53 protein-coding genes (1 of these 53 running past the window's edge) are annotated in these 55697 nt (G+C 64.7%); 28 read left to right on the top strand and 25 right to left on the bottom strand.

Annotated elements, in window-relative coordinates; translation table 11 throughout:
• Positions 1-412: the 3' portion of a DUF4097 family beta strand repeat-containing protein gene (locus tag BOO71_RS22840; RefSeq protein WP_083653754.1), read on the top strand. The gene continues 200 nt to the left of window position 1, outside the view; only the last 412 of its 612 coding nucleotides appear in the window; its start codon lies off the left edge, out of view; it ends in the stop codon at positions 410-412.
• 72 nt (positions 413-484) lie between these two features.
• Here BOO71_RS22840 and BOO71_RS22835 read toward each other — a convergent pair whose 3' ends face one another.
• Together BOO71_RS22835 and BOO71_RS22830 are read right to left on the bottom strand one after the other, a co-directional pair.
• Entirely contained in the window at positions 485-961 is a 477-nt protein-coding gene (locus tag BOO71_RS22835) for a hypothetical protein (RefSeq protein WP_075836418.1), read from the bottom strand.
• A gap of 106 nt (positions 962-1067) precedes the next feature.
• On the bottom strand, positions 1068-2204 hold the full coding sequence (locus BOO71_RS22830) for a pyridoxal phosphate-dependent aminotransferase (RefSeq protein WP_075836416.1): 1137 nt from the start codon (positions 2202-2204) through the stop codon (positions 1068-1070).
• A gap of 268 nt (positions 2205-2472) precedes the next feature.
• Here BOO71_RS22830 and BOO71_RS22825 point away from each other — a divergent pair, with 268 nt between their 5' ends.
• Positions 2473-3837, top strand: coding sequence for an MFS transporter (locus BOO71_RS22825; RefSeq protein WP_254843271.1), 1365 nt, complete (start codon positions 2473-2475; stop codon positions 3835-3837).
• Between the two features lie 62 nt (positions 3838-3899).
• Here the strand turns inward: BOO71_RS22825 and BOO71_RS22820 are convergent, their stop codons facing one another.
• The 5 genes from BOO71_RS22820 to BOO71_RS22800 all read right to left on the bottom strand — a co-directional run bounded on the left by BOO71_RS22820 (position 3900) and on the right by BOO71_RS22800 (position 8662).
• Complete coding sequence (locus tag BOO71_RS22820; protein ID WP_075836413.1) at positions 3900-4607, bottom strand: ABC transporter ATP-binding protein; 708 nt, start codon at positions 4605-4607, stop codon at positions 3900-3902.
• Entirely contained in the window at positions 4600-5409 is an 810-nt protein-coding gene (locus tag BOO71_RS22815) for an ABC transporter ATP-binding protein (protein WP_075836411.1), read from the bottom strand. The genes BOO71_RS22820 and BOO71_RS22815 overlap by 8 nt, the downstream gene beginning before the upstream one ends.
• Positions 5396-6400, bottom strand: coding sequence for a branched-chain amino acid ABC transporter permease (locus BOO71_RS22810; RefSeq protein WP_075836410.1), 1005 nt, complete (start codon positions 6398-6400; stop codon positions 5396-5398). Before BOO71_RS22810 ends, BOO71_RS22815 begins: the two co-directional genes overlap by 14 nt.
• Positions 6397-7257, bottom strand: a complete 861-nt coding sequence (locus BOO71_RS22805) for a branched-chain amino acid ABC transporter permease (RefSeq protein ID WP_075836408.1) — start codon at positions 7255-7257, stop codon at positions 6397-6399. Before BOO71_RS22805 ends, BOO71_RS22810 begins: the two co-directional genes overlap by 4 nt.
• Before the next feature lie 265 nt (positions 7258-7522).
• Positions 7523-8662 (bottom strand): ABC transporter substrate-binding protein, encoded by a 1140-nt coding sequence (locus BOO71_RS22800; RefSeq protein WP_075836406.1) that lies wholly within the window; start codon positions 8660-8662, stop codon positions 7523-7525.
• Positions 8663-8880: 218 nt separating this feature from the next.
• Between BOO71_RS22800 and BOO71_RS22795 the strand changes: the two genes are divergently transcribed.
• The 12 genes from BOO71_RS22795 (at position 8881) to BOO71_RS22740 (ending at position 17707) form a co-directional block, all read left to right on the top strand.
• Positions 8881-9366: an acyl-CoA thioesterase gene (locus BOO71_RS22795; protein ID WP_083653753.1), complete on the top strand. Its 486-nt coding sequence runs from the start codon at positions 8881-8883 to the stop codon at positions 9364-9366.
• 210 nt (positions 9367-9576) lie between these two features.
• On the top strand, positions 9577-10386 hold the full coding sequence (locus BOO71_RS22790; RefSeq protein ID WP_075836402.1) for a response regulator: 810 nt from the start codon (positions 9577-9579) through the stop codon (positions 10384-10386).
• A 336-nt stretch (positions 10387-10722) separates the two neighbouring features.
• Entirely contained in the window at positions 10723-11976 is a 1254-nt protein-coding gene (locus tag BOO71_RS22785; RefSeq protein ID WP_075836400.1) for an argininosuccinate synthase, read from the top strand.
• Positions 11977-11978: 2 nt separating this feature from the next.
• Positions 11979-12419, top strand: coding sequence for a DinB family protein (locus BOO71_RS22780; protein WP_075836398.1), 441 nt, complete (start codon positions 11979-11981; stop codon positions 12417-12419).
• A complete protein-coding gene (locus tag BOO71_RS22775) occupies positions 12416-12892 on the top strand; it encodes a GNAT family N-acetyltransferase (protein WP_254843270.1) in 477 nt (158 codons plus the stop codon). The genes BOO71_RS22780 and BOO71_RS22775 overlap by 4 nt, the downstream gene beginning before the upstream one ends.
• Positions 12889-13347 carry a GNAT family N-acetyltransferase gene (locus BOO71_RS22770; protein ID WP_175607512.1) on the top strand — a complete coding sequence of 153 codons (459 nt, stop codon included), beginning with the start codon at positions 12889-12891 and terminating at the stop codon, positions 13345-13347. Before BOO71_RS22775 ends, BOO71_RS22770 begins: the two co-directional genes overlap by 4 nt.
• The gene (locus tag BOO71_RS27320; protein WP_075836396.1) at positions 13344-14003 is read left to right on the top strand and encodes an SMI1/KNR4 family protein; all 660 of its coding nucleotides are present in this window, start codon (positions 13344-13346) and stop codon (positions 14001-14003) included. Before BOO71_RS22770 ends, BOO71_RS27320 begins: the two co-directional genes overlap by 4 nt.
• Entirely contained in the window at positions 13990-15399 is a 1410-nt protein-coding gene (gene argH / locus BOO71_RS22760; protein ID WP_075836394.1) for an argininosuccinate lyase, read from the top strand. Before BOO71_RS27320 ends, argH begins: the two co-directional genes overlap by 14 nt.
• 12 nt (positions 15400-15411) lie before the next feature.
• Positions 15412-15903 (top strand): HIT family protein, encoded by a 492-nt coding sequence (locus BOO71_RS22755; RefSeq protein WP_083653756.1) that lies wholly within the window; start codon positions 15412-15414, stop codon positions 15901-15903.
• An 84-nt stretch (positions 15904-15987) separates the two neighbouring features.
• Positions 15988-16497, top strand: coding sequence for a GNAT family N-acetyltransferase (locus BOO71_RS22750; RefSeq protein ID WP_075836392.1), 510 nt, complete (start codon positions 15988-15990; stop codon positions 16495-16497).
• A gap of 123 nt (positions 16498-16620) precedes the next feature.
• On the top strand, positions 16621-17091 hold the full coding sequence (locus BOO71_RS22745; protein ID WP_075836390.1) for a GNAT family N-acetyltransferase: 471 nt from the start codon (positions 16621-16623) through the stop codon (positions 17089-17091).
• 88 nt (positions 17092-17179) lie between these two features.
• Complete coding sequence (locus tag BOO71_RS22740) at positions 17180-17707, top strand: N-acetyltransferase (RefSeq protein WP_075836388.1); 528 nt, start codon at positions 17180-17182, stop codon at positions 17705-17707.
• Here BOO71_RS22740 and xseA read toward each other — a convergent pair.
• Both xseA and crcB read right to left on the bottom strand, forming a co-directional pair.
• Positions 17691-18917, bottom strand: coding sequence for an exodeoxyribonuclease VII large subunit (gene xseA / locus BOO71_RS22735; RefSeq protein ID WP_075836386.1), 1227 nt, complete (start codon positions 18915-18917; stop codon positions 17691-17693). The genes BOO71_RS22740 and xseA overlap by 17 nt on opposite strands.
• On the bottom strand, positions 18914-19294 hold the full coding sequence (gene crcB, locus BOO71_RS27315; protein ID WP_075836385.1) for a fluoride efflux transporter CrcB: 381 nt from the start codon (positions 19292-19294) through the stop codon (positions 18914-18916). The genes xseA and crcB overlap by 4 nt, the downstream gene beginning before the upstream one ends.
• Before the next feature lie 64 nt (positions 19295-19358).
• Between crcB and BOO71_RS22725 the strand changes: the two genes are divergently transcribed.
• On the top strand, positions 19359-20276 hold the full coding sequence (locus BOO71_RS22725; protein ID WP_075836452.1) for a magnesium transporter CorA family protein: 918 nt from the start codon (positions 19359-19361) through the stop codon (positions 20274-20276).
• 57 nt (positions 20277-20333) lie between these two features.
• On the opposite strand, the gene BOO71_RS22720 is transcribed toward BOO71_RS22725, so the two are convergent.
• From BOO71_RS22720 to BOO71_RS22710, 3 genes are all read right to left on the bottom strand, one after another.
• Complete coding sequence (locus BOO71_RS22720) at positions 20334-20969, bottom strand: cyclic nucleotide-binding domain-containing protein (protein ID WP_075836383.1); 636 nt, start codon at positions 20967-20969, stop codon at positions 20334-20336.
• A gap of 190 nt (positions 20970-21159) precedes the next feature.
• Positions 21160-22080, bottom strand: coding sequence for a histone deacetylase family protein (locus BOO71_RS22715; RefSeq protein WP_075836381.1), 921 nt, complete (start codon positions 22078-22080; stop codon positions 21160-21162).
• A gap of 113 nt (positions 22081-22193) precedes the next feature.
• On the bottom strand, positions 22194-23117 hold the full coding sequence (locus BOO71_RS22710; protein WP_075836379.1) for a CBS domain-containing protein: 924 nt from the start codon (positions 23115-23117) through the stop codon (positions 22194-22196).
• Positions 23118-23364: 247 nt separating this feature from the next.
• On the opposite strand from BOO71_RS22710, the gene BOO71_RS22705 reads away from it, so the two are divergent.
• On the top strand, positions 23365-23964 hold the full coding sequence (locus BOO71_RS22705; RefSeq protein WP_075836378.1) for a chloramphenicol phosphotransferase CPT family protein: 600 nt from the start codon (positions 23365-23367) through the stop codon (positions 23962-23964).
• A 4-nt stretch (positions 23965-23968) separates the two neighbouring features.
• A complete protein-coding gene (locus BOO71_RS22700) occupies positions 23969-25345 on the top strand; it encodes a S8 family peptidase (RefSeq protein ID WP_083653750.1) in 1377 nt (458 codons plus the stop codon).
• 239 nt (positions 25346-25584) lie between these two features.
• Here the strand turns inward: BOO71_RS22700 and BOO71_RS22695 are convergent, their stop codons facing one another.
• From BOO71_RS22695 to BOO71_RS22685, 3 genes are all read right to left on the bottom strand, one after another.
• Positions 25585-27150, bottom strand: a complete 1566-nt coding sequence (locus BOO71_RS22695) for an O-antigen ligase family protein (protein ID WP_083653749.1) — start codon at positions 27148-27150, stop codon at positions 25585-25587.
• A 92-nt stretch (positions 27151-27242) separates the two neighbouring features.
• Positions 27243-28910, bottom strand: coding sequence for a tyrosine-protein kinase domain-containing protein (locus BOO71_RS22690; protein ID WP_075836372.1), 1668 nt, complete (start codon positions 28908-28910; stop codon positions 27243-27245).
• A 106-nt stretch (positions 28911-29016) separates the two neighbouring features.
• Entirely contained in the window at positions 29017-29238 is a 222-nt protein-coding gene (locus BOO71_RS22685; RefSeq protein WP_075836371.1) for a hypothetical protein, read from the bottom strand.
• 83 nt (positions 29239-29321) lie between these two features.
• Between BOO71_RS22685 and nth the strand changes: the two genes are divergently transcribed.
• On the top strand, positions 29322-30011 hold the full coding sequence (nth, locus tag BOO71_RS22680) for an endonuclease III (protein ID WP_075836369.1): 690 nt from the start codon (positions 29322-29324) through the stop codon (positions 30009-30011).
• Positions 30012-30212: 201 nt separating this feature from the next.
• The gene (locus tag BOO71_RS22675) at positions 30213-31430 is read left to right on the top strand and encodes an MFS transporter (RefSeq protein WP_075836367.1); all 1218 of its coding nucleotides are present in this window, start codon (positions 30213-30215) and stop codon (positions 31428-31430) included.
• 287 nt (positions 31431-31717) lie between these two features.
• Here the strand turns inward: BOO71_RS22675 and BOO71_RS22670 are convergent, their stop codons facing one another.
• The 3 genes from BOO71_RS22670 to BOO71_RS22660 all read right to left on the bottom strand — a co-directional run bounded on the left by BOO71_RS22670 (position 31718) and on the right by BOO71_RS22660 (position 34002).
• Positions 31718-31984, bottom strand: a complete 267-nt coding sequence (locus BOO71_RS22670) for a hypothetical protein (RefSeq protein ID WP_075836365.1) — start codon at positions 31982-31984, stop codon at positions 31718-31720.
• Positions 31985-32095: 111 nt separating this feature from the next.
• Positions 32096-33202: an enolase C-terminal domain-like protein gene (locus tag BOO71_RS22665; RefSeq protein ID WP_075836363.1), complete on the bottom strand. Its 1107-nt coding sequence runs from the start codon at positions 33200-33202 to the stop codon at positions 32096-32098.
• Entirely contained in the window at positions 33199-34002 is an 804-nt protein-coding gene (locus BOO71_RS22660; protein WP_075836361.1) for an ATP-binding protein, read from the bottom strand. The genes BOO71_RS22665 and BOO71_RS22660 overlap by 4 nt, the downstream gene beginning before the upstream one ends.
• A gap of 259 nt (positions 34003-34261) precedes the next feature.
• Between BOO71_RS22660 and BOO71_RS28080 the strand changes: the two genes are divergently transcribed.
• The 4 genes from BOO71_RS28080 (at position 34262) to BOO71_RS22645 (ending at position 38438) form a co-directional block, all read left to right on the top strand.
• Positions 34262-34399 carry a hypothetical protein gene (locus tag BOO71_RS28080; RefSeq protein ID WP_175607513.1) on the top strand — a complete coding sequence of 46 codons (138 nt, stop codon included), beginning with the start codon at positions 34262-34264 and terminating at the stop codon, positions 34397-34399.
• Between the two features lie 72 nt (positions 34400-34471).
• A complete protein-coding gene (locus BOO71_RS22655; protein WP_075836359.1) occupies positions 34472-36541 on the top strand; it encodes a PRC-barrel domain-containing protein in 2070 nt (689 codons plus the stop codon).
• Between the two features lie 167 nt (positions 36542-36708).
• Entirely contained in the window at positions 36709-37677 is a 969-nt protein-coding gene (gene cysK / locus BOO71_RS22650; RefSeq protein ID WP_075836450.1) for a cysteine synthase A, read from the top strand.
• Positions 37678-37763: 86 nt separating this feature from the next.
• Positions 37764-38438 carry an MIP/aquaporin family protein gene (locus BOO71_RS22645; protein ID WP_075836356.1) on the top strand — a complete coding sequence of 225 codons (675 nt, stop codon included), beginning with the start codon at positions 37764-37766 and terminating at the stop codon, positions 38436-38438.
• 398 nt (positions 38439-38836) lie between these two features.
• Here the strand turns inward: BOO71_RS22645 and BOO71_RS27310 are convergent, their stop codons facing one another.
• Positions 38837-39763, bottom strand: coding sequence for a hypothetical protein (locus BOO71_RS27310; protein WP_217694936.1), 927 nt, complete (start codon positions 39761-39763; stop codon positions 38837-38839).
• 175 nt (positions 39764-39938) lie between these two features.
• Between BOO71_RS27310 and BOO71_RS22640 the strand changes: the two genes are divergently transcribed.
• From BOO71_RS22640 to pta, 4 genes are all read left to right on the top strand, one after another.
• The gene (locus BOO71_RS22640) at positions 39939-40886 is read left to right on the top strand and encodes an epimerase (protein WP_075836354.1); all 948 of its coding nucleotides are present in this window, start codon (positions 39939-39941) and stop codon (positions 40884-40886) included.
• Complete coding sequence (locus tag BOO71_RS22635) at positions 40873-41925, top strand: aminopeptidase (protein ID WP_075836352.1); 1053 nt, start codon at positions 40873-40875, stop codon at positions 41923-41925. Before BOO71_RS22640 ends, BOO71_RS22635 begins: the two co-directional genes overlap by 14 nt.
• Before the next feature lie 98 nt (positions 41926-42023).
• Entirely contained in the window at positions 42024-43214 is a 1191-nt protein-coding gene (locus BOO71_RS22630; RefSeq protein WP_075836350.1) for an acetate kinase, read from the top strand.
• 58 nt (positions 43215-43272) lie between these two features.
• The gene (gene pta / locus BOO71_RS22625) at positions 43273-45387 is read left to right on the top strand and encodes a phosphate acetyltransferase (protein ID WP_075836348.1); all 2115 of its coding nucleotides are present in this window, start codon (positions 43273-43275) and stop codon (positions 45385-45387) included.
• A gap of 26 nt (positions 45388-45413) precedes the next feature.
• Here pta and BOO71_RS22620 read toward each other — a convergent pair whose 3' ends face one another.
• From BOO71_RS22620 to aceE, 5 genes are all read right to left on the bottom strand, one after another.
• Positions 45414-46802 (bottom strand): SAM-dependent methyltransferase, encoded by a 1389-nt coding sequence (locus BOO71_RS22620; RefSeq protein WP_083653748.1) that lies wholly within the window; start codon positions 46800-46802, stop codon positions 45414-45416.
• Between the two features lie 446 nt (positions 46803-47248).
• Complete coding sequence (locus BOO71_RS22615; protein ID WP_075836346.1) at positions 47249-48658, bottom strand: SAM-dependent methyltransferase; 1410 nt, start codon at positions 48656-48658, stop codon at positions 47249-47251.
• Between the two features lie 223 nt (positions 48659-48881).
• The gene (locus BOO71_RS22610; RefSeq protein ID WP_075836344.1) at positions 48882-49439 is read right to left on the bottom strand and encodes an RNA ligase 1 family protein; all 558 of its coding nucleotides are present in this window, start codon (positions 49437-49439) and stop codon (positions 48882-48884) included.
• 113 nt (positions 49440-49552) lie between these two features.
• The gene (locus BOO71_RS22605) at positions 49553-51334 is read right to left on the bottom strand and encodes a 2-oxo acid dehydrogenase subunit E2 (RefSeq protein WP_075836342.1); all 1782 of its coding nucleotides are present in this window, start codon (positions 51332-51334) and stop codon (positions 49553-49555) included.
• 92 nt (positions 51335-51426) lie between these two features.
• Positions 51427-54156, bottom strand: coding sequence for a pyruvate dehydrogenase (acetyl-transferring), homodimeric type (aceE, locus tag BOO71_RS22600; RefSeq protein ID WP_075836340.1), 2730 nt, complete (start codon positions 54154-54156; stop codon positions 51427-51429).
• Positions 54157-54531: 375 nt separating this feature from the next.
• Here aceE and BOO71_RS22595 point away from each other — a divergent pair, with 375 nt between their 5' ends.
• Complete coding sequence (locus BOO71_RS22595) at positions 54532-55092, top strand: hypothetical protein (protein ID WP_075836338.1); 561 nt, start codon at positions 54532-54534, stop codon at positions 55090-55092.
• Positions 55093-55397: 305 nt separating this feature from the next.
• Here BOO71_RS22595 and BOO71_RS22590 read toward each other — a convergent pair.
• Positions 55398-55697: transposase family protein (locus BOO71_RS22590; RefSeq protein WP_139322688.1), on the bottom strand; the 300-nt coding region annotated here is incomplete at its 5' end.

Here is a 55697-nt window from a genome sequence, read left to right as displayed (position 1 = left end):
GTCTGCCTCGCATTCGCTGGGCGACTGGGCCATTGGGCTGAGTCCAAAGTTGCCGATCAGTCTGACGGTTCAGGCCAGTCAGGGCGAGAGCAGTCTGGATCTACGGGCGCTGAAGCTCCTGGGCCTGCAAGTGACCCAGGAACTCGGCAACCTGCAATTAAAGTTGCCCGCCGCCAATCTGAAGGCGACGTTGCAGCAAGCGCAGGGCGACACCACCATCACCCTGCCGCCGAACACCGGAATCAGTCTGGAGGTCAGGAAGTTTACCCAGGGAACGCTGGTCATGAATGGCAAAAAGGTGGCCGACGGTCAGGACTTCAACGGCACGTACCAGAGCGCCAACTTCGCGACGGCCAAGTACCGGGTCAATCTGACCGTGACGGTGGGACAGGGAAACCTCACCGTCAAGTGAATTTCTGATACGTCCGCTCAATTGAAAACCCCCACCCGCAAGTTGGGTGGGGGTAAAAAGTTCCGGGGGCGCTCAGGGCAGACGGTAGTTCAGGCCGATGCGGGCTGTGCTGCCCAGACCGACATTGGTGGTGTTGGCCCCGCTGCCCACACGCACGTAGGCTCCGGCATTGCCCTCGACGAACACGCTGAGCGGCGCGGAGATGTTGTAACGCAGGCCCAGGGTGGCGTGCGGATAGACGCTCAGGCCCACGTTGCTGCCCAGACCCGCGCCCGCCCCCAGACCGACGCCGTAGTACGGGGTAAAGCCGCCCAGCGAGCTGGCTGCGGCGAAGTCGGCCAGGTAGTCCACGCTGGCGTTGACGGACAGGGCATTGAAGTTGAAGTTGATGGCGTCCAGGTTCAGGCCGTAGCGGATGGCCGAGTTGCTAGTCAGATCGTTCTGGTAATGAACGCTCAGGCCGGAGCCGACGGAACCGCCGACATACGTGGCGGCGGAGGCGGAGGAAACGGCGGCGAGCGCCAGGAGGGTCAGGGCAGCTTTCTTCATAAGCTCACCATAACGAGGTTGCCCTGGTTGTAAAAGGTGAGGACCTTTACAGAAACGAACAGTGGCCTTTAGGGCTTACTTATTCTTTGGGGCCTGTCTTGCTTTTCTAAGACGCGGCTGTAACCGCCGAGAGCCGCTCCAGCGCCCGCGCGATCTCGTCCCGTGATTTGCAGAAGGCGACGCGCAGCAGGCCCTGCGGCGCGGGGTGCTGCCAGTAGAACGCCTCGCCGGGAATGACCGCGACGCCGCGTTCCACCAGCGTCTCGGCGCTCCAGTCGGGGTGCAGCGCCGTGAGGAAATAGGTGCCGCGCGGCATGAATACGGTGGCCCCCAGACCGCGCAGACCGTCTGCTAGCAAGGTCTGCCGGGCGCTGTATTCGGCACGCAGGCCCTCGTAAAAGCCCTCGGCGCGGGCTATCGGCAGGGCCGAGGCCACCGCCGCCTGCAAGGGTGTGGGCGAACAGAACGATCCCTGCTGGCGCACCCCGGCGATATTGGCCGCAACACCCGCCCCAGCTTCCCCAGGCGGGCAGGCAATCCAGCCCACGCGCCAGCCGGTGGCCTCCAGCCGCTTGCCCGCGCTGCCCACGGTAAAGGTGCGTTCGGGGGCCAGTTCCCGCAGGGAGACGGGCCGTTCCCCGAAATACAGTTCGTCGTAGACCTCGTCGCTGATGATCCACAGGTCATGCTTGCGGGCCAGGGTCACGATCCCGGCCAGTTCCTCGCGGGAGAAGATCGTGCCAGTCGGGTTGTACGGGCTGTTCAGCAGCAGCGCCCGTGTGCGTGGCGTCACGGCGGCTTTCAATGCCTCCAGATCCAGGGACCAGCCTCCTGCACTGGAAAGCTGCATGGGCACCGTGACGGGCACGGCCCCGGCCAGCAGCGTCTGGGGCACGTACACGTCGAAAACCGGCTCCAGCATCAGCACCTCGTCGCCCGGCCCGTACAGCGACAGGGCCAGCACGTTCAGGGCCTCGGTTGCGCCGCTGGTGACGATCACGTCCGCGCCGTCCACCCCCAGGTCCACGCCGATGGCGTCGCGCAGGGCGGGCAATCCGGCGGGGGGGCTGTACTGGTCCAGCGTGCCCACCGCGCGCCGCGCCGCCTCCAGCAGAAAGGCCGGGGGAGAATCGGCGGGAAAGCCCTGGCCCAGATTGACGGCCCCGTAATGCGCGGCCAGACGGCTCATGCGGGCAAACACACTCTCCCGCGAGGCGCGGGCGCGGGGCAACAGTTCGGGCATGGTTCAGTGTGCGCCTGCGGGACAGGGGGCAGGAGAGGGCGGGTCAGACAGGGCCGGGGCAGGGACTGCCGGACACGTGCCTGAAAAACGGGTCTGAAAATACTGGGCCTCTGGCCTGGGCCTGGGGTGCGCGGACTGGCTGGACGGCAGAGGCCGCATTTCCCTGCTACCGCCGCAATGGCCACAGCCCGCCGCCCCCGGCTGTGCGAGGATGCGCCCCGTGAGCAGCGCCGCGCCCCCCCACCTCCGTCCAGATCCCCTTCCGGCTGTGCCGCGCACCCTGAGTCTGGGGCTGGTGCTGGTGGTCCTGATCGTGGCCTTCGAGTCGATGGCCGTCAGCACGGTGCTGCCCAGGGTGGCCGAGCAACTGAACGGTCTGGCCCTCTACGGCTGGGCCTCCAGCGCGTTTTTGCTGTCCAGCCTGTTTGGCGCGGTGCTGGGCGGCGTGCTGGCGGACCGTCGCGGACTGGCCTACGGGGCAATTCTGGCGCTGGTTCTGTTCGCTTTCGGTCTGCTGGTGGGGGCGGCGTCTCCCACCATGCTGATCTTCGTGCTGGCCCGTCTGATCCAGGGTCTGGGGGCAGGCGGGCTGGCCGCTCTGCCGTGGGCCGTCATCAGTACCCGCTACCCCCCGCAGGCCCGCGCGAAGATGCTCGCCGCCATTTCCAGCGCGTGGCTGTTGCCCGCCCTGATCGGCCCGCTGATTGCCAGCGTGATGGCCGATACATGGTCCTGGCGGGTGGTCTTCTGGGGTCTGGTGCCGCTGCTGGCGGTCAGCGCCCCGATGTGCGTGCTGCCCCTGCGGGTGCGGGTCCGGCAGCCGCAAAAGGGTGAGGCCGCGCTGGGCAGCCGCCGCGTCCTGTGGGCCGCATTGGCACTGGCCGTCTCGGCAGGGGCGCTGGTGGAAGGCTTGCGGCGCGCCGACATTCTGGGGCTGCTGCTGGGCGCAGTCGGGCTGATTGGCGTGGGCCTCAGCACCCGCGTGTTGTTCCCGGCGGGCCTGTGGCGCTTTAAAAGTGGCCTGCCCAGCGCCCTGATGGTCCGGGGGCTGGCGGCCTTCGCCATCATGGGCACCAGTTCCTTTCTGCCGCTGGCCCTGAACGAGCTGCGCGGCCTGACGCTGACCGGGGCGGGTATCGTGCTGTCGCTGGGCGGCGTGACCTGGACCCTGGGTTCGTGGATTCAGGCGCGGATAGAGGACGCGCGCGGCGAATCGTCGCGGCCCGCCCGCATCCGAGCTGGCCTGAGCGGCGTAACTGTCGGAGTGGGCCTGACCGCCCTGAGCGTGCTGGGCGTGGTGCCGCTGTGGGTGATCTACCCCAGTTGGGTGCTGGCCTGCCTGGGCATGGGCATCGGCTACACCAGCGTTTCCCTGTTTGCCATGTCCAACGTAAAGGCGCAGGGTGCGGGGCAACTGTCCGGGCAACTGGCGAACATCGAGTCGCTGATGGTGGCCCTGGCCGCAGGCATCGGCGGCGCACTGATCGCCCGCGTGCGCCCGCTGGATGGGGCCTTTACGCTGGCCTTCGCGGTCACGCTGCTGGGGGCAGTGGTGGCTTTGGCGGTGGCCGGGCGGCTGTGGGCTGGGCAAAAGGGCAATGTAGAGGAAGAAAAAGAGGCGAACCTCGTTTGAGGCCCGCCTGCTTCTTGCTGTTCTGGGAGGGAGAGGCAAATCTGTCTCTCCCCATGTTCTGACTACACCCCCAGATATGCGCTCCGCACCCGGTCATCGGTCATCAGTTCCTGCTGGGTGCCCTGCAAGGTCAGCACGCCGCTTTCCATCACGTAGCCCCGGTGCGCGACCCCCAGAGCAGCGTAGGCGTTCTGCTCGGCCAGCAGCACGCTGACCCCGGCTTCGTTGACGCGCTGCACGGCGGCAAAGACCTGTTCCACCACCATCGGCGCGAGACCCAGGCTGGGTTCATCCAGCAGCAGCAGTTGCGGGCGGGCCATGAGTGACCGGGCAATCGCCACCATCTGCTGCTGCCCCCCGGACAGGCTTCCGGCGGGGGCGTTGCGCTTCTGCACCAGATCGGGAAACAGCGTGTAGACGCGCTCCAGCTCCTTGTTGGTGCCTGCCGGGTCCTTGCGGTGAACGAATGCCCCCAGCCGCAGGTTCTTCTCCACGCTCAGGTCGGGGAACAGCAGGCGGCCCTCGGGACACTGCGCGACGCCGTGTTCGACGTTGTATTCCGGCTTGCCCCCGGTGAGCGGCGTGCCGTTCCAGGCAGCGCTGCCGCCACTGGGCCGTTGCAGCCCGGACAGCGTGCGGAACAGCGTGCTTTTGCCCGCGCCGTTGGCCCCCAGCATCACCACGATCTCGCCGGGGTTGACCGTCAGGCTGATGGCGTGCAGGGCCGTGAAGTGGCCGTAATTGACGCTCAGATCGCGGACTTCAAGCATGTGGCGCTTCCCCCTCAGTGGTCCCGGCCTGCCCCATCTGGCCGCCGTGTGCGTGGCTGCCCAGATACGCCTCGATCACGGCGGGATCACGGCTGACCTGCGCGGGCGTGCCCTCTGCGATTTTCTGGCCGTGATGCATCACCAGAATCTCGTCGGCCAGGCCCATCACCAGACTCATCTTGTGTTCCACCAGCGCCACACTCAGGCCACCGGCCACCAGTTCGCGGATCAGGGCCATCAGATTCACCGTTTCCTCGGGGTTCATTCCGGCGGCGGGTTCGTCCAGCAGTAGCAACTTGGGATCGCTGGACAGGGCCATTGCAATGCCCACGCGCTTCTGGCCTTCCTGCGTCAGCGCCCCGGCGGGAAGGCCAGCCTGCGCGGCCAGTCCCACCCGTTCCAGCGCCGCCATGCCCCCGGCGCGGCTTTCGTTCTCATCGTGCTTCTCGCGCCCGGTTCGCAGCAGAGCGTCCCACAGCCCGGCGCGGGTGCGGACGCGGTGGCCGATCATGGCGTTGTCCAGCACGCTCAATTCCTTGTAGATGGTGGTGGTCTGGAAGGTGCGGGCAATGCCGCGCGCCACCACGTCGTGCGTGGGCAGGCGGGTAATGTCCTTGCCCATGAACTGGATGCTGCCCGAAGTCGGCTGGTAAAACCCGGAAATCAGGTTGAAGAAGGTACTCTTGCCCGCCCCGTTCGGCCCGATGATGGCGGTAATCTTTCCGGCCTCGATGCTGGCGGTCACGTCCTGAACGGCGTGGTTGCCCCCGAAGCGGATGCCCAGCCCCTTAACTTCCAACACGGGTGACCTCCTTTGTGGGTGGCGCGGTGGGCGGTGAGGCGGGTGGCGGTGTGCGCCGCGCGGTCAGGCGCATCCACAGCCCGGCCAGCCCCTGCGGCGCGAACATGATCAGCAGAATCAGCAGTGGCCCGAAGATGATGTACTGGTAGTCCTGCAACCCCTTGAGGCTCTGCGCCAGCGTGTACATCAGCCCAGTGCCCAGCAGCGGCCCGGCTAGTGTGCCCAGCCCGCCCACCAGCAGGTACAGCAGGATGGTGAAGGTCTGGATCGGCCCGGTGGCCGCCGAACCCAGGAATCCCAGGTAGGTGGCGTACAGCCCGCCCGCGAAGCCCGCGATGGCCGTGGACAGCATCATGGCCCGCAGTTTGTGGGAATAGACGTCGATGCCCGCACTGCGCGCCAGATCGTCGCCGCCGCGAATGGCGATCAGCGAGCGCCCGAATACGCTGCCCCGCGCCCGCGCCACGGCGATCACGGTCAGCACCAGACTGATCAGCGCCAGATAATAGAAGCCGCTCGACAGTTTCAGGCCCACGCTGTTGGACAGTGCCTCCAGTCCGCCGGGAGGTTGAATCCCGTTCAGGCCGTCGTTGCCGCCGGTCAGTGCATCCCACTTGTTGATCACCAGCATGATGATCACGCCCACGCCCAGCGTGAAGATGGCAAAGGTATCGCCCTTGGTGCGGAAGGCCACCAGCCCCAGCAGCAGCCCGGCCACGGCGGTAATCGCCACGGCCACCGGCCACGCCAGCCAGAAACTCCAGCCCACCTTGAGGGTCAGAATCCCGGTGGCATACGCGCCGATGCCGAAGAACCCGGCGTGCGCCAGCGGCAACTGTCCGGTATAGCCCAGCAGCACGTTCAGACCGTACGCCAGAATCGCGTAGATCATGATGTTCACGCCGATGTCCAGGATGTAGCCGGAGGGGCCGAAGAGCGGGACGAGGGCAGCCAGCACGAATACGGCCACCCAGCCCATCCAGCCCTTCATGTGCCCCTCTTGAACAGACCCTGGGGCCGGATCGCCAGAACCACCACCAGCATGGCAAAGCCGATCACGTCGGCAAAGTCCAGGCTGATGAACGCGCCGCCGAAGGTCTCGGCAAACGACAGCAGAAACGCGCCCACAATTGCCCCTGGCACGCTGCCCATGCCGCCCAGGATGATGATGGCGAAGACCTTGAGGTTCATGACCTCGCCCATGCTGGGGCTGACCAGCAGCGTGGGGGCAATGAGTGCCGCCGCCGCCGCCGCCAGCAGGCCCGAAATGGCGAAGGTCAGCATGCCCACCCGGTTGGTGTTGATGCCCACCAGCCGCGCGCCCTCACGGTTCTGCGACATGGCCTCAATGGTTGCGCCGGTCAGCGTGCGCTTTAAGAAGTAGTTCAGGGCTAGCACCACCACCACACTGGCCGCGATGATGATCAGGCGTTGCCAGGTGACGATCACGCCGCCGATCTCGACGATGCCATTAATCGGTGCGGGAATCTGCTTGAAATCCGGCCCCCAGATCAGTTGCACGGCGGCCTCCAGGAAGAACAGCACGCCAATCGCGGCGATCATCGGCGACACATGCGGCGCGTTTCGCAGCGGATAGAAGATCACCCGCTCCATTAAAGCGGCCAGCAGCGCCACGCCGATGGCAGCCAGCAGCAGCGACGGCACGTAGCCGATGCCCAGCCCGGTCAGCGAGGCGTAGGTGAGGTACGCGCCCAGCATGTACAGCCCGCCGTGCGCGAAGTTGGGCACGCGCATCACGCCGTACACCAGGGTCAGGCCCAGCGCCACCAGCGCGTAGACCCCGCCCAGCGCCACGGCATTGAAAAGTTGTTGCAGCAAAGTGGTCAAGGGGATGGTCCTCCAGGAAAGTTGGGGGCGAGAGGGGGGCGGTCCCGTTATGGAGAGGGAACTCAAACGATTGAGAAGCGGCAGGTTTTCTGGTCTGCTCTCTCTGCCTCTGTGGGGAAGGGCTGGGGTGAGGGGACGGACCAGCGAACCTGACCCACACGAACGACCACTTCAGGCAATCAAAACGCGCCCCGGCAAAATTGCGTCGGGGCGCGGGCAGCGGGGCGGCGTTCAGCAAAAGCTCCTGAGCGCTGCCCCACCCGCCTTACTTGAAGACCGTATCCAACCGCAGCTTGGTGTACTTGCCGTCCTTGACGCTGGCGATAATGAAATCGGCGTCGGCATGGCCCAGAGCCGACACGCCCTTCATCTTGAAGATGGTCTTGCTCTGGGGCAGCGCCCTGGCGGCGGCGTCCAGGCTGCCCTTGATCTTGGCTGGATCAGTGGTGGTCCCGGCCAGTTCCATCGCCTTGGCAATCACGTTGATGCCCATGTAGTTCAGCGCGGCTTCACTGGTGGGAATCTTCTTGTAGAGGCGCTGGTACTGGGCCACGAACAATTGCGTTCCGGCGAATTCCTTGGTAGGCAGCACGCCCACGGAGCCGTTCAGGTACGAGATGGGTACGATCTGATCCATCTGCTCGAACTTGGCCTGATCCATCACGATGAAGCCGCCCTTGAAGCCCTGCTCGCGGGCGGCCTTGACCACCAGCGCGGTGGGCTGGCTGGGGCCACCGATGAACAGCACGTCGGGCTTCTCGGACAGGGCCTTGGTCACGGCGGCGCTGTAATCCACGGTGGTGCCGTAATCGACGCCGTTGTTGCTGCCCACGGTGCCGCCCTCTTTCTTCCACTCCTCGGTCACGGCGTCGGCCCACTGTTTGCCGTAGGCGCTGGTGGTGCCCACCATGCCCAGCTTCTTGCCGAAGGCCTTGATCTGGGTACTCACGAAGGGTTGCAGGTAGTTGTCGTAGCGCGGCGGCAGCATGAAGGTCAGCGGGTTCTTGGCCTCCAGGATCTTGGGTTCGCTGGAGTAGGCCACCAGCAGGAATGCGGGATCGCGGGTGGTCATCGGCTGCACGGTCAGGATGCCCCCGGCGTGCGGCACGAAGATCACATCGATGCCCTGAGAGGTCAGGCGTTTGACGTTGGTGGCCGTCTCGTTGGGCAGGTAACGGTCATCCAGGCTGACCAGCTTGAAGGTGACCTTCTCGCCGCCGACGGTGACGCCGCCCGCCTTGTTGATGTCGTTGATGCCCATCTCGATGCCGCTCTGGACATCTTTACCGTAAGAGGCCGCGCCGCCCGACAGGGGGCCGGAATAACCGATGTTGACGACCTTATCGGCGTAGGCGGACCCGGCGAGGGCCAGGACGAGGGCAGGGAACAGAAGTCTGGTCTTCATGGGTGAACCTCCGGGATCCAGAACGCAGTGGACGGTGCCAAATACGCTGGACGCAGTACAAGTTGTGCGTGGAACACATGCTGTCATGGGCGGGCGGGGGTGTCAATTGCCCTGCCCCCAATTGATGAAGTTCTCAGTTGAGAGGCCCGAGGTGGGCGGACTGTCTCAAAGTCGCCCACAACCGCCTGATCCACCACGCCGCACTACACTTCGGGGCCATGACCGATCCCTCCCCGACAGATGCCGCCCCACACTCCACAGCCCCGCCTCCCATCACCCCGGCCCCGCGCAGCCGCGCCCGCATGCTGGAACTGGTCTTTCCCAAGGACACCAACTACCTGGGGACCGCTTTCGGGGGCTGGGTGCTGTCCCTGATGGACAAGGCCGCCAGCGTCGCGGCGGTGCGGCACGGCGGCGGCAACGTGGTCACGGCGCGGATGGACGGCGTGGATTTCCGGCTGCCGATCCGGGTGGGGGACGCGGTGGCGCTGGACGCGCAGGTGGTCCGGGTGGGCCGCAGCAGCATGACCGTGCGGGTGGACGTGTACCGCGAGACCATGACCACCGGGGAGCAGGCACTGGCCACCACGGGCACGTTCGTCTTCGTGGCCGTGGACGAGGCGGGCAAGCCCTGCCCGGTGCCACCGCTGCCCGAGGGCCAGGAAACGCCCAGCGCCCAGCCGGATCATCAGGCCCGGCCCTGAACAGCCGCGAGGTGACAGGCAGAGGGGTCTGCCTCCTGTAACTTCGGAGCCGGACGTAGATATCCCAGGCGGGCTGTAGCGCTTCAGCGCCAGAACATCCCCGGTTTCATGAAGAAGTCTGCATCTTAAGAAATCCCTGTGAAGTTCTCACCTTTATCGGTGAAAGGCGTAAGGCGCGCGATACAGCCACCTGCTTACGCTCTGGGAACTATGACCGCCTCCTCCCCCCATCCCTCGGTTCTGATCGTTGACGACAGTCCCGGTGTTCTGCTCACCATGCACCGGCTGCTCTCGCCTCACGTCAGCGTGCAGATGGCGAGCAGCGCCCACGCCGCGCTGGAGGCGCTGACCTCCGACACCGCGCTGGTTCTCAGCGACGTGCAGATGCCGGGTATGGATGGCCTGGAACTGGCGCGCAGGTTGCGCGAGGGCCGCCCGGAACTGGGCGTGGTCCTGATGAGCGGGATCGTGGAGGACAGCCTGCGCCGTCAGGCCCGCGAACTGGGCGTGCTGGACGTGATGCGTAAGCCCCTGCAATCGGCAGTGCTGCTCTCGTCGCTGCAAGGCTGGTTAAACGGTGGCCTGGACGAGACAATGGCCACGCTGAAAGAGGACGGCGACGATGGCCTGCTGCCCAGCACCCCGGTGTTGCAAGCGCCCGAACTGAGCTTTCAGGCCGCGCAGGCGTGTGTGGGCGGAATCAACCTGCTGCCCGGCGTGCTGTCGTCGTGCGTGTTTGGCGAACAGGGCGAGCTGATCGCGGGTTCGGCCCAGTTGCCTGCCCAGCTCGGGGCTTACCTGGGCTTTCTGTGCAGCACCTCGGCGTCCCTGAGCATGCATCTGGGCGGCCAGCAACCCATGCAGGCCGTGCAGATCGAGTTCGGGGACCGGGTGCTGGTGGTCTGCCCCTTCGGCGCGGGCGTCATGACGGCCCTGGTCCAAGACACCCCAGCAGCCAGCGGCGTCAAATCCTGGATGCGGACGCGTGCAGGTGGCCTGGACCCACGTTCGCTGCATTAAAAAACACTCTGCGGAAACGGCAGGGCAAACAGGAGGGGCGCTGAAGCACGGATGGCGTCCCTTCTCGTTTTGCCAGACGATTATGGAATCGATGTCGCAAGCCCCCGTCTGTCCGTGCAGATATTCTGAAACAGCTTGACCCCCCGCACCCCGCTTGCTAGATTATGTATAGCTATGCGTAAATAGCGCATAACAATACAAACCATGCCTGACTCGATTTCCCGACGCTGAATCTCCGCCTGACCCGCAGGTTTTGACCGACACTGTGGGAATGGGCGGCGTCTGCATGCGCCGGGCCTTTTGCGTTGCCTGACCTTTCTAGGAGACAATCACCCCATGACTGACCCCAACAGCACCGCCGCCAGCAGCCGCGAAAAAATCGTCCTCGCCTACAGTGGCGGTCTGGACACCAGCATCATTCTCAAGTGGCTCCAGACCGAGCGCAATTACGACGTGGTGTGCTTTACCGCCGATCTGGGCCAGGGTGACGAGGTGGAAGAAGCCCGCGTCAAGGCGCTGAATACGGGGGCGGTGGCCGCCTACGCCCTGGACCTGCGCGAGGAATTCGTGCGCGATTACGTGTTTCCGATGTTCCGCAGCAGCGCGCTGTACGAGGGCTATTACCTGCTGGGAACCTCAATTGCCCGCCCGCTGATCGCCAAGAAGATGGTGGAAATCGCCGCCAAAGAGGGCGCGGTGGCCGTGTCGCACGGCGCGACGGGCAAGGGCAACGATCAGGTGCGCTTCGAGATGACCGCGTATGCCCTCAACCCCGACATCGTGACTGTGGCCCCCTGGCGCGACTGGGAGTTTCAGGGCCGCGCCGATCTGGAAGCCTTCGCGCATGAACACAACATTCCCGTCCCCACCACCAAGAAAGACCCCTGGAGTACCGACGCCAACATGCTGCACATCAGCTACGAGGGCGGCATTCTGGAAGACCCCTGGACCGAGCCGCCCGCGCACATGTTCAAACTGACCGTCTCTCCCGAGGACGCCCCCAATGAGGCGCAATACGTGGAAGTGGAGTTCGTGAATGGCGATCCAGTCAGCATTGACGGCCAGAAGCTCTCGCCTGCTGACCTGCTTCAGAAAGCCAATGAGATTGGGGGCAAGCACGGCATCGGACGCATCGATCTGGTGGAAAACCGCTTCGTGGGCATGAAATCGCGCGGCGTGTACGAAACCCCCGGCGGCACCCTGCTGTACCACGCCCGCCGCGCCGTGGAGAGCCTGACCCTGGACCGCGAGGTGCTGCATCAGCGCGACGCCCTAGGCGTCAAATACGCCGAACTGGTCTACAACGGCTTCTGGTTCGCCCCCGAGCGCGAGGCGTTGCAGGTCTACATCGATCACGTCGCGCAGTCGGTCACGGGAACGGCCCGCCTGAAGCTGTACAAGGGCAACTGCGACACGGTGGGCCGCAAAGCCCCGCAGAGCCTGTACGACAAGGATCTGGTGTCCTTCGAGGCGGGCGGCGACTACAACCAGCACGACGCTGGAGCATTCATCAAGCTCAACGCCCTGCGGATGCGCGTGCAGGCGCGGGTTCAGGCCAGGGCGGAGCAGAAAGAAGCGGCGAAGGTCTGAGGATGATGGGCCTCGCGGAAGTTGTCGCTGGAGCGTTGCTGCGCCTTCAAGTCATCACTGAAGAGCTGGCATCCCGCAAGCCTGCCTCCGACGTGTGGAGCGGGAAACAGGTTCTGGGCCACCTGATAGACAGTGGCGTCAACAACCACGCCCGCTTTGTTCGCGCTTCCGTTGAGGATGGCCTCGCCCTGCCTGGCTACGATCAGGATGTCTGGGTGGAGGTGGGCGGCTGGCAGGAGCGCCCCTGGTCCGAGATCGTGGAACTGTGGGCCGCGTATCAGCTTCAGTTTGCCCATGTCATCGCGCAGTTGCCGCCCGCCAGTCTGGGCCACACCCTGAGCATCGGCGGCGGCGACAGCGTGACACTGGAGTTCGTGGCGGCGGATTATGTGTGCCACCAGTTGCACCATCTGGCGCAAATCTGGGAGCGGACGGGCGCGTGATTCTGCCTGATGGCCTGACCCTACGCCCTGCCACTCTGGCCGACGCCGAACTTATTCAGGCCCAGCGTGACGCCATGTTCACCGACATGGGCAGCGACGTGGCGCGGGTGCGTGCGAGTTCTGCCCCCAGTCTGGAGTGGCTGCGCGGCGCACTGGCCAACGACACGTACTCCGGCATCCTGATTGAGAGGGGGGAACAGGTTGTGGCGGGTGCAGGCGTTTCCTGGCAGATGCTGCCGCCCAGCCCACGCACCGTGACCCCGCTCCGGGCATACATCCAGAACGTTTATGTGGCCCCGGAACAGCGGGGGCAAGGGCTGGCCCGGTATCTGATGCAGGTGCTGCTGGCCGAATGCCGGGCGCGCGGCGTGGAACAGGTCAGCCTGCACGCCTCCGACGCGGGGAAACCCACGTATATCAAGCTGGGTTTCGTCTCCACCAACGAGATGCGCCTGACGCTGGAGCCATCGTGATTCGCCGTGTGGTTCCCGCCGATCTGCCCGCCTTCCACACGGTCATGTTGGCGGTAGGGATGGACCCCCGTTCAAGCTGGAACCGCACGACGCTGGAGGGGTTGGAGCAATCGCTGTTTGCTCCCGGTTCAGGCGGATTCGTGGCCGTCGATGCGGGAAAGGTCTGCGGCTGCGTCGGCTTCCGCCCGGATGGCGAAGGCACCCTGACGCTGAATAAACTTGCCACCCTACCCCGGCATCGCGGCCAGGGCATCGGCGTAGCGCTGGTGCGGGCGGTGGAACAGACTGCTTTTGAAAGAGGCTTCAGGCGCGTGCTGCTGGCCGTCTCGCAATTCAATTTAGAGGTTGTGCCGTATTACGAGCGGTTGGGATACGTGCAGTCCAATGAGGTTTATGCGTTCGCCAGTCCGGGGAGTCCGGTGCCAGTGGTTTTAGTCAAAGTGATGGCGAGATGATATTTTCAAGTGAGATTGAAAGGAAGTTGGATTCTGTAGAGAGTGCGATTGCAGTACTAATTAAACTTCTGGAGTCTCAAACTTCTGAGGCTTATAAAATTGCAGATTATAAGTTTTGGCCTTGCTTATCTCATGATGAAATAAAATCTATTGAAGATCAGGTTGGATTTAGTCTACCGGAAGAATATGTCGCATTTCTGGAGAGGATTGGTAACGGAAGCGTCAATCCGTACCAAGGTTTATATGCAGTTTCGCATAGCCTGAAAATTTGTAAAACGAGACGGCTGGATATTCCATTCCCACATCAGTCCGCTTGGAATACGGAATATGACGGGTCTTCGGCGGTCATAAGTGCTGAGGACCTAGAAAAGCCGCATTTTGAACCACGGCTGTCTTCTTCCGAGAAAATCTGGATGGCTGACTATTTCAGCGATGACCACCTGAGTGGTTGCTTTCCTGTAGCGAGGATGGATTACGAGTTTCAGCTAATTGTTTCGGGCGAGGAGAGGGGACACATCTGGGAGGATGTCAGACACGTTGACGAGGGCTTATCTCCTTATCTCATTCATGGTGAGAAAGTGACGTTCCTGACTTGGTATGAATCGGAACTTGATGCTCATTTGAATTTACTGAGGTGTACAAATGACCAACACTAAAGACAAGAAACTCTGGGGAGGCCGTTTCGCTGAGGCTACCGACAGCCTCGTGGAACTGTTCAACGCCTCCGTGTCCTTCGATCAACGGTTGTACGAGCAGGACATTCGCGGCTCGCTGGCGCACGTCGCCATGCTGGGGCAGGTGGACATTCTGAGCGCCGAGGAAGTCACCCAGATCAGCGACGGCTTAAATGCTGTGCTGGACGAGATTCGCGCCGGGGAGTTCGAGTGGCGACTGGACCGCGAAGACGTACATATGAACATCGAGGCGGCGCTGCGGGACCGGATCGGCCCGGTGGCGGGCAAGCTGCACACCGCCCGCAGCCGCAACGATCAGGTGGCGGTGGATTTCCGGTTGTTTACCAAGGAAGCCGCGCACGATCTGGCCGCTCAGACCCGCGCCCTGCGTGCCGTGATGGTGGCTGAGGCCGAGCGGGCGCTGGATGCGGGCGTCATCCTGCCCGGCTACACGCACCTTCAGGTGGCGCAACCCATCCTGCTGGCCCACTGGTTCATGGCCTACGCCGCCATGCTGGAGCGCGACGAGGGCCGTTTTCTGGACGCTGCTGCCCGCATGGACGAGTCGCCGCTGGGCAGCTCGGCGCTGGCCGGGACACCGTGGCCGATTGACCGCCATACGGTGTCCACCGCGCTGGGATTCGCCCGCCCCACCGCTAACTCCCTGGACGGCGTGGGCAGCCGGGATTTCGCGCTGGAGTTCCTGAGTGCTTGCGCCATCCTGTCCGCGCACGTCTCCCGCCTGAGCGAAGAATTGATCCTGTACAGCACCTTCGAGTTCGGCTTCCTGACGCTGCCGGACTCGCACACCACGGGCAGCAGCATCATGCCGCAGAAGAAAAACCCCGACGTGTCCGAACTGGCGCGCGGCAAAGCGGGGCGCGTGTTCGGCAACCTGATGGGCCTGCTGACGGTGGTCAAGGGTACGCCGCTGGCCTACAACAAGGACTTGCAGGAGGACAAGGAAGGCGTCTTTGACAGCTACGACACCCTGTCAATCGTGCTGCGTCTGTACGCCGACATGCTGCCCAAATGCGAGTGGCACGCCGATAAAACCCGCGAGGCAGCGGCGCGCGGCTACAGCACGGCCACCGATGTCGCCGATTTCCTGGCCCGCCAGGGCGTCCCTTTCCGCGAGGCGCATGAAGTGGTGGGCGGTCTGGTGGGCGTGGCCTCACGCTCTAATCGGCAACTGTGGGAGCTGACTGACGAGGAATTGAAAGCTGCCCATCCGCTGCTGAATGCTGAAGTCGCGGCCTCGCTCACGGTCGAGGAGAGCGTCAAGAACCGCCTGAGCTACGGCGGCACCGCGCCCAAACGGGTGCGTGAGGCGGTGGACGCCGCCAAGGCGAAGCTGGGCATGGCTGTGGAGGACTGAGGAGTGGACGTGATGGTGAATCTGGACGGCACCCTCCTGGGTAAGCGGCAGGAGGAATGGGCGCACTGGCTGGCGCACCCGGAGAAGAATCCACTCGTGCCAGACGACACTGGGCAGCTCGGCGGAACGGGATTCACGCTTGAAAATGAGCTGTGCATCTATAGCCAGCTCCAGCCTCAATATGCTGAGGGACTTTTCAATTCAGGAATCATCGTCACGCGCCGTCCCTGCGAAACCGTCTTTGACCTGACCCCCGCTGAGGCTTCCTCCATCCATAACTTGTTGGCCGAGGTCCGCGCCCATTTAGAGGCCACCGTTAAACCAGATGGCTACACAGTCGGCTGGAACGTCTTCCCGGCGGGCGGGGCGCATATTCCGCACGTTCACCTGCACGTCATTCCTCGTTGGAACACGGACGCCTCGGCGGGCGCGGGCCTGCGCTATTTCCTGAAAGCGGCGGCACAGGCGGCTGAACGACGACAACAACCACTTGGCTCCCTTTAAAGGGAGCTGGCCGCGTAGCGGACTGAGGGGTTTGCCTTCAGCTCAACTTTCATCAACCGCCCCCCATCCCCCAGAGGTTTCCCCATGACCCCCACCCAGATTCCCAACGCCCACCCTCCTCTTTCCCAGATGCACGTCAAGTTGCGCCAGGCCGCGCCACAGGACTTTCCTACCGTCCTGGCGCTGCTGGAGGGCTGCGGGTTGCATACCCAGAGCGTGACCCCCGAGGGCAGCACCTACTGGATTGCGGACCTCGACGGCGTGCCGGGCGGCTGCATCGGCCTGGAACACGGGGACGGCGTGTCGCTGATCCGCTCGACTGCCGTGTTGCCCACGGCGCGCTCGCAGGGGCTGGGCCGCGCACTGGTGACCTCGGCGCTCACGCATGCCAGCCTGCGCGGGGACCGGGCCGTGTATCTGTTCAGCCAGGAGGCCGGGGATTACTGGCTGCGCTTCGGCTTTGTCCCGGTGGGCGTAGATGAAATCAGTGCCGCGCTGTCGGGCACGCCCCAGGTCAGCAGTGGGCTGCTGAAAGGCTGGATTCACGGTGAGCAGGCGTGGAAGCGCGAGTTGAATGGGGGAGGCCGGAAATGAACGCTGGACGCCTGCCACGGGCGCGGGCCGTGCGCTATTCTGCCCACGTTCTCAATTCAAGTGCGCCGGGACCGCTCGGCGAATCTCAGTTCATTGCCCTTTTCTTTTCCGGAGGAATTTCCCATGACCGATCAGAATATTCAGATCAGGCTGGCCACTGCCAGCGACAAGGACACCGTCGTCCGCGTGTTTCACGACGCCGGGCTGGACACCGACGAGGCGATGGCGACGGGCACCACCTACTGGGTGATGGAGCGCGGCGGCCAGCCCATCGGCGCGATTGGCCTGGAACACGGCGACGGGGCATCACTGCTGCGCGGCGCAGCCGTGATGCCGGACGCGCGGGGTGGGGGTCTGGGACGGCGGCTGATCATGAGCGCCATCGAGTACGCCCAGGGCCGGGGGGACCGCGCGGTCTACATGTTCAGCAGTGGTGGCGACTGGAGTACCTTCGGTTTTACCCAGGTGCCGATGGCCCTGGTCATGGGCGATATTCCCGACGCCCCGCAGGTCAAGGCTTACCGCTCCGGCGGCCAGCGCCCCGGCGACACCACCTGGATGCGCGATCTGACCAGTGGGGCCAGCAAGGCTTAAGGAGGGTTGTAGGGCGTGGGTTGTGGGTCGTGGGTGATCTGTGCCACAACCCACAGTCCACACACCACAACCCGCGCCAGGGGCGCGCATGACCCTTTCCCTGGATTCCATCGCCATTCCCGACATCCACCAGCAGGCTCCCCTGAGTGGGCGCAAGGCGAAGCTGTCGGACATTGAGGCCATTCACGAGCTGATCGGCTACTGGGCGGCGCGTGGGCAGATGCTGGTGCGCTCACGCGCCCTGCTGGCCGAGACCATCCGCGACTTCCAACTAATTTTTGCCGAGGCCCATGAGGATCAGGTCGGTGGTCTGGCGGGCGTCTGCGGCCTGCATCTGCTGGCCCCCGATCTGGCCGAGGTGCGCGGTCTGGCCATTCATCCCAACATGCAGGGGCGCGGCCTGGGCAAACAGTTGGTGGCAGCCTGCGAACAGGAAGCCCGCGAGATTGACCTGCCCGCGCTGTTCGCGTGGACGTATCAGCAGGTCTTTTTTGAGAAGTGCGGCTTCACGCGCATAGACAAGACCCACCTGCACCCGAAGGTCTGGAGCGAGTGCCAGCGCTGCGCGTTCTTTGAGAACTGCAACGAGATCGCCATGCTCAGGGTGCTGGAATAGGGGAGACGTTCTTCACCGTTACGTCTGCCTTGCCGTCCTGCCACTCCAGCGTCAGCCGCTGCCCCGTCATTACCCCCGCCGCCCGCGTGACGGGTTGGCCCTCCGCATCCCGCACCAGGGCGTAACCACGGGCCAGGGTGCGTTCGGGGGTTAGGCCCAGTGCCTGCCGCATCAGGGCATCCACGTCAGCGCGGGCGGTGTCGCTCTGGCGGTTGGCAGCGCCCAGGATGCGGTCCTTTGCCCACAATGCCCCCGCGTCGGCTTCCACCAGTACGGACGCGGCGGCGGCGCGGACGGTGCGGATGTCTTCCTGCGCGGCGGCGGCGGCCCCGGCTACGGTGCGGACGATCAGGGCGGCAGCCTTGCTGGGCGTGTCGGTGCGGATCGCCGCCACCTCGTCGGGCAGGGAGTCGTCGCGGGCGTGGCCCAGGCCGGTGATGACCGGGGCGGGAAACGTCGCCAGGGCGCGGGCGAAGGCCAGATCGTTCAGCCACGCCAGATCGGTGACGGCCCCGCCGCCCCGGATGATCACCAGCGCGTCCAGCGGAGCTTCACCGTGCAACTCCAGCGCCGCCTCTGCCGCCCGCAACAGACTGGCGGACGCCTCGCGGCCCTGGAAAGTGGCTTCCAGATACGTGAAGTCGGTGACCCCAGCCGCCTCCAGCGGGTCCGTCTCGCGGCGGAAGTCGCCCAGACCCGCCGCGCCTGTGGGCGAGATCACGGCCACCCGCGCGAAGTCGGTGGGTGCGGGCAGCAGGCGGTTCAGGCCATAAACCCCTTCTTTCACCAGCGTCTGCCGCAACGCGTCCAGGCGCAGCGCCGCGTCTCCCAGCGTGTATTCAGGCGACAGGTCCAGCACGTTCAGCGAGAAGCCGTACTGGGGGTGAAATTCCGGCTGGCAGAACAGCAGCACTTTTAACCCCGCCGTCAGCGTGCCGCCCGTCGCCTGCCTGAATTTGCCCTCCAGGCTGAAGCGTTCGCGTGCCCAGACGGTGGCGCGGCATTTGGCCACCTCGCCGTCCTCGCCCAGTTGCACCAGATCTATATACAGGTGTCGGCGGTCCGTCACCGAGGCCACCTCCGCCCGCACCCACACGGCCCCCGGCATCCCGCGCGAGATCACCTGCCCGATGTAGGCCAGCACCTCCGAGAGTTCCAGAAACTGCTCGGGCGGGCGCGTCGGCTCGGTCTTTTTGCGTTTGCGGGTCACAGTTTGGCACCCAGGAGCCTGCCAAAGATGGCCGCCGTCAGCCCCAAACCCACGCTGCCCAGCGCGTACAGCAGGGCCGACACGGCCTGTCCCCGCAGCAACAGCCCGTCCATCTCCGTGCTGAAGGTGGAAAAGGTGGTGAACGCGCCCAGCACGCCCGTGCCGAAGGCCACCCGCACCGCTTCCGGCACCACGCCGCGCCCGGCCAGGGCCAGCGTCAGGCCCAGCAGGAACGATCCCAGCACGTTGATGATCAGCACGGCGTAGGGAAAACCCGTGCGGGCCACCAGCGGCATCAGCGCCAGCACCGTCCCCTGGCGGCAGGCCGCACCCACCGCGCCTCCAAGCATCAACGAAATCCACAGCGCGGGCGTCATGGGCAACAGGATAGTGCGTGAACAGGGTGACGCTTTGTCTGTCTGGGCCGCGTACCATTCCCCCATGATCCGTGCCAAGCACCTTGCGAGTGGGGAAGCCTTTGAATGGGAGGGGCAGACCTCCGGCGTCTGGGTGGACGTTCAGGACGTGACGCCCCCCGAGCTGGCCCGCTTGCAGGCGGCCTTTCCCCTCAACGAGCTGGCGCTGGAAGACGTGCTGGAACACGGCCACTGGAGCCGCGCCGAGCAGTACCCCGAACACGCCTTTATCACCGTCCGGTCTTTCTCGCACCCCGACAAGGAGGACGAGGACACCGAACGCATCAGTATTTTCGGCTTCGCGGACGCGGCGCTGACCTTCAGCACGAAGGGCACGATGGCGCTCCACAACGTCTGGGGGATGGTGGGCCGCGAGAATGTCAACCTGCCTGCCGAGGTCACCTACGAACTGCTGGACCACACCGCCGACACCTTTTTCACGCTGGCCGAGGCGCTGGAGAGGCGCACCGACGCGCTGGAGGAGCAGGTGTTCAAAAACAGGCGCGACAACCCGGTCCCCGATATTTTTGAGGTCAAACACCTGCTGTCTCAGGGCCGTCGCCTGGCCAGCGACGCCCGCGAGGCTGCCGCGCTGCTGGGCCGCCACGCCACCGCCACCCCCGCCGATCTGGTCCGTTACCGCGACGCCCAGGACAGTTTCACCCGCGCGGCCAGCCACCTGGACGGCCTGCGCGATTTCCTGACCAGCCTGCTGGACCTGCACCTGAACCTCCAGAACCAGCGCATGAACGAGGTGATGCGGACCCTGACCGCCGTCAGCGTGATCTTCTTGCCCCTGACCTTCCTGGCGGGCGTGTGGGGCATGAACTTCAAGGCCATGCCGGAACTGGAATGGCCCCTGGGGTACGTGATGGCCTGGGGCAGCTTCCTGCTGATCGGCGGCCTGCTGGCCCTTTATTTCAAGCGGCGCGGCTGGTGGTGAAGCCAGAAAAAATCCCTCTCCAAAACTGTGGAGAGGGAAGATCAGAACTGAAGAGATTCAGCCGTGGTAGCCGCTCAGGCCCTTGAGGCGGGTTTCGTCGATCAGGGTCAGGCAGCGGTAGGCGGGCAACAGCAGGCCGTCGTCGCGCATCTCACCGATCAGCTTGCTCACGCTTTCGCGGGTTGCCCCGGTGCCCTCGGCGATCAGTTCGTGCGTGGCGCGGACATAGCGTGCGCCGTCGGCGTGCTGGCCGCCCAGGGTGCTGTCGGCCAGATTCAGCAGGTAGCGGGCGATGCGCTCACGCAGGTCGCCGTCCTGAATATGCACGCCGTCGGTCATCATGCGCTGAAGCTGCGCGCTCAGGCTGCGGGTCAGGTCCCACAGTTCTGTGGCGGACAGGTGTTCGGGGTGGATAGGGGTCAGCGCAGCGTCGGTCAGCGCGACGACCTGATGGGCACGGGTCTGGCCATGCAGCGTTTCCTCGCCGAAGATGTCGCCGGGGTGGATGTGGCGCACGGTCAGGTTGCGGCCCTGCGGGGTCAGACGCACGGCGCGCATCAGGCCGCTTTCCAGGCGGTACAGGCTGGGCGAGCTGTCGCCCGCGTAGTACAGCGTCTGGCCCCGGCGGACCTGACGGGCGGAGAGATCGGCGTGGGTCACGGGAAGAACGGCGGTGGGGGTTACGTAGGTCATGGACGCTCCTGTGGGGACAAGGGGCATTTCAGAAAAAAGTTCGGCTCACTCGAGTCGGACCCGCGTACTGCACCTGACGCAACTTCTCTGAACAGCCTTTCGTACCAGCACTGTACAAGCTTTGAACAACCTCTGAACGTTCAGGCCACACAGTATGAAGACTGACCAAATTTCCGCTTTCATCCCTCGCCTAGCCCAGCACTTCCAGACCGTCCAAAACCACGCTGGCATGGGCTTTAATGGTCAGATCGTGGTCGTTGTTGTAGCCTCCGGCCAGCACCGTCACCACGGGAATGGCCGCCATTTTCGCCCAGTTCAGTACCGCGCGGTTGCGTTCGCGCAGGCCCTCCAGGCTCAGGGCAAAGCGCCCGAAGCGGTCCCCGGCCAGCACGTCCGCCCCCGCCAGAAAGAGGAGCAGATCGGGCCGGAACGCCTCTATGGCGGGCAGCACCTGCCTGTGCAGCACATCCAGATACTCGCTGTCGGTCACGCCGTCGCCCAGGCCCAGGTCCAGCGAGCTGATCTCCTTGCGAAACGGGTAATTGCGCTCGCCGTGAATGCTGAGGGTAAAGGCCCGCGCCTCCGCGCCCAGCATGGCCGCCGTGCCGTTGCCCTGATGCACGTCCAGATCGATCACGGCCACCCGTGAGGCCAGTCCGTCGTCCAGCGCCACCTTTGTGAGCAGCGCGGCATCGTTGAGCAGGCAGAAGCCCTCGGCGCGGTCGCGGAAGGAATGGTGCGTGCCACCCGCCAGATTCGCGCCCCAGCCAGTATTCATGGCGTCGTGCAGGGCTGCCAGTGAGCCGCCAGCCGCGCGGCGCGAACGCTCCACCATCTCCGGGGACCACGGCAATCCCAGGGCGCGTTCCTCGTTTTTCCCTACCTCTCCCCGCCGCCAGCGCCGCAGCCAGTGCGGATCATGCACGCGCGCCGCATCGGCCCAGCGCAGGGCGGGCGCGTCCGGCACGGGCAGATGCGGGCGCAGCAAATCGCGCACCCCGGCGTATTTGTAATACGGGAAGCGGTGGCCTTCCGGCAGTGGAAAGTGGAAATCGGCAGGCGAGTACGCCCGGAAGGGGTGTGAGAACGTCGGTGGGGCAGGGGCGGACATCCCCCTCAGTCTGGGGCAGACGGCGGAATCAGAGGGAGAGGGAGGTTACGGGGTTGGCGACGAGGCGTTGAGGAAGGTATCCTTCAGCGCCTCGTCGCCAACCCATTCCCGCTCTACCCCTCCTGCGCCTGCCCCAGCACGGTTTTCAGCACGTCGCTGATGGTGACCACGCCCAGCAGTCTGCCGCCGTCGTCCACTACGGGCAGACCGTGAACGTCCAGCGCCAGCATCTGGCTCAGGGCGTCGCGCATGGGGGTGCCGTCGCGCATGTGGCCGGTGGGCGGGCGCATCAGGTCACGGGCCGTTTTGCCTTCCAGGAAGAACTGACCGCCCATCACCGTGTCGCCGTGGCCAGCGCTGGCGCGGTCTATGGCCTCGGCCAGATCAACCTCATGCAGCAGGCCCGTCAGCACCCCGTCCTGAAGCACGGGCAGCACGCGCAGACGCGAGATCTTTAATTTGGCTGCCGCTTCGTGTGCCGGGGCGTCGGCGGGGGTGGTCACCACGCCCACGGTCATGTGCTGCTCTACCGCGCCCCAGCGCAGGCGGGGGGTTCTGGCCTCGGCACGCAGAACGTCGGTCAGGGTCAGCATGCCCAGCAGAACGCCGTCCCCGTCCACCACGGGCAGCCCGCCGATATGCCGTTCCAGCATGGTGTGGATCGCTGTCGCCAGCGGCGTCTCAGGGGTGACCGTATGCACAGGCTGGCGCATGGCCTCGCGCACCCGCACCCGCCCGACCCGGCCCGCAAAGTCCCAGGGGGTCAGCCCTTCCTTGAGCGGCGGCAGGTTGCGGCGGACCTCGCCGTCCGTGAGGATGCCGATCACCCTGTTGTTCTGCGTCACCGGCATCCGCTTGACCTTCAGTTCCTGCATGGCGACCACGGCGTCGGCCAGCGTTTCGTGCGCGCCGATGCTCACGGCGCGGGGATGCATGGCGTCCTGCACCGTCAGCGCGGGCGTGGAGCTGGGGGCGGCTGCGTGCTGAGGCGTTGCGGCCTGGGGAGCTGAGTTCTGGGACGTGGTCTGATCGGACATGGGGCGAACCTCCGGGCTGATTGACTGGGCTGAGTGCTAGACGTGCGTGCGTGCAGGCTTCTGGACTGGAAACAGCCTCTTCCCCCGGCATTACGGGCGCATTACCGCGCGTGCTGGGCCGTACCGAAACACGGGCGCTGTATGAGTACGGGCACTGGATTAACACGAGCGCTGGATTAACACGGGCGCTGGATTGGGTGGGTTGAAGCTGGATTGAAGAGAAGGAATTGAATGGGAGACTGGGGCCATGACCCCGCTGCCCGGCCACATCATCCTGATCAACGGGGCGTCCAGCGCCGGAAAGACCACCCTCTGCCGCGCGCTGCGGGACGCCCTGGACATCCCCTTTCTGCATTTCTCGCTGGACTTTTTTATGTTCGGTGCCGACGTGCTGCCGCGCACCCCCCAGGGAAAGGTCCGCGACTGGCCGCGCATCCGCCCGCAGGTCTTCGGCGGCTTCTACCGCTGCCTGCCCGCGTTGCTGGAGGCCGGGAACAATCTGGTGGTGGACCTGATCATTGAGAACAGGGCGCAGCGGGACCACCTGCGCGAACTGCTGGCCCCGCACGACGTGTATCTGGTGGGTCTGCACTGCCCGGTGGGGGAACTGGAACGGCGCGAGGCGGCGCGTGGGGACCGCCAGACGGGTGAGGCCCGCCGCGACGCCCGGACCGTGCATACCTTCAGCGCCTATGACCTGGAAATCGACTGTGGGGACGCCCTGCTGCACAACGTGGCGCGGGTGATCGGGGGTTGGACGGCCCGCACCGCGCCACACATCTGGGGCAGCGGTCCAGCCGGGGAAGCGGCGGCCCCACGCGTCTCAGCTTCGGGGCCTGTACCCTGAAATCATGCCCCGCCGTGTGCTGATGTCCGCCCTGCTGTTGCCGCTGCTTCTGACCGCCTGTCTGGACCAGCCGGTCACGCCGGAGCCGATGCCCAGGCCAGACCCGGTTGAGCCGCCCACCCCGGCAGCCTGCCGCACCCTGGGGGCCGCCGGGGTGGGCGCAGCTTCACTGGAGGCCGCGCCCCTGAGCTGGCCACAGGCCACGTCCGACTGGAGCGCCGCGCATGTGCCGGGACAGGTGCTGATCTTGCAGGGCGGCGCTGCCACGAACCTGAGTGCCCAGGCCCTCAGCGCGCTGTCCGGCGTGCAGACGCAGGCCGTGGTGCCCGGCGTGCAACTGGCGCGGACTCCGGCGGGCGAGGATGACCGGGCCTTCGCGCAGCGCCTGGGGGCGGCGGGTCTGCGGACCCAGCCCAACTACGTGTACCGGGCGCTGGCCCTGCCGAACGATCCCGCCTTTCCGGGCAACGCAGGCCTGAAGGTGGGAGGCGTCAACGTGTTCCAGAACTATCTGGTGCGCGCCCGCGTTCCGGCGGCCTGGGACGCACTGACGGCGGCGGGCAAAACGCCGCTGGGGGCCAGGATCGCCGTGCTGGACTCGGCCCCGGACCGCAGCCATCCCGAATTGCAGGGCCGCCTGGAAGCCGGGGTGTCCTGTCTGGCGGCTGGCCCCGCTACGGGTGAGGTCACGGCCAGCGAACACGGCACCGAGGTCACGGGTCTGATCGGCGCGAGGACCAACAACGGCGTGGGCCTCGCGGGCGTGGTCTGGAGCGGGCCAGTCATGGGGATCGAGGTGCTGGACAGCAGCGGCAATGGCAGCACAGCGGACCTGACTGCCGGACTGAACTACGCCGTTCAGCAGGGAGCCAGAGTCATCAACATCAGTCTGGGTGCGCCGGGAATCGAGGACGCGGTGCTGGATGCGGCCCTCACGGCGGCGGCAAAAACGGCGGTGATCGTCGCGGCGGCGGGCAACTCGGCCAGTGAAGGGGTCTATTACCCGGCCAGCCACCCGGACGTGATCGCCGTCGGGGCGCTAGGTAGTAGCGACAACGCACTGGCCTGCTACAGTGCCCGCCCAAATGCCCAGCATCCCCGCGTGCTGGACATCGTCGCGCCGGGTGGGGTAGGCGGCATCTGTCCGGGCAGCACGCCGGAACTGGACATTCCTGTGCTGGCATCTGGCGGCGGCTATGGGCTGGAGGCGGGCACCAGTTTCTCCGCCCCGCTGGTCAGCGGCGTCGTGGCCCTGATGCGCGGCGCAAACCCCGGTCTGAGCGCGGAACAGACCCGCACCCTTCTGCTGGCGAATGTCAACCGTTCCAGCGGCCTGCCCGTGCTGGACGCCGCCGCCGCCGTGCGCGCCGCATTGCGCTAGGGTCCGTCTGATCAAAACCCAGAAGCCGTAGCAGGTTGCAGGCGACGTGTGGCACGGCAAGGAAATGGCGGCCTCGCCTTTTGTGGCGACGGCCCTGAAGTCTCTGAGCCGATCAAGGCTGAGCTGAGGCGCGGCTCTGTCCATCTGCCAGTTGACTAGGGACGGAGAAGTGCGTTTCGGGTCTCGCCCCCAAGTCGTTGCCGAGAACGTCCGAACCATTGATGGTCAACCCCTGCTGTTCAGGGTGATTTCGCCGTGCGCGTCACTGTCCACGAGGTCTGCGCCAGCGGCTGCGGACGCACCGAGCCTTCGCCCGGATAAACTAGCAATTCCACGCGTTGCGTTGCCGCGTCATACAGGTTGCCGCTCAGCTTGAGCAGGGCCGTGGGTCCGCTGGCGGGGGCGGTGACCGGCAGCGTGATGATGGTGGAGCAACTGCTCTGGCAGGCCCGCAGGGACACGCGGTAGGGGCCGGGCGGCAGGTTCAGTCGCACGAACGCCTGATAGTTCTGGGTGTCCTGAACGTTTCGCGGGGCGATCAGGGCGTCCAGCGAGGCTTTGATCGCGGGCGCGGGCCGCAGCGCCCCCACCAGCAGCGGAAACGAGAGGGCAGCCAGCAATCCCGCCGCTGCCGCGCCCCCGGCCCAGCCCACGGCGGGAGAACGCTGTGGCATGCGCGCCAGCACGGAGCCTATGGTGACCCAGAACAGCTCGCCCACAAAGGGACCGGGGACGATCAGGGTGTTGTCGTTGGCGGTGGCCACCAGCAGGCCCGCGAGGACCGCGATGCCCAGCGGATCGCGCTGTCGCCACGCTGCCGCCACGCCCACGCCCAGCAGCACGAACAGGCCCAGCAGGCCCAGCGGCCCAGTCTCGGCCAGTTGTTGCAGGGTGACGTTGTGGGCGATCAACCACGGCTGGCCCAGGCGGTCTATCCAGGCCGGACAGGGGGCCAGGGTGCCGTCTGGGGCGGGCCACAGCGTGCATTTCTCGCCGGGCGGGGACAGCCGCGCGCCCAGACGGTAGCTGCCCACGCCGCTGATCGGCTCGCTGCGGATCACCGACAGGGCGTTGTTCCAGACCAGATCGCGCCCGGAGGTATCCGAGTTGCTCAGCCGGTTGATGGCGGGCAGATCCAGCCGGGTACCAGCGTAAAAGCCTCCGGCCAGCAGCGCCGCCCCAGCCAGGATACCCAGCGCCACCCGGCGGCTCTGGCGCACCGCGAAGCCCAGCGCCGTGCCCAGCAGCGCCGCCAGCAGCGGTCCCCGGCTGCCCGACAGCAACAGAATGCCCAGCGCCACCGTCCCTAGCGGCACGCGCCACCACAATTTTCCCCCGGCGAACAGCGCCATCCAGATCCCTGCCGCCCCGGCCAGTCCCAGCGTGATGGGGGTCATATAGGGGTGGCCCAGGCGCTGGCTCAGGGGGTTGAGGCCATCGATACCTGTCAGGCCCAGTGCCGTGACGTACACCACCGCCAGCCCCACGCCCAGCGGGGCCAGTTGGCGGGTGCTGTTCAGGGACGTGCCCAGCGCCATAAACCCGAACATCAGCAGCGTGCGTGTCAGCGCCAGCCCGGAGTTGATCAGCGGTTCCGGGGTCAGCAGCGCCGGAAGTTGCTGGGTCACAGCGTAAAACCCCAGCACCCACCACACCAGGCGGGGCAGACGGCGCAGTGCGGGCAGGGCAAATACCGCCACAGGTGCGAAGAAATACAGTGGGGCCAGCAGCGCCAGCCACACGCGAATCCAGAGCCGGGTCGGGGCGACGGGCTGGGGCTGGGTCGTGGTGTCTTCAGTCGTCATGGAAGGCTGGAGCGGGGCGGAAACGTGCAAAAGAGGAAGAGATCATCTCTTCCCCTCAAGTTCCCGGCGATTGATTTGCGCCCCGTGGCCGCTCAGCCCCGGCCTGTGGGCAATACGGGGGCCGCGTCCGCTTTCTGGTCTGCCGTGCCATAGGCGTAAGCGTAATACGAGTCGTTGGTCCGGGCGATCTTGTTCAGCACGATGCCCAGCATGGTCACGTTGGCCACGCGCGCGTTTTGCAGGCTGCGCTCCACATCGTTCAGGCGGGTCTTACCGCCCTCTACCACCAGAATCACACCATCGGTGTAGGGGGCCACGGCCAGTGTATCGGGCAGGCCTAGCATGGGCGGGGTATCGATCAGCACGTAATCGTAGCCCTGCGCCCAGCGGTCCAGATATGTGCGGAAGGCGGGCTGGTTCAGGATGCTGCCCGCGCCGTCTCCACGGTGAGGTGGCCCGGCAGGAAGTAGGTCCACATTGGTTGCGACACGTGTGGCGTGGGCGGCGTTCGGGCGCAGGAACATTTCAGTCACAGTATTGGCGGGCGGCAGGCTGGCGTCGGTGCTGGACAGGGGGTGGGTGCCAATCCGGTCCGGTGCCCAGACCTTGAGCTGGGTGGGACGGCGCAAGTCCGCGTCAATGACCAGCACCTTCTGTCCAGCCGCGCCCAGGCTCTCGGCCAGCGCCGCCGTCATCGAACTCTTGCCCTCGCCGGGATAGGAGCTGGAAATGACCAGACGGCGGTGGGTGCCCTCGCCCAGCATGGACATGACGTTAATTCGCAGGAAGCCGATGCTCTCGTACAGCGGGCCGCTGTGGCTGGCGGGCAGAAAACCCTGTGCAAGATTGCGGCGGCGCACCAGCGGCAACTGCGCCAGCACCGGCAGGCCCAGCGGCAGCAGATCCTCGGTGCCGTTGACCCGGCGGCGCAGGCTGTCGCTCAGCAGCACCACACCTGTGGCCAGGAACAGCGCCAGCAGTCCGGCCAGAGCCGCATTGCGCAGTGGGCGCGGTGAGACGGCCCGGTTGGGGGCCACTGCATCTGCCACCGGAATCAGCGTGCCGGTGGCTGCCGTTTCCAGCACCGCCATCTGCGACAGGTTTTGCAGCACCTGGCCGCGCGCTGCCACCAGACTCTGGCGTTCCAGCGGGTCCTGAATAGAATCAATGCGCGCCGTCAGATTCTGGAGCTGCCCTTGCAGGCTCTGGCGCGAGCGGGTCACGCTCTGCTTGGCGCGGGCATTGTCCCAGTCCAGCAATGCGGCCACCCCGTCCTGAGCCAGTTGCATGGCCGCTGCGGGGGTCTCGGCCTGCGCCTGGATCTCGTACACGCCGCGCTGCTGGGTGTCCAGGCGGGCGAGTACAGTCAGGCGCTTGAAGACGTTGGCCGAGAGTTCCTTGCTCAGGTCCGCGCGCATCTTGCGGATGATCTCCGGCGGTAAATTGCTCTTTTCCAGCCGTCCGATGATGGTGGCCACCAGATTGCGGCTGTGCAGCACCTGCTCCACTGCGCCCTGTGGCAGCGGCGGGGCCGTAACCAGCGTGTTGTTGATCAGCGAGTTCTGGGCATTGCTGTCCACCGCGATGATGCTGGCACTGGACTCGTACACCGGGGCCTGCCGACTGGACAGCAGATACGTCCCGCCCGCCACCACCAGCGGGGTCAGGATCAGCAGCGGCGCGTACCGCCTGAGGGTGCCGAAAACCTGTCGAAGGTCAATTTGATCCGCATTCACGGGGCTGGGAGGTGCGCTCTGCATTCAGCTCAAGTCTAAGGCTTAAAAGTGAGGGGTCCTAACAGTCACCCAGTCAAGTTTCCCGGAAAGTAAAAAACCAACCAACTGTCCAGTATAAGTGGACCTTTTTTCAGATCACGCCGCCGCCCAGCATCAGCCGCAGCGCGCCCAGCACGGCCACGACGGCGCTCAGCGTCACCGCGCCCCGGTCCCGGCTCATGGCTCCGAAGATCAGGCCCAGCACGGCGGGCGGCAGCACAAAAATCCAGTTGAGCCAGCCAAAGAACGGCAGGAAGCCCAGCAACAGGCCCAGTGCAGCCAGGATGCCGAAGATCAGGGAGACGACTCTCATGCCCCACTGTACGAGGCGGGCAGAAGAAAGGTTGCGTCCGTTCCGGGCGGACGATTCACGGCCTGAGGCGCTAGTTTGAAAGCGTGACTTCCTCTGCCCCCAAAAAACCCGCTGGGCGCGGCTCAGTTCGCCTGCCAAGGGGGGCCGGGGCGCGCGCTCCACAGGTCCTCTTGGCATTGGAACACCTGTACCCCGACGCCCGCACCGAACTGGAGTTCAGTACACCCTTCGAGCTGCTCGTCGCCACCGTCCTGAGCGCCCAGGCCACCGATGTCAGCGTGAATGCCGCCACGCCCGCCCTCTTTGAGCAGTACCCGGACGCCCAGGCCATGAGTCAGGCATCTGCGGAAGACATCGAGCCGTTCATCCGGCGCATCGGCCTGTACCGGGGCAAGGCGCGCAATCTGGCGGCGCTGGCGCGGTTGATGATCGAGCGGCATGGCGGCGAGGTGCCCAACGATTTTGAGGACGTGGTGGCCCTGCCCGGCGCGGGGCGCAAGACCGCCAACGTGGTCCTCAGCAACGCTTACGGCTATCCGGCCATCGCGGTGGATACCCATGTGGGCCGCCTCGCGCGCCGACTGGGCCTCAGCACGCAGACCAACCCCGACAAGGTGGAACTGGACCTGCAAAAACTGTTTCCGCGTGAACGCTGGATCTTCCTGCACCACGCGCTGATCCTGCACGGGCGGCGCGTGTGCATGGCCCGCAACCCGCAGTGCGCGGTGTGCGAGATGGCAGCGTTCTGCCCGAAGGTGGGGGTGGAGGGTTGAGCAACGACGCCTCACGGGGCCGCCTGTGATACAGATTCCGTCTGTTTCGCGCAGAAATCGGGACAGCGCCGATTCCTGCACTCCACGCCCGGAACCCGTTTTTCTCCTTCTCACTGTCTTGCCCAGAACAGCGCCCATGAGGACGCTTGGACGCCCGCTCGGATTTCCAGGTGTTTTCAACACTTTTCAATCGGAGTCCGTATGACCTGGCGCTTTTCGCCACAGGTCTGGCTGTTCCTGACCACCTCTTTTTCCTTTGGACTGGCACAGGCGTTTCTGGCCCTGTTCCTGAACTTCTACCTGCGGGCGCTGGGGCTGGGGCCGGAGTGGCAGGGCATCATGAACGCGCTGCCCGCGCTGACGCTGGTGTTCCTGAGCCTGCCCGCCGTGGCGCTGGCCCGCCGCATCAGCAACGCGCACACCATCAAGATCGGGGTGGCCCTGAGCCTCCTGGGCACGCTGATCCTGGCGCTGGCAGGTGGGCCACTCGGCATCGTCATAGGCGCGCTGGTGCAGGGCGCAGGCTCGGCGCTGATCATGGTGGCCGGATCGCCCTTTATGGCGAACAACAGCGACGACAGCAGCCGCGTCACCCTGTTCAGCGTCCAGAGCGCCCTGATGACCGGCGCGGGCTTCGTGGGCAACCTGATCGGCGGGCGCGTGCCGGAAGCCTACGCGCTGTTCACCCAGACCGAGCCGACTGGCCTGGGGGCCTTACGAACCGCTCTGCTCGTCGCCACCTTCCTGCAACTGCTGGGCCTCCTTCCCGCCCTGAAACTCAAGCCCAGCGGCAAAACGTCCCAGACCGGGCGCAGTTTTGCCGTGCGCGATAAACGGGCGATGTTCCGGCTGATCTTGCCCAACCTGCTGGTGGGACTGGGGGCCGGGGCCACCATTCCGTTTCTAAACGTGTTTATCGAGGGCAAATTCCAGATCAATTACGCCAGCCTGGGCCAACTGTTCGCGTGGGCCAGTCTGGCGACGGCGGCCACTGCGCTGCTTCAGCCGCTGCTGGTGCGCCGTCTGGGGCAATTGCAGGTGGTCTTGCTGGTCCAGGCCAGCAGCCTGCCGTTTCTGGCCCTGCTGGGTTTCGCGCCCCACCTGTGGATGGTCACCCTGGCCCTGTTCACGCGCGGGGCGCTGATGAACGCCGCCGGACCGGTGTACGGCGCATACGCCATGTCCTCATTGGACGAGGATGACCGCCCAATGTACTCGGCCCTGAACATCATCGCCTGGGATTCGGGCTGGGCCATCAGCAGCGTGCTGGCGGGCGTGGTGCGCGGTCAGTTGCCGTTTACCCTCGCCTTTCAGGTGCTGTTCGGCTGGACCCTGTTGATGTACGGCGGAAGCGTGATCGCCATTTATCTGGGGCTGTACCGTCCGGCGCGGCGGCAGGCGTTGACTTTGCCGGTGTAGCTCAGTCTGCGACACTTTCTCTGAAGGCTGTTCAGGACGAGATTGCTGTCTCTGTGCGGCCCGGATTTCCGGGTGTTGGCTCAAGTCCGTCCAACACTAAACGCCAGCACGACAGCGCTGGAGCATCAAAAATGGCGGCCTCCGATGGGAGCCGCCAACCTCGTCGCCTGTTGGTATTTTCCTGTTCTTTCGCTCGGCGTGAGATAGCACCCGTATGGGATTACTTCTCAGCGGCGCAGCTCTGCAAGCCTCGCCTGGATTGGTCTTCGGTTCCTCTCAATTTTGCATTACTGGGGAATGTTGCCCGGCAGCAGCGTGGGCGCTTGCAGGTGGCGTACCAGCAGCACAAAGACCACCGCCGCGTGCAGGATCAGCAGGCCGAACAGGCCCTCTTCTGGGGCGGTGGCGTAGCCGTAGGCTCCCACCAGTTGAAACAGGGTCATGACCAGCAGGGCGCGTGGGCGGCGTTCGGGAAAACGCAGGTACAGGTAGAGGCCGCCGCAGATGCTGAACAGTAGAGGAAGCGCCAGAGCGTTGAGCATTCCTTGATCCATGCCTCATTATCCGCGCCGTTTTCTGACAGGTCTGTCACCTGCATAGAATTCCGGCGAAACAGCGCAGGGCGCATGGGGTATGCCCGTCACCCCCAGCAGTTCGGCAGAGGTTTACAGGCGGTAACGCGCCAGCTTCTGCGGGTCCACCGCATGCTCGCGCAGACCATTCACGTCCAGCCAGCCGTCCTCGAAGGTGATCGGCAGGTTCAGCAGATCATCCTGCAACTTCAGCACGAAGCTCAGTTCGCACGGCTCGGTCACCTCGGCGCGGGTGGAGAGCAGGGCGGCGTGCAGGGTCCCCAGCCCGGTGCTGGCCTGCGATCCCACCATGCCGCGTTTGCCGCGCCGGGCCGCCTCGCGCAGCATCCACGCGCCGTCGGTAAAGCCGTTGCGGGCGGTCTTGACGTTCAGCACGTCGAAGGTACCAAAGTCCAGTTCGCGTTCCAGATCGGCGGGGGTAAAGCAACTGTCGTCGGCCACGATGGGCAGGAGGCTGCGGGCGTGCAGGTCGGCGCGTGCCCGCAGTTGGCGCACCGGCAACGGTTCTTCCACGTACAGCAGCCCGACCTCCCACATGGCGTTCAGGGCGGCGGGAGCGGTCTCCGGGGTCAGCGTCTCGTTGCTGTCGGCGTACAGCAGCACCTCAGAGCCGAAGGTACGGCGCAACTCGGAAATGACCGCCAGATCGCGGGCGTGGTTGCGGCCCACCTTGACCTTCAGGCAGCGCACGCCCGCCGCCACCACCCGTTCGGCCTCGGCCAGCATGTCGGCGGGGGTGCCCAGACCCAGGATAAAACTGACGCGCACGCGGGAATTCGGCCCCATCAGCGTATCGAACAGCGTTTTTCCCCCGGCGCGGGCGCGGGCGTCGTGCAGCGCCATGTCCAGCGCGCCGCGCGCCGTGTGGTTGTTCGCCACGCTGTTTCGCACCCGGTTCAGGCCGTCCTCGTCGGCAATATCCAGCCCGCTCAGCGCCGGGGAGAGGTGGGCCAGGATCGCCCCCACGCTGGCGGGCGTCTCGCCGTAGATGGTGGGGCGCGGCGTGGCCTCGGCCTGCCCCACCGTGCCGTCAGAGAGGGTCACGCGCACCAGCACATGCTCGGCGGCGCTCATGGCCGAATGCGCGCCCCACGCCAGCGCGGAGGTCAGCGGTAGCCGGTAGGGAATGGCCTTGATCTGTTTGATTGTGACGCCGCTGGGCAGTTCAAAGTCGCTCATGCCCATTCCTGTATGGCCCGCGCCACCTGGGCTGGATTCAGGGCCACGGTGTCCAGAATCAGTGCCCGCCCCGGCGGTAGCCCGCGCAAAAACGCTTCGGCGGCGGCGGGATCGTACTGGCGGCGCTCGCTCAGCACGATCCGCACCTTTGCCAGCACCTCGGCTGCCGCGCACTCCGGTCCTTCCAGCGCGGCCAGACTATCCAGTTCCGCAGGAGAAAAGACCTCGGAAACGCCTGCCAGCCCGTCCAGCTCGGCCCGCAGTTCGCCGCCAGTTCCGGTCTCCACCACCCGGTCAAAAGCGTCGGCGCGGCCCAGCAGGCGGCGCACGCGCACGGCGTCGGGTGCGCCCAGCGCCACGAAACGCCATGCTGGAAAGCTCCGGGCAGCGTAAGTCACCTCGTCCAGACCGCGCAGGCCGTCGAACAGCGGGGCCGTCCCCCAGTGGCGGGTGTCGGCCAGCAGCGATCCCAGCGCCTGCGCCATGCCGCCGGGGTGGGCGGCGCGGTACTGCGCGGTCAGGGCGAAGCGTTCCTCACGGTCCGTCACGGCGCGGCCCACCGCCGGCCAGATCATCACGGCGTCCGTGACCTCGCGGCGGTCCGGCAGCACCTTCTGGCCACCCAGCGCCTGCAACGCGTCCAGCGCCGTGCTTTTGCCCACGCCGGTCACGCCCACCAGCACGGTCAGCGGCAACTCACCCAGCAGGCGCTCACCCGTCCGGGCAGACGTGGCTTCAGAAGGCGCAGCATCAGCCGCAACGTCGGCACGGAGAAAAGGCAGGCTCGGGGGAGCGTTCACACCGCTCAGGCTACACGGCGGCCACAAGGGGCGTTCGGGGTGGTGCAGCCAGCGGGGCCTGCACCTTCCCTCGCTGATTTCTATTGCAACTCTCCACAGGCTGACGGGAAGCAGGACGGACACAGACAGCCACTCCTCCCTGCCAATCCGCCCTCTGTTAAATTTTATAAAGACCACCGCAAGATTAAAACAAGTGCCGCTGAGGACTTCAGCCATCACTGACCCGGCGTTCATCTCTACACTTTTGGGTGGAGGCAACATGACCCGACTCAAAGGCAATCGTGGCGGCGGTGGCAGCATCTGGTTGCTGATCCTGTTGGTCATCATCGTCGTTTTCCTGCTGGCGTACTTTCTCTATCTAAAGCCGCAGGGCGTCCTCAATCTGGGCTTCATTTAAAGCCGCCCGGTTTCTTTTCCTCAACCTTCTTCTTTTTCTGAACTTCCCCATCCCCGCATTGGAGCGTGACCCATGATTAAAGGCAAAGACATTCTGGGGCGGCACATCGTCGCCATCGACTCGGGCCAGCGTATCGACAACGTGCATGACCTGATCTTCGATCATCAGGCCAACGAGGTGCTGGGCCTGCTGGTCGACGAGGGCGGCTGGTTCCGCGCCGCCAAGGTGGTGCCCTTCGAGATGATCCGTTCGATTGGCGAGGACGCCATCATGATCGACTCGGCGGACCACGTGACCACCACCCGCGACGATGACCGTCTGGCCGACGTGCTGGACAGCAAGATCAGCCTGATCGGCATGACGCTGCTGACCACCGATGGGCAGGACCTGGGCAAGATCGCCGACGTGTATTTCGACGAGAAGACCGGCAAGGTGGAGGGCTACGAGGCCACGGGCGGGCTGTTCTCGGACCTGAGCAACGGGCGGACCTTCGTGCCCGCGCCGGAAAACGTGCAGATCGGTGAACACGCCGCCATCGTGCCGGTGTCTGTGGCCGCCGCCATGCAGGAGCAGGAGCCGGGCGGAATCAAGGGTGCCTTCAGCAGCGCGAGCGACTCGATCAAGGGCGCTTACGAGAACGTGGCCGACGCCACCAAGGAACGCCAGAAAGAGTACGCGGTGGGTAAGCACGCGGGCGGCGACATCACCCTGGAAGACGGCACGGTGATCGTGGCCAAGGGCGATACGATTACCGCCGAGCAGGCCGATCTGGCCGAGCAGCACGGCAAACTGGGCGCGCTGGCCACCACCGCGACGGGCGGCGTGATCTCGGACGCCTACGGCAACATCGCCGACGCCACTAAGGAGCGCCAGAAGGAATACGCGGTGGGCAAGACGGCGGGCGGCGACGTGACCCTGGAAGACGGCACCGTGATCGTGGCCAGGGGCGACACGATTACTGCCGCGCAGGCCGATCTGGCCGAGCAGCACGGCAAGCTGGGCGCACTGGCCACCACCGCGACGGGCGGGTCGATCTCGGATGCTTACGGCAATATCGCCGACGCCTCCAGGGAGCGCCAGAAGGAATACGTGATCGGCAAGGCGGCGGGCAGTGACCTGCTGGCCGAGGACGGCTCTACCATCGTGACCAAGGGGCAGATCATCACCGCCGAGCAGGCAGACCGCGCCGAGCAGGACGGCAAGCTGACCACGCTGGCCACCAACGCCACGGGCGGCGTGATCGTCGCCAGCTACGGCAACGCCCGTGACCGCGTGCAGGGTGGCTTCGACGACATGCGCGACGCCACCGCCGAGCGCCAGAAGACCTACGTGGTGGGCAAGACCGCCAGCCAGGACGTGGCCTCCGACGCGGGCGAGGCCATCGTGTACAAGGGCGGCGTGATCACCGAGTATCAGGCCGAGCGTGCCGAGCAGGTGGGCAAGCTGGGCGCACTGACTGCCGTCGCCACGGGCGGAGCGATTGCGGGCGGCCTGCGCGGCGACAGTGCCGTCGCCGTGGACCCCAGCAGCCCCGAGGCCGCCATTGGCCGCCGCGCCAGGACGGAGGTTCGCAGTCCTAGCGGCAGTCTGGTGGCCGCACAGGGCCAGATCGTCACGGCGGCGATTCTGGAGCGTGCCCAGCACCTGGGTGTCGAAGAGCAACTGCTGGCCGCCACGGTGGGCCGCCCGGCACAGGCAGGTGGCACCGATACCCGCGCCGCCCTGGCCGGTGGCCTGGAGAACGTGTCCAGCGGGGCCAGCAACCTGTTCGAGCGTGCCAGGGGCTGGCTGGGCGAGCGCCGTGAAGATGCCGAAACGGCGCTGGACGAGCGCCAGCAGGCCGCCCACGAGCAGCGCATCAAGGACGCCCTGGGCCGCCCGGTCAACCGCGTGATCCTGGCCCCCGACGACAGCATCATCCTGAATCTGGGCGAGATCGTGACCCACAAGGCCGTGGAACTGGCCACCGGAGGCGACGTGCTGGACATTCTGCTGGACAGCGTGAGCATGGAAACGCCGGACATCAATCCGATGAACAGCCGTCCCGCCGAACACGGCAAGGGTGCGCTGGACAGCCAGCCGGATCTGGGGAAGCAGAACCTGCCCGCCAGTTCCGTCACCGATCCCAAGACGCAGGGTTAACAAGACAGAGGGCTAAACAGGCGCGGGGCTGAACATCCCTCGCCTGCCCGAATCCCCCTCCCCACGGTGAGGGGGGTTTTTCTATCGAGAACCTGAAAGCGGCTTCCCGGCGGCGAATGGGAGACACATCCTCCCGTCCATTGCAGACCGGGCCTATGCTGGCGGGCATGGTTGAAACGCTGATTGGCAACACGCCGCTGGTGCAACTGCGCCGCGTGACAGAGAGTGGCATGGCGGACGTGTTCGTGAAACTGGAGGGCCAGAACCCCGGCGGCAGCATCAAGGACCGCACCGCGCTGGGCCTGATCGAGGACGCCGAGCGCAGCGGACGCCTGAAGCCCGGCGGCACCATCGTGGAACCCACCAGCGGCAATACCGGGGTGGGGCTGGCACAGGTGGCGGCGGCCAAGGGCTACAAACTGATCCTGTGCATGCCCGCCCAGATGTCCGAGGAGCGCAAGCGGACGCTGAAAGCCTACGGCGCGGAACTGGTCCTGACCGATCCCGAACGCCGCATGCTGGCCGCCATTGAGGAAGCCGGGCGCATCTCCGAGGAAACCGGGGCCGTGGTCATGGGCCAGTTCACCAACCCGGCCAACCCCGCCGTCCACGAGCGCACCACCGGCCCGGAACTGTGGGAGCAGATGGACGGACGCATCGACGCTTTCGTGTACGGCAGCGGCACGGGCGGCACCATCAGCGGTGTGGGGCGGTTCCTCAAGTCCCAGAATCCAGACATTCAGGTAATCGCCGTGGAACCCGCGCGCAGCAACGTCCTTAGCGGTGGCGAGCGTGGCGAACACGGCTTTCAGGGCATGGGGCCGGGGTTCATTCCCGACAACCTGGACCGGGGCATCATTGACCGCGTGATCACGGTCTGGGAGGAAGACGCTTACCCGCTGGCGCGCCGTCTGGCCCAGGAGGAAGGGGTGTTCGTGGGCATGAGCAGTGGGGCCAATGCCTGGGCATCGTTGCAGGTGGCCCGCGAACTGGGGGCGGGCAAGCGCGTCGCCACCATCGCCTGCGACACCGGGGCGCGTTATCTGACCACCGCGCTCTTCAGTGACGAGACTGGAACTCCGCCAGGGTATAAACCGTACTCGCGCGAACGGGTCTTGCAGGAAGGACAGAACTGACTGCCCGTCCAGCAGCACGGGACAAAATAGTAAGTCGTCTAAGCATTAGATTGTGAAAAATCAGACAGTCTACTAGAATTCCTCTCATGTTGACCAAGAAGCTCATTGCCGAGGCCATCGGTACCTTTGCCCTGCTGTTCGCGGGCATGCTCTCTATCGCCAACGACGCAACGTTGCTGGGCGTGGCTTTCGCGCACGGGCTGGCGATTGCCGTGATGGCGATGGCGCTGGGCACCGTCAGCGGCGGGCAGTTCAACCCCGCCATCAGCATCGGCCTGAGCCTGACCGGCCACCAGAAATGGAGCGACACGCTGGCCTTCATTCCCGCGCAGTTCGTGGGCGGCATCCTGGGGGCCTTTGCTGCCGTGGCGGTGGCCGGACAGGCCGCCATGAGCAAGGTGGGCTACGGCGCGGGGGCGCTGGGCAGCGGCGTCAGCGTGGGCGGTGGGCTGCTGGCCGAGGCGATCACCACTGCATTCCTGGTGCTGGTGGTGGTCAAGGTGGCCATTCACCAGAAAAGCGTGCTGGGCGGCCTGATCGTGGGTCTGACCATCGTGGTGGGCATTCTGTCCGTGGGACCGCTGAGCGGCGCAACCATGAACCCAGCCCGCGCACTGGGGGCGGCGGTGGCGGGCGGCACCTGGGCCAACATGTGGATCTACTTCGTGGGGCCGGTCCTGGGCGGCGCGGTGGGTGCGTGGCTGGCCAACTACACCGAGGACCTGCGGCCCAAGCCGATGCCCGAGGGCGCGACTAACTGAGGCTTCGCTGTCTGAAGGTCTGAACGTCAAAAGGTCTGGAAGCAGGCGACTAAAACTTTAAAATGTGAGCATAAGAGGTGGATCAACGATGATCCGCCTCTCTTTTATATTCGTTCAATATCCAAGATTTCATACCGTGGATTGGAAATCATATTACCATCTGTTCTATTGTGATAGCTTCTTGGATAACCACAAATGCTTAACATTGCCTCCTCGAATATTAGAAGAGCCTCACGGAATGCAGCGCCCTTGTCTGACACTTCAACTACCCTTTCGGCATGCGTAGCATTATTCCTCAAGTGCATAAATTGTTTAATATTCTCCTTGTTTATTAATTTTAATGTCCCTAAATGGAGACAGAGCAGGAATATCCTTGCGTCTAGGGATTTCTTTGATTTCTATGTTTCATTTGTAACTTTATTAGTCAGTTTTACCAAGTATAAAAAGGCAATTTTTTCTAATCCAGCGCCCAAAGAATTAACTTTGATGGGCATATCCCTTATCTGGAGTGATTGTATGTACCAAGACAGACAAATATTTAGGTCTAGCCAATTCTCTTCCGAAGCTTGTATCATATCTACTCTACTTACGCCAGATATATAAGCCCCAAGATCTGATCCTCCCGAGAACCATGTTGCTTGAAAATCAAAAAGTCTAGTAGCGCGCCCCGAGGAATACATTTTAGCTTCGTATCTTACATTATCTTCTCTTAAACCATATGCCTCGACTATTGCTGGAAAGGTATGTCCACCACAGCAAAATTGCATCATAAAAGTTAGCGATTTAAATACGGGCAAGGCGTCTTGAAATTTCATGCCTAGCTTCGCCTTTGGATTGCTCAGCGATATCGACGTAGTTATCATATAGTCTGAATCTTGACGGGACTTCATTTGATCTATTCTATATTTAGGAGTTGAAATTATAATTTTCCAATTTGACCTGTATTTAATCTCCACCTGAGTGTGATCAAACTTAGATTTTCTACCATCCTGATCGTATGTCCATCTCCAATATTGTCTTAGCTCATTATTCGTTTCACAAAAGGCATTCAGATAGAATGCGCGCCAGAATTGAAATCTCTCTTCATAGTCTCCTTGTTTAGCTGTCCCGGCTATTCCATCACCACCTGTCTCACCAAAGTTAAAGCTTCTTACATGATTAATTACAAACTCAAGCCCTTTTAAATCTATATCGGAAGCGTCGAAGAATAGGCTAAAATTATTCCACCTTTCGGTCAGAGATTCAAACTCCCATTCTATTCTTACATTACCGTTTAAACTATACGAAGCCGACAATCGCCCATGATGACCATTGTATGTGCCCACATTGTTATAGAGAATTATTTTCGTTTCTTTAGCATATTTGTCTATAAGATGTGACAACTTAGCCCCCAAGTCTTACTCTGCGGTGTGAAAAGGATATCTTGTGTAAAATTCGATCTCTCGGCGTTCATGCTTTAACGGTAACAATCCTACACTTCCACTCAGCTAGCATGCCCGCATGACCTCTCCACAACGGCTGGTCCTCGCAGGCGGTTCCGGCTTTCTGGGGCGTGCGGTGGCCCGGCATTTCTCCACACTGGGCTGGGATGTGGTCACAGTTTCGCGCTCACCCTCCGCCGTGCCGATGCCGGGGCGCTGGGTGCGCTGGGACGGCCTGCGGCAGGGTGCGTGGAGCCATGAGATCAATGGAGCCGCCGCCGTGCTGAATCTGGCCGGGCGCACCGTGAATTGCCGCTATACCGCGCAGAACATGCTGGACATCTACACCTCGCGCCTGGACACCACGCGGGCGCTGGGCACGGCGATCCGCGACGCCGCACAGCCCCCGCCCGTGTGGCTGAACAGCAGTACCGGAACGATTTACAAAGACGCGCAGACTCCCCAGACCGAGGCGGCGGGCGAGATCGGGTACGGCTTCAGCGTGGACGTGGGCCAGCGCTGGGAGGCGGCCCTGATGGAAGGGGAGTTGCTCCAGACCCGCCGCATGGCCCTGCGAACCGCGATGGTCTACGGCATCGGCGCGGACGGCGTGATGGCCACCACCGATCCGCTGATGCGCCTGGGCCTGGGCGGGCCGATGGCAGGGGGCGCTCAGTTCGTGTCGTGGATTCACGAGCGCGATTTCTGCCGGGCGGTGGAATTTCTGATCGGGAATGACCTGAGCGGCCCCGTCAACCTCAGTGCGCCTCATCCCTTACCCAACCGCGATTTCCTGCGCGCCTACCGCAACGCCTGGGGGATGCCGCTGGGTATTCCGTCCACCGCCGGGCTGATCGGGCTGGGCGCAAGGGTCATGAACTCCGAGGCCGAGTTGCTGCTCAAGAGCCGTTATGCGGTACCGGAGCGCTTGCTGGAAGCGGGCTTCCAATTTGACTATCCATCCTGGCCGGGGGCGATTGCCGCGCTGGTGGCCGAGGTCCGGGAGGTGGGTCATGCGGCCCGCTAGAGTTGCGCTGATCACTGTTGGAGTTGTGGCGCTGGTGGCGGCACTCTCCGCCTGCTCGGACGTGCGCTATCTGGCGCAGGCGGCGGGGGGGCAACTGGACCTGCTTCAGCGGGCGCGGCCCATTGCCGATGTGCTGGCCGATTCCGCCACCGACGCGGAGGTGCGCCGCAAGCTGGAGCTGGTGGGCCGGGTGCGTGCCTTTGCAATAGGCGAACTGGGCCTGCCTGATCACGGCTCGTTCCTGAAATATGTGGACGTGGGGCGGCCCGCCGTCGTCTGGAACGTGTTTTCCGCGCCGCCTGACAGCATTCACCTGCTGACCTCCTGCTTTCCCATCGCGGGCTGTGTGACCTACCGGGGCTACTTCCACGAGGCCGACGCGCGGGCCTATGCCGACACGCGCCGCGCGGCAGGGGACGACGTGAGCGTGGGCGGCGTCAGCGCCTACAGCACGTTGGGCTATCTGAAAGACCCGGTTCTGTCCACCATGCTGAATGCTGGCGACGCCAATCTGATCCGCACCGTGATTCACGAACTGGCCCACCCGGCGCTGTACGTGAAAGACGACACCGTGTTCAACGAGTCCTTTGCCACCGCCGTTGAAGAGGCGGGGATGCGCCGCTGGCTCAAAAAGTACGGCACCCCCGAACTGGCCGATGCGGATCGGCTGGCCCAGGAACGCGCGGCGGGCTTTCAGGAGCTGCTGCTCCAGACGCGCGGCGAGTTGGAAGCGCTGTATGCCCAGAAGTTGCCCGCCGCCGAAGTTCAGACCCGCAAGGCACAGGTCATCCAGACCCTGAATGACCGTTACGCTGCCCTCAAGGCCAGTTGGGACGGCTACGCGGGCTACGACGGTTGGTTCAATCGCGGGGCAAACAACGCCTCGCTGGGCGCGGTGGCCGCCTATGCGACGCTGGTGCCGGATTTCCTGGGTTTGCTGGAGCGCAATGGGGGCGATATCCCTGCATTCATCAAGTCAGCGGCTGAATGCGCCAAGCGTCCCAGCGCAGAGCGGCAAGGCTGCTTGCAGGGTAGATAGGACTGCGCTTCAGCACCAGCCCCTGAAATTCCTTACCACCTGAAGAAAACCTAGCGGCTCCCGCGTGTCCCGTTCCCCGTCTGAGAGAATGGCCCCATATGTGGACTCTGGTTCTCAACAGCGGCAGCAGCAGCCTCAAATTCGCCGTGATTGATCCGGCCTCCGGTGAAACGCGCATCTCCGGGCTGGCCGAGCGGCTGGGTGCGGAGGCGGCGTCCATGCGGCTGGACTCGGATGGTGTGCGGCAGACCCATTCCCTGAACGGCGGCAGCTACGCCGAGGCCATGCGGCTGGTGCTGGCCGAGCTGGACGCACTGGGCTTGCGCCAGGACGTGCGGGCCGTGGGCCACCGCGTCGTTCATGGTGGCAGCCGCTTCAGCGCCCCAGCCGTCATCACGCCCGAGGTGCTGGAGGCCATCCGCGAGTGCGTGCCGCTCGCGCCATTGCACAACCCGGCGAATATCGCGGGCATAGAGGCGGCCATGAACGCCTTTCCGGGCCTGCCACAGGTGGCTGTCTTTGACACCGCCTTTCATCAGACCCTGCCCGAAGTCGCCTACCGCTACGCCGTGCCGGAGGAGTGGTACCGGCAGCACGGCGTCCGGCGCTATGGCTTCCACGGCATCAGCCACGCGTTTGTGGCAGGAGAGGCGGCCCGGATGCTGGACCGTCCAGTTTCAGACCTCAACCTGATCACTGCCCACCTGGGTAACGGCTGTAGCGTCAGCGCGGTGGCGGGCGGGCGCAGCGTGGACAGCAGCATGGGCCTGACGCCGTTGGAGGGCCTAGTCATGGGCACCCGCAGCGGTAACGTGGACCCCGGCCTGCACGACTATCTGGCGCGCGTTTCGGGCCTGACCCTGACCCAGATCACGGCGGCCCTGAACCGCGAAAGTGGCCTGCTTGCTCTATCCGGCCTGACCAACGACATGCGCGAACTGGAGGAAGCGGCGGCGCGCGGACATGACGGCGCGAGGCTGGCGGTGGAAATCTTCGTCTACCGTCTGGCGCAGGGTATCGCGGCGATGGCCGTGGCCCTGGGCCGCGTGGACGGTCTGGTTTTTACCGGAGGCATCGGCGAGAACAGCGCCACGGTGCGCGCGGCGACGCTGGCCCGCCTGCCTTTTCTGGGGTTCAGGCTGGATGACGCCGCCAACACGGCAGCCGTGCGCGGCCAGAGCGGCTCCATCAGCGCCCCGGACAGCCTCCCCGCCCTGGTGGTCAACACCAACGAGGAATGGATGATCGCCCGCGAGACGGCGGAAGTCCTGTCGCTGACGCCGCGCTGAGCGCACACTCTCTGTCCTCAGACTTTTAGACCCTTAGACCCCTCCGAAGGAGCCACCAATGAAAACCCTCTTCATCGCCCCCACCCGCAACGCCGTGGGCCTGTCCAGCACGGCGCTGGGCCTGACCCGCGCGCTGGAACGGCAGGGCCTGAAAGTCGCCTTTCTCAAGCCCATCGCCCAGACGCACGAGAGCGCCACCGACGACAGCGTGCATTTTGCCCGCGTGCTGGCCCACCTGAAAACCCCCGATCCGATTCCCCTGTCCAGGGCCGAGGACCAGCTCAGCCACGGCGCGGAAGAGGAATTGATGGAAAACGTGATCGCCCTGTCACGGGCGGCCACCGACGGCTTCGGCGCAGATGTGCTGATCGCCGAGGGGCTGGCCCTGACCGAGCGCAACGTGTACGCGGGCGCATTGAATGCCTCGCTGGCCCGCAATCTGGAGGCCAGCACCGTTCTGGTCTCCAGTCTGGCGGGGGTGACGGCGGGAACGCTGGCCGACGAACTGGAAATCGCCGCACAGAACTACCGCCGCAGCGACGGCACCGGGCTGTCGGGGTACGTGCTGAACTTTGCGCCCAGAGAGCTGGATTTTGGTGGCCTGATGGCCGAGTTGCGGGCGCGCAGCCCTCTGCTGGCCAGTGGGGAACTGCCGCTGCTGGGCGTGGTGGCGCAGTCTCCCGCGCTGGCTGCCCCGCGCACGCTGGACGTGGCCCGCTATCTGGAGGCCGAGGTGCTGAACGAGGGCGAGGCCCAGCTCAGGCGCGTCACCAGCACGGTGGTCACCGCTCGCACCGTGCCACGCATGGCCCATCTGTTCGTGCCCGGCGCACTGGTGGTCACGCCCGGAGACCGCGAGGACGTGATCATGGCCGCGTCGCTGGCGCACCTGAGCGGCGTGCCGCTGGCGGGCCTGATGTACACCTCGGACAGTGGGCCGGAGGACAGCATTGAAAAACTGTGCCGGGCGTCCCTGACCTCCAGCCTGCCCGTTATGCGCGTGAAGACCAATTCCTTCAACACCGCCTCACGGCTCTCGCGCATGGACGCCCGCGTGCCGCACGACGACACCCAGCGCATGGACCACACGCTGGACTTCATCGCGGACCGCCTGGATCTGGCCGCCCTGAAAACCCGCATCCGCACGCCGGACGTGGTGGGCGAGCGCCGCCTGCCCCCCAGCGCCTTCCGCTATGAACTGATCCAACGCGCCCGCGCCGCCAACAGGCGCATCGTGCTGCCCGAGGGCGACGAACCCCGCACCATCCGCGCCGCCATCCGCTGCGTGGAGAAGGGCATTGCCCGCCCGCTGCTGCTGGCCGTGCCCGACAAGGTGCGTCAGGTGGCCGACGGGCTGGCCCTGATCCTGCCGCCGGGCCTGGAAATCATTGACCCGGACACCATCCGCTCCAGGTACATCGCCCCGATGGTGGAACTTCGCAAGAGCAAGGGCCTGACCGCCCCGCAGGCCGAGGCGCAACTGGAAGACGCTGTGGTGCTGGGCACCATGATGCTGGCGCTGGGCGAGGTGGACGGACTGGTGTCCGGCGCGGTTCATACCACGGCCAACACCGTGCGCCCGGCCATGCAACTGATCAAGACGGCCCCCGGCGCGGCGCTGATCTCCTCGGTCTTTTTCATGCTGATGCCCGAACAGGTGCTGGTCTACGGCGACGCGGCCATCAATCCCAATCCCAATGCCGAGGAACTGGCCGACATCGCCATCCAGAGTGCCGACAGCGCCCTGGCCTTCGGGATCACGCCGCGCATTGCCATGCTGTCCTACAGCACAGGGGAGAGCGGCAGCGGCGAGGACGTGGAAAAGGTGCGCGTGGCCACCAGACTGGTGCAGGAACGCCGCCCGGACCTGATGGTGGACGGCCCGATGCAGTATGACGCTGCCAGCGTGCTGAGCGTGGGCCGGCAGAAGGCCCCCGACAGCCCCGTGGCAGGCCGCGCCACCGTCTTCATCTTCCCCGATCTGAATACGGGCAACACCACCTACAAGGCCGTGCAGCGTGCGGCGGGCGTGGTGGCCGTGGGACCGATGCTTCAGGGCCTCCGCAAACCCGTCAACGATCTGTCGCGCGGGGCGCTGGTGGACGACATCGTGTATACCATCGCGCTGACCGCGATTCAGGCGGCGCAGGTGGAAGCGGCGTCGGCAGAGTAAAGCCGTTCAGGTCGCCCGGTGCTGCTTCACCCGTACAGGTCTGCCCGGCTCAGTGGCACACTCGCCTGCCTGTCCTCATCCGGTTTGGCCAGCAGGCTCTGGAAGATGCTCAGGTGGCCCTTCTGGAAGTAGTACGACGTGGCCCCCAGATAAATGCGCCACAGCCTGAAACGCTGTTCGCCCAGTGCGGCCAGCGCCTCGGCCCGGTGCGTTTCCAGATTGCCGGACCAGTGGCTCAGCGTGCGGGCGTAGTGTTCGCGCAGGTTTTCCACGTCGCGCACTTCAAACAGGGCCTCGCTGGCGTGTTTCAGGGTCTCCCACACCGGCAGCAGTTCGCCGTCCGGGAAGACGTACTTGCGCGAAAAATTGCCGCTCTGGAGCCACATCGGCACCTGCGCCTGCCCGATGCCGTCGCTGATGGCGTGGTTCAGCATCAGTCCGCCGGGCTTGAGGGCCGCGTAGGCCGTGCGGAAGTAGGTGGGCATGTTTTTGCGGCCCACATGCTCGGCCATACCAATGCTGCTGATCTTGTCGTACTGGCCTTCCCCGGCCCCCAGCACGTCGCGGTAATCGCGCAGTTCCAGCGTCACCAGATGTTCCAGGCCCGCCGCCTGCACCCTGGCACGGCCCTCTGCAAGCTGCGCCTCCGAGAGCGTGACGCCGTGAACCCGCACGCCGTAAGTCTGCGCGGCATAAATTGCCAGACCGCCCCAGCCGCAACCGATGTCCAGCAGGTGTTCGCCCGCTTTCAGCCTCAGCTTGCGGCAGATGTACTCCAGCTTGGCGGTCTGCGCCTCGTCCAGCGTTTCTGTGCCGGTGGGAAAGTAGGCGCAGGAATACACCATCCGCCGATCCAGCCACAGTTTGTAAAAGTCATTGGACACGTCGTAGTGGTACTGCACGGCCTGCTGATCGCGTTCGCGGCTGTGCTGCTGACCGTCCAGGCTGGCCGTCACGGGGGCGGCGGCTGGCCCGGAAGCGCGGCGCAGGGTGTCCACGGCCCCCAGCAGCCCAGGAACCTGCGCGGCGCTGAAAGCCGCATCAAAATCGTCGGCAATCCCGGCGATGGTGCCGATGTCGCCGTCAATCTCGAAATCTCCGCGCAGATACGCCTCGCCCAGTGCCACGTCCACCGGCAGCTTGAGCATGCGGCTTAGCGTCTGGTCGCTGTTGAGGGTCAGGGTGGCGCGGCTGGGCCGGGTGGCGGGAATGACCGTGCCGTCCCACAGGCGTACCTCAAAGGCACGCCCGCTGGGCAGCACGGCCCCCAGCAGGTGCAGCGCGGCGGCGCGCAGTTCGGGTGCAGTGGGCGGGGGCTGTGTGGCCCGGCGCACCACGAGGGCAGCGCCAAGTGCGGCAGCGGTCAGCAGGCGGCGGCGGCCAGGGCGTAAAGGGCGAGGCGAAGATGAAGACATGGCCCACGCTAGCGCGAACAGGGACCGCAGCAGGCGCAGGCTGCATCCCTGGCCGATTGCCCTGTGCGTCCATTGTTCCTCCCCTGGCTCTCATACGGGTTCGGACAGTGTTGACCAAGATTTGGAGGGACACCCGAACAGGGCTTCTAAAGCAGTTGTCATAAAAAGACCATTTTTATGACCGAGCGGAGCGGGCAAGCGTCCTCAAGGGCGTCTGTTCTGCCCAAGACAGCGAGTGACTTTTACTGAGCAGGACGGACTGGTACAGCTCGGAACGAGAGAATGGAGTCGCCGGAAGTCTTTTATTCCGGCGACGTAATTCGGAGAACTGCTCTGGGACGCCATGCCCGTTCCCCCATCCCAGCCTTCCCCGCAGGTGGGGAGGAGCAAAAAGCCCATGTTTCTGGGAAGTGGTTGAAATCCGAGACCCTTTTGAAACCACACGCTTACCTGTACAGATCCCCCCGGCTGAATGGCACATGCGCCCTGCGCTCAGCGTCTGGCTTGGCCAGCAGGCTCTGAAACAACTGGAGGTTGCCGCGCTCGAAGGCGGGCACGCAGGCGTTGAGGTACAGCCGCCACAGCCGGAAACGCTGTTCGCCCAGGGCTTCTCGGGCCTCCTCGCCGTGCGCTTCGAGGTTGTCGGCCCAGTGCCGCAGCGTCAGGGCGTAGTGTTCGCGCAGATTCTCCACGTCGCGGACCTCGAACCCGGCCTCGGCGGCGCGTTGCAGCGTTTCGTAGATGGGCTGAAGTTCGCCGTCGGGGAAGACATACTTGCCCGCGAAGTTGCCGCCCTCCACCCACTGCGGCAGCTTGCGCGGGTTGGGCGGGCTGGCGATGGCGTGGTTCATCATCAGCCCGCCGGGTTTCAGGGCTGCGAAGGCGGTGGCGAAATACGCCGGGAGGTTCTTGCTGCCCACATGCTCGGCCATGCCGATGCTGCTGATCTTGTCGAACCTGCCCTCGCCGTCGCTCAGCACGTCGCGGTAATCGCGCAGTTCCAGCGTCACCAGATGTTCCAGCCCCGCCGCCTGCACCCTGGCACGGCCCTCTGCAAGCTGGGCCTCCGAGAGCGTGACGCCCAGCACCCGCACGCCGTAGTGCTGCGCGGCGTAAATCGCCATGCCGCCCCAGCCGCAGCCGATGTCCAGCAGCCGCTCGCCCTCCTGTAAGCGCAGCTTGCGGCAGATGTGTTCCAGCTTGGCGGCCTGCGCGTCGTCCAGCGTTTCGCTGCCAGTGGGAAAGTAGCCACAGGAATAGACCATGCGGCGGTCCAGCCACAGCTTGTAAAAATCGTTGGACACGTCGTAGTGGTACTGCACGGCCTGCTGATCGCGGCCCCGGCTGTGGGACGGCCCTTCCAGTTTGGCCGTGATCGCCAGCGGATCGGGCGCGCCCTCGCCCGTGCGGCGCAGGGCAGGCAGCAGCGCCAGCAAGCGCAGCAGCGTCGTGGGCGTCAGCTCCAGATCGTCGCCCAGGTTGGCGACGGTTCCCACATCGCCCTCGATGTCGTAATCGCCGCGCAGATACGCCTCGCCCATGCTGATGTCCAGCGGAAAACGCAGCATGCGGTTCAGGGCGTATTCGCTGTTGATCACCAGCGTGGCGCGTGCAGGTTGCCGGGGCGTGTGCAGCACGGTGCCGTCCCACAGGCGCACGTCGAAGGCACGCTTCTCGGGCAGCATCACCTCCATGATCTTCAGCGCCGTCTCCCGTTTCTGGGCCGGGGTGGGTGGCGGCCTCGTGGCATTGCGGACCAGCAGTCCAGCCCCCAGTCCGGCGGCGGCCAGCAGGGCTGGAGCAGTGCCAGAGCGGCGAGGGGCGGGACGGACAGGAGGGCGGGGTGAGGCGGTCATAGACTACGGTAAGCCCGGAATTGTGTTGAGGGATAAGAAATAGTCGGATTCACTTGGGCGGTTCTTGAACTGTTTTCAGATGGAAGTAAAGAGGGTGGTTTCTATGCCACTGCTCTCGGTACCCCTGCCACACGGCGACGGCGATCCTGGCAGCCAGCGTTCAGAAATCGGAAATCCCCGCCGCAGTGGACGGGGATTCGATTGAAAGGCCATCCCAGGTGTCTCAGCGGCGTTCTGACTTGAAAAAATCCTTACGCTTGATTTTGACCAGTCGTCCATCAGGATGATGCCAGACGATGCCTTCCATCTCTGGACGCACTTCCAGATATGATTTCAGGCCAGCAAAATCGCGTGGAGCATCATTCAGGTGTTCCTCGCCGTGCCGGATCAAAACGTGTTTCTGAAGCCCCTCGGGGTTGCCCTGAACCTTCGGGCCGATCAATTCATAGGTGCCGTCTGGCAAAGCGGCATTGGCGCTGACCCAGGCTTCGCGGTGAAAGGCGTCATTCGGTCCGTCATCCACTGGTACCCAGCCGGGATGATGGCCGGTCACTGGGTCGGGTTCCTGTGCGGCCTCGAAACCGGGTGGCGGTGTGCGGCCCTTCTTGGCGTCGTAACGCTTGAGCAGTCGCCCGTCACGGACCAAGCAACTGGTGCCGTCCCACTTGCGGGTGGCCATGCCCTCGCCGTCCCTCACCCATTCGGCTCCAGGGACCACCTCGTCCCGCACTAGACGGTCGGTTTCGTAATTGCGTTGAAACAGGCTCAAGATTTTTTGCATCTTCCTCTCCTCGCTGGCAGTCTGGCAGGCCAGCACGCATCGAGGTTGCGCCATCTGGCCTACCCATGAAAAACCCCCGCCACAACGGACAGGGACTCTCCTTTTAACCTCGATTACAGCGAGATCAGGAAGGGATCTTCCAGCGCCTCGGCGATAAAGCGCACGAAGCGGGCCGCGTCTGCGCCGTCGATCAGGCGATGATCGTAGGTCAGGCTCAGGGGCAGCATGTTGCGAGGCTCGAACTCGCCCTTCTCCTTGTTCCAGACCGGCTCCAGGCCGCCGCGCGAGACGCCCAGGATGGCGACTTCGGGGCTGTTGACGATAGGCGTGAAGGCGTGGCCGCCGATGCCGCCCAGGTTGGAGATGGTGAACGTGGCCCCCGACATCTCGTCGGGCTTGAGCTTGCGTTCGCGCGCCCGGCCCGCCAGCTCGGCCAGCTCCAGCACCAGTTCGGTGATGCTCTTGCGGTCCGCGTCCTTGACCACCGGGACCAGCAGACCCACCGGGGTATCCACCGCCACGCCGATGTTGATGTAGTCCTTGAAGACCACCTGCTCTGCGCCCAGATCCAGGCTCGCGCCGAATTTGGGGAACTGGCGCAGGGCGTTCGCCACGACTTTCATCAGAATGTGGGTCATGGTCAGCTTGCCGCCCGCCTTTTCCACGCGCGCGCCGAAGCGTTTGCGGGTTTCTTCCATCGCGGTCACGTCGGCCTTGTCGAAGTGCGTGACCATTGGAATGGTGGTCCACGAGGCGGTCATGGAGCGCACGGTGGCCTTGCGGATGCCGGACATGTCCTCGCGCTTGACCGTGCCCCACTTCTCGAAATTGGGCAAGGGGGCTGTGGGTTGTGGGCTGTGGGCTGTGGGGGCCTGAGCGGCGGCAGCAGCAGGTTGCACGCTGGGTGTTCCGGCAGTGCGGCGCACGTCTTCCTCGCTGATGCGTCCGGCGATGCCTGTGCCGTGAACGGTGTGAATGTCCACGCCGATTTCACGGGCCATGCGGCGCACGCTGGGGGCGGCGGGAATCACGGTGCGCCCGTCATAGGTCTGGGTGTTGTAGGTGCCCTGCGCGCCGGGAAACTGCGCTTTGGGCTGCTCGCCGCCCGCCTGCGCGCCGGAGGGAAGGGAAGGCTGGGCCTGTGGAGCGGCCTGCGCCTTCTGCGCTTCCTGCTGGGCCTGCGCCACGCGGTTGGCCGTGCCCGCGTCGGCAGCCGTGCCGCTGGATTCCACGTTGGCCGCCTGATCGCCGCCGCCCTGTGTGGTTGAAGTCTGGGCTGGAGCCGCAGCCGCCGCGCCACCTGCGCCGCCCGACAGCGTCAGAATGGTGCCGCCCACGTTCACGGTGTCGCCCACCGCCACGCCGATGCTTTCCACGGTGCCGCCCGCGCTGGACGGAACCTCGATCACAGCCTTGTCGGTCTCGATCTCGATGACCGGATCGCCCTCTTTCACGGTGTCGCCGACGTTGACCAGCACGGTCACGACGGTTCCCTTCTCGATGTTGTCGCCCACGTCGGGCAGCGCGACGACGGTGCTGCCGCCGCCCGACTGGGCCGGGGCAGAGGCGGCTGGTGCTGGGGCCGCTGCTTCCTGCTTGGGCGCTTCGGCTTTGGGTGCTTCAGCCTGAGCGGGAGCTGCCGCCGCCGGGGCCGCGCCGCCACCGCTCAGGGTCAGGATCACGCCGCCCACGTTCACGGTGTCGCCTACGTTGACCGACACGGCTTCCACCGTGCCGCCCTCGCTGGCCGGGACTTCGATCACGGCTTTATCCGTCTCGATCTCGATGATCGGATCGCCCTCGGCAATGGTGTCGCCCGCTTTGACCAGCACGGTGACGACGGTTCCCTTCTCGATGTTGTCCCCGACGTCGGGGAGTTTCAGTTCTGTCGCCATTTGGAGGCTCCTTTGTAAAGATGTTGATGGTTGAAAGTTGATGGTGGAGGGCTGACAGAAAATCGTTTTCCATCACCCATCCCCATCACCCATCAACGCAGGACGGGCGCGGCGCGTTCGGGATCGATGCCCAGATCGGCAATCGCCTTGGCCACCACGTCGCCCTTGACCTTGCCATCGCGCTGGAGGGCGTAGAGGGTTGCCACGACGACGTGCTTGGCGTCCACCTCGAAGAAGTCGCGCAGTTCGGCGCGGCCCTCGCTGCGGCCAAAGCCGTCGGTGCCCAGGGTCCACAGCTTGCGGTCCAGGTGGCCGTTCAGACCGTCCGCGCCCAGCTTCACATAGTCGCTGACCGAAATCAGGACGCCGGGGGCGTTCTCGGGGGTCAGTTGCTCGGCCACATAGCTGACTTTGGCTGTCTCGGTGGGGTGCAGCATGTTGTGGCGCTGGGTCAGCAGGGCGTCCTGATGCAGTTCCTTGTAGCTGGTGACGCTCCATAGGTCTGCGGCCACGCCGTAATCGGCCAGCATGTCCACGGCTTTCTGCGCGGCGTCCATCGCGGGGCCGCTGGCGAGAATCTGGGCGCGCAGCCTGGCCTTTTTATTGGCGTTGCGCTGGAACAGGTACATGCCCTTGAGAATCCCGTCGTGGATTTCCTGGTGGGTGCGCCCGTCGTCGGGCATGGCGGGCTGGATCTCGTTCTCGTTGTCCACGGTGATGTAATAGAACTCGTTGATGCCGTCCACGTACATGCGCTGGATGCCCGCCTCGATGATCACGGCCAGTTCGTAGGCGAAGGCCGGATCGTAGGTCTTCATGTTGGGGACCACGTAGCCCTGGAGGTGGCTGTTGCCGTCCTGGTGCTGCAAACCCTCGCCGTTGAGGGTGGTGCGCCCGGCGGTTGCGCCCAGCAGGAAGCCGCGCGCCATCTGATCGGCGGCAGCCCACACCAGATCGCCGATGCGCTGCATGCCGAACATGGAATAGAAGACGTAGAAGGGAATGGTGGGCACGCCGTGGTTGGCGTAGCTGGTGGCGGCGGCGATCCACGAGGACATCGCGCCGTCCTCCGTCAGCCCCTCTTCCAGCATCTGGCCGTCGATGCTTTCCTTGTAGACCATCAACGAGCCGCTATCGACGGGCGTGTAGGTCTGGCCGCGCGGGCTGTAGATGCCGATGCGCGGCACCAGCGCGTCCATGCCGAAGGTGCGGGCCTCGTCGGGCACGATGGGCACGATGTACTTGCCGATTTCCTTGTCGCGCAGCAGCTTGCTGAGGATCGAGACGGCGGCCATCGTGGTGGACACGGCGCGGCCCTTGCTGCCGCCCGCGAATTCCTCGTAGAACTCGCCCGTGGGCACGGTGGGGTGCGGGTACTCGACGTGGCGCGAGGGCACCAGACCGCCCAGCGCGGCGCGGCGTTCCAGCGCGTACTTGACCTCCGGGCTTTCGGGGCCGGGGTTGTAGTACTCCAGATGCTCGACTTGCTCGTCGGTCAGGGGCAGTTCCAGCAGCGTTCGCAGGGCCATCAGGCTGGCCACGTCCAGCTTCTTGACGTTGTGGGCCACGTTGCGGGCCTGCGCGCTCTCGCCCAGGCCGTAGCCCTTGACGGTGCGCGGGATGATCAGTGTGGGGCTGCCCTTGTGTTCGGTGGCGGCCTTGTAGGCGGCGTAGATCTTATGCACGTCGTGGCCGCCCCGGTTCAGCAGTTCCAGATCGGCATCGGACCAGCCCTCGATCAGGCGCTTGAGTTCGGGGGTGTTGAAGAACTTCTCGCGCAGCTCCTTGCCGCCGAAGGCCGCGTAACGCTGCGATTCGCCGTCCACCAGCAACTCGAAGCGCTTGACGATGGTGCCGTTGTAGTCCTTCTGAAGCAGCTCGTCCCACTTGCCGTCCCAGATGACCTTGATGACATTCCAGCCCGCGCCCCGGAACAGCGCCTCGAACTCCTGAATCACCTTGGAGTTGGCGCGCACTGGGCCGTCCAGCCGCTGGAGGTTGGCGTTCAAGACGAAGATCAGGTTGTCCAGGTTCTCGTAGGCGGCAAAGCGGATCGCGCCGATGCTCTGCGGCTCGTCCATCTCGCCGTCGCCCAGGAAGGCCCAGACGCGGGCGTCGCCCTTGGGCTTGAGGCTGCGGTTTTCCAGGTACTTGATGTAGCGCGCCTGATAGATGGCCTGGATCGGCCCCAGCCCCATGCTGACGGTGGGAAATTCCCAGTAGTCGGGCATCAGCCAGGGGTGGGGGTAGCTGGCGAGGCCGGGGCCGTCCGGGGACAGCTCGCGCCGGAAACGGTTCATGCGGCCCTCGTCCCAGCGGCCTTCCAGGAAGCTGCGGGCGTAGACGCCGGGGCTGGCGTGGCCCTGGAAGAACACCATGTCGCGGTCTGGCCCGGCTTCCGGCCCCCGGAAGAAGTGGTTAAACCCGACTTCCAGCAGTTCGGCGGCGCTGGCGTAGGTGGCGAGGTGGCCGCCGATGCCGTCGCTGGCCTTGTTGGCGCGCAGCACCATGATCACCGAGTTCCAGCGAATCGCGTTGCGGAACTTCAGCTCCAGCGCCTCGTTGCCGGGGTATTCGGGCTGCGCGTCCACATCGATGGTGTTGATGTACGGCGTGTTCTGCTTGAACTCGATGGGTGCGCCCTGAAAATAGGCGTAGTGGTCCAGTTCGGTCAGCAGTTCCGCCGCGCGGTTGTCGCCCGCGTCGGCAAACACATAGGCCAGAGAATCGAGCCACTCCTGCGTCTCTATGTGGTTGACCGAATCGCGTTCCTGCGAAGGAAGTCCCGCGCGCGGCGGGCGGTTGGGCGGCTGTTTCGTCATGGGGCCAGTCTAGGCCACGCCCTTCCACACTTCCAACAGGCGTTTGTCACGCGATTCACCAGACGCGGTGGTGAGTGGGTTGGGGCCGTAGCGGCTGAACGCCTGGGCGTGCTTCGCCCGTCGCCCCCCTCCCAGCCTCCCCCGCAGGGGGGGAGGAGCCAAGGGCCATTGCCTCTCGCTGGCGGCAAGTTGGAAGATTCTTCAATTCAGTATCAGCAGTCCTACCGCAAACGCCGTACCAAGCAGCAAAAAGTCCCTCCTTGCGGGGGACTGGCACAGCTCGGTACGAAAGGGTTGGGAGGGGGGTGGCGGGCATAGCCGTCCCAACTTGAAACCAAGCCGCCCCACACCACCCGCCGCTGGTATCCTGACCCCATGAAACCGGCCCGCCACGCCCTGTCCCTGCTGGCCGCCCTGCTGCTCCCCGCCGCGCTGGCACACCGGCCCGTGTTCAATCCCGGTTCCGGCAGCCGTGCCGCCGCCTTTGCCATTGCCGAACCGGAGGTGTCGCAGGTCATCACCGCGCAGGGCAAACGGGGCACGCGGGACTGGTACACGCTAAAGGTTCCGGCGGGATTCGCGCTGGATGTGGCTGTGTTCGTGGGGGCGCGGTGCAACGCTGGCTACCGCCCGCAGTTGTGGCTGGCTGGCCCTGGCCTGGGCAACGGCAGCGGCGGTTCCCCGCGTCCCGCCTTTCTGCCCGCTGGGGTGGGTGCGGTGGGCGTGCCGAACACCTACACGCCGTACAGCGGTCACGGCGTCACCGCCCGCAAGGGCCAGACGCTGGCGCGCACGCTGGGGGGCGGGGAGTATTCGCTGGTGGTGGACAACGGCGCGGCAGACGGCTGGTACTTCCTGTCGCTGGCCGGGTTGGAGAAGGGTGGGGGAACGGCGGCGGGGCGGGAGGGGCTGGCAAGGTTTGGGACGTGTAGATGATGAAACTCAACTTAAACTCGCCAAATGTTGCCCGGAGGCGATTTCAGAAACTTAATCACGTAGAATAACTCACCATCATGAATAGTTATGCCCAATGTCCTCACTATTTGGGAATCCTAATGTCGTATCCTCTGTCTGATTGCCAATGAGCGCTTTGCAATACCTTTAGGAGATTGCATAATGAATAAGATTAGAATTGGGAATAAAATCAGAACACAAACCAAGAAGGGCAAGATAGTAAGAAGATATACACGCCCTGTTGGTGATGACGGGGAAATTTTCATTCATTAGACCTCTTGCGAAAGTCAGGCACATTTAGCGGTGGCGTTGCAGATGGCGGCGATGAGGTTGACTCGGAGGCTGAACCGCTTTCGCCGATGGCGATACGTTTCCTTCAACACTCGAAAAATCTTGAGCCGACGAATAACATGCTCAACAGCGATTCTGAAGCGTGCCAGTCGAAGATTTTCTGCTTTCTGTGCCGGAGTGAGCTTGCGTTTCTTGCTCGCTTTGTGCGGTGTATGGCACAGCGGGTGTTGGTGTTGAACGCCCTGATAGCCAGCATCGGCAACCAATTCAGTTTCAGGGTGAATGGCGGTCTGGGA

The sequence above is a fragment of the Deinococcus marmoris genome (assembly GCF_001949125.1).
In the GTDB taxonomy this organism is placed as follows: domain Bacteria; phylum Deinococcota; class Deinococci; order Deinococcales; family Deinococcaceae; genus Deinococcus; species Deinococcus marmoris_A.
Note: the sequence above shows the minus strand (reverse complement) of the source record. Positions and strands in the feature narration are given on the sequence as shown.

What these genes read in the sequence shown, in the direction of transcription:
- BOO71_RS22835 (WP_075836418.1), bottom strand. Translation starts at nt 961, where the DNA reads ATGAAGAAAGCTGCCCTGACCCTCCTGGCGCTCGCCGCCGTTTCCTCC.
- BOO71_RS22830 (WP_075836416.1), bottom strand. Translation starts at nt 2,204, where the DNA reads ATGCCCGAACTGTTGCCCCGCGCCCGCGCCTCGCGGGAGAGTGTGTTT.
- BOO71_RS22820 (WP_075836413.1), bottom strand. Translation starts at nt 4,607, where the DNA reads ATGCTTGAAGTCCGCGATCTGAGCGTCAATTACGGCCACTTCACGGCC.
- BOO71_RS22810 (WP_075836410.1), bottom strand. Translation starts at nt 6,400, where the DNA reads ATGAAGGGCTGGATGGGCTGGGTGGCCGTATTCGTGCTGGCTGCCCTC.
- BOO71_RS22800 (WP_075836406.1), bottom strand. Translation starts at nt 8,662, where the DNA reads ATGAAGACCAGACTTCTGTTCCCTGCCCTCGTCCTGGCCCTCGCCGGG.
- BOO71_RS22795 (WP_083653753.1), top strand. Translation starts at nt 8,881, where the DNA reads ATGACCGATCCCTCCCCGACAGATGCCGCCCCACACTCCACAGCCCCG.
- BOO71_RS22790 (WP_075836402.1), top strand. Translation starts at nt 9,577, where the DNA reads ATGACCGCCTCCTCCCCCCATCCCTCGGTTCTGATCGTTGACGACAGT.
- BOO71_RS22785 (WP_075836400.1), top strand. Translation starts at nt 10,723, where the DNA reads ATGACTGACCCCAACAGCACCGCCGCCAGCAGCCGCGAAAAAATCGTC.
- BOO71_RS22780 (WP_075836398.1), top strand. Translation starts at nt 11,979, where the DNA reads ATGATGGGCCTCGCGGAAGTTGTCGCTGGAGCGTTGCTGCGCCTTCAA.
- BOO71_RS27320 (WP_075836396.1), top strand. Translation starts at nt 13,344, where the DNA reads ATGATATTTTCAAGTGAGATTGAAAGGAAGTTGGATTCTGTAGAGAGT.
- argH (WP_075836394.1), top strand. Translation starts at nt 13,990, where the DNA reads ATGACCAACACTAAAGACAAGAAACTCTGGGGAGGCCGTTTCGCTGAG.
- BOO71_RS22755 (WP_083653756.1), top strand. Translation starts at nt 15,412, where the DNA reads ATGGTGAATCTGGACGGCACCCTCCTGGGTAAGCGGCAGGAGGAATGG.
- BOO71_RS22750 (WP_075836392.1), top strand. Translation starts at nt 15,988, where the DNA reads ATGACCCCCACCCAGATTCCCAACGCCCACCCTCCTCTTTCCCAGATG.
- BOO71_RS22745 (WP_075836390.1), top strand. Translation starts at nt 16,621, where the DNA reads ATGACCGATCAGAATATTCAGATCAGGCTGGCCACTGCCAGCGACAAG.
- BOO71_RS22740 (WP_075836388.1), top strand. Translation starts at nt 17,180, where the DNA reads ATGACCCTTTCCCTGGATTCCATCGCCATTCCCGACATCCACCAGCAG.
- crcB (WP_075836385.1), bottom strand. Translation starts at nt 19,294, where the DNA reads ATGACGCCCGCGCTGTGGATTTCGTTGATGCTTGGAGGCGCGGTGGGT.
- BOO71_RS22725 (WP_075836452.1), top strand. Translation starts at nt 19,359, where the DNA reads ATGATCCGTGCCAAGCACCTTGCGAGTGGGGAAGCCTTTGAATGGGAG.
- BOO71_RS22720 (WP_075836383.1), bottom strand. Translation starts at nt 20,969, where the DNA reads ATGACCTACGTAACCCCCACCGCCGTTCTTCCCGTGACCCACGCCGAT.
- BOO71_RS22715 (WP_075836381.1), bottom strand. Translation starts at nt 22,080, where the DNA reads ATGTCCGCCCCTGCCCCACCGACGTTCTCACACCCCTTCCGGGCGTAC.
- BOO71_RS22710 (WP_075836379.1), bottom strand. Translation starts at nt 23,117, where the DNA reads ATGTCCGATCAGACCACGTCCCAGAACTCAGCTCCCCAGGCCGCAACG.
- BOO71_RS22705 (WP_075836378.1), top strand. Translation starts at nt 23,365, where the DNA reads ATGACCCCGCTGCCCGGCCACATCATCCTGATCAACGGGGCGTCCAGC.
- BOO71_RS22700 (WP_083653750.1), top strand. Translation starts at nt 23,969, where the DNA reads ATGCCCCGCCGTGTGCTGATGTCCGCCCTGCTGTTGCCGCTGCTTCTG.
- BOO71_RS22695 (WP_083653749.1), bottom strand. Translation starts at nt 27,150, where the DNA reads ATGACGACTGAAGACACCACGACCCAGCCCCAGCCCGTCGCCCCGACC.
- BOO71_RS22690 (WP_075836372.1), bottom strand. Translation starts at nt 28,910, where the DNA reads ATGCAGAGCGCACCTCCCAGCCCCGTGAATGCGGATCAAATTGACCTT.
- BOO71_RS22685 (WP_075836371.1), bottom strand. Translation starts at nt 29,238, where the DNA reads ATGAGAGTCGTCTCCCTGATCTTCGGCATCCTGGCTGCACTGGGCCTG.
- BOO71_RS22675 (WP_075836367.1), top strand. Translation starts at nt 30,213, where the DNA reads ATGACCTGGCGCTTTTCGCCACAGGTCTGGCTGTTCCTGACCACCTCT.
- BOO71_RS22670 (WP_075836365.1), bottom strand. Translation starts at nt 31,984, where the DNA reads ATGGATCAAGGAATGCTCAACGCTCTGGCGCTTCCTCTACTGTTCAGC.
- BOO71_RS22665 (WP_075836363.1), bottom strand. Translation starts at nt 33,202, where the DNA reads ATGAGCGACTTTGAACTGCCCAGCGGCGTCACAATCAAACAGATCAAG.
- BOO71_RS28080 (WP_175607513.1), top strand. Translation starts at nt 34,262, where the DNA reads ATGACCCGACTCAAAGGCAATCGTGGCGGCGGTGGCAGCATCTGGTTG.
- BOO71_RS22655 (WP_075836359.1), top strand. Translation starts at nt 34,472, where the DNA reads ATGATTAAAGGCAAAGACATTCTGGGGCGGCACATCGTCGCCATCGAC.
- cysK (WP_075836450.1), top strand. Translation starts at nt 36,709, where the DNA reads ATGGTTGAAACGCTGATTGGCAACACGCCGCTGGTGCAACTGCGCCGC.
- BOO71_RS22645 (WP_075836356.1), top strand. Translation starts at nt 37,764, where the DNA reads ATGTTGACCAAGAAGCTCATTGCCGAGGCCATCGGTACCTTTGCCCTG.
- BOO71_RS22640 (WP_075836354.1), top strand. Translation starts at nt 39,939, where the DNA reads ATGACCTCTCCACAACGGCTGGTCCTCGCAGGCGGTTCCGGCTTTCTG.
- BOO71_RS22635 (WP_075836352.1), top strand. Translation starts at nt 40,873, where the DNA reads ATGCGGCCCGCTAGAGTTGCGCTGATCACTGTTGGAGTTGTGGCGCTG.
- BOO71_RS22630 (WP_075836350.1), top strand. Translation starts at nt 42,024, where the DNA reads ATGTGGACTCTGGTTCTCAACAGCGGCAGCAGCAGCCTCAAATTCGCC.
- pta (WP_075836348.1), top strand. Translation starts at nt 43,273, where the DNA reads ATGAAAACCCTCTTCATCGCCCCCACCCGCAACGCCGTGGGCCTGTCC.
- BOO71_RS22620 (WP_083653748.1), bottom strand. Translation starts at nt 46,802, where the DNA reads ATGTCTTCATCTTCGCCTCGCCCTTTACGCCCTGGCCGCCGCCGCCTG.
- BOO71_RS22615 (WP_075836346.1), bottom strand. Translation starts at nt 48,658, where the DNA reads ATGACCGCCTCACCCCGCCCTCCTGTCCGTCCCGCCCCTCGCCGCTCT.
- BOO71_RS22610 (WP_075836344.1), bottom strand. Translation starts at nt 49,439, where the DNA reads ATGCAAAAAATCTTGAGCCTGTTTCAACGCAATTACGAAACCGACCGT.
- BOO71_RS22605 (WP_075836342.1), bottom strand. Translation starts at nt 51,334, where the DNA reads ATGGCGACAGAACTGAAACTCCCCGACGTCGGGGACAACATCGAGAAG.
- aceE (WP_075836340.1), bottom strand. Translation starts at nt 54,156, where the DNA reads ATGACGAAACAGCCGCCCAACCGCCCGCCGCGCGCGGGACTTCCTTCG.
- BOO71_RS22595 (WP_075836338.1), top strand. Translation starts at nt 54,532, where the DNA reads ATGAAACCGGCCCGCCACGCCCTGTCCCTGCTGGCCGCCCTGCTGCTC.